Origin of the sequence: Carboxylicivirga fragile (assembly GCF_050589805.1) — a bacterium.
Taxonomy (GTDB): Bacteria; Bacteroidota; Bacteroidia; order Bacteroidales; family Marinilabiliaceae; genus Carboxylicivirga; species Carboxylicivirga fragile.
The window spans coordinates 1-57,671 of the sequence record NZ_JBNGOY010000030.1 but is presented as its reverse complement, the minus strand read 5'-3'; the positions used below and the strand labels follow the sequence as shown (position 1 = coordinate 57,671).

40 protein-coding genes (1 of these 40 running past the window's edge) are annotated in these 57,671 nt (G+C 37.2%); 28 read left to right on the top strand and 12 right to left on the bottom strand.

Annotation, left to right across the window (positions count from 1 at the left end; translation table 11 throughout):
• Positions 1 to 322 carry the 5' portion of an HAD family hydrolase gene (locus tag ACRD7B_RS14040; protein WP_430825205.1) on the bottom strand. The gene continues 287 nt to the left of window position 1, outside the view, so only the first 322 of its 609 coding nucleotides appear in the window; the start codon lies at positions 320 to 322; the stop codon falls past the left edge of the window.
• Between the two features lie 144 nt (positions 323 to 466).
• Between ACRD7B_RS14040 and ACRD7B_RS14035 the strand changes: the two genes are divergently transcribed.
• Entirely contained in the window at positions 467 to 1,291 is an 825-nt protein-coding gene (locus ACRD7B_RS14035) for a mechanosensitive ion channel family protein (RefSeq protein ID WP_430825204.1), read from the top strand.
• A gap of 200 nt (positions 1,292 to 1,491) precedes the next feature.
• The gene (locus tag ACRD7B_RS14030; protein WP_430825203.1) at positions 1,492 to 2,379 is read left to right on the top strand and encodes a DUF3078 domain-containing protein; all 888 of its coding nucleotides are present in this window, start codon (positions 1,492 to 1,494) and stop codon (positions 2,377 to 2,379) included.
• Between the two features lie 536 nt (positions 2,380 to 2,915).
• Here ACRD7B_RS14030 and ACRD7B_RS14025 read toward each other — a convergent pair.
• Positions 2,916 to 3,128, bottom strand: coding sequence for a DUF3820 family protein (locus tag ACRD7B_RS14025; RefSeq protein ID WP_430825202.1), 213 nt, complete (start codon positions 3,126 to 3,128; stop codon positions 2,916 to 2,918).
• Positions 3,129 to 3,368: 240 nt separating this feature from the next.
• Here ACRD7B_RS14025 and amaB point away from each other — a divergent pair, with 240 nt between their 5' ends.
• The 4 genes from amaB (at position 3,369) to ACRD7B_RS14005 (ending at position 9,217) form a co-directional block, all read left to right on the top strand.
• Positions 3,369 to 4,907: an L-piperidine-6-carboxylate dehydrogenase gene (gene amaB, locus ACRD7B_RS14020; protein WP_430825201.1), complete on the top strand. Its 1,539-nt coding sequence runs from the start codon at positions 3,369 to 3,371 to the stop codon at positions 4,905 to 4,907.
• Between the two features lie 266 nt (positions 4,908 to 5,173).
• Complete coding sequence (locus ACRD7B_RS14015) at positions 5,174 to 6,376, top strand: NAD(P)-dependent oxidoreductase (protein WP_430825200.1); 1,203 nt, start codon at positions 5,174 to 5,176, stop codon at positions 6,374 to 6,376.
• Positions 6,377 to 6,427: 51 nt separating this feature from the next.
• The gene (locus ACRD7B_RS14010) at positions 6,428 to 7,762 is read left to right on the top strand and encodes a saccharopine dehydrogenase family protein (protein ID WP_430825199.1); all 1,335 of its coding nucleotides are present in this window, start codon (positions 6,428 to 6,430) and stop codon (positions 7,760 to 7,762) included.
• 207 nt (positions 7,763 to 7,969) lie between these two features.
• Complete coding sequence (locus tag ACRD7B_RS14005) at positions 7,970 to 9,217, top strand: OmpP1/FadL family transporter (protein ID WP_430825198.1); 1,248 nt, start codon at positions 7,970 to 7,972, stop codon at positions 9,215 to 9,217.
• 65 nt (positions 9,218 to 9,282) lie between these two features.
• Here ACRD7B_RS14005 and ACRD7B_RS14000 read toward each other — a convergent pair whose 3' ends face one another.
• The 3 genes from ACRD7B_RS14000 to ACRD7B_RS13990 are packed head-to-tail and all read right to left on the bottom strand — an operon-like array spanning position 9,283 to position 13,356.
• Complete coding sequence (locus tag ACRD7B_RS14000; RefSeq protein WP_430825197.1) at positions 9,283 to 11,592, bottom strand: multiheme c-type cytochrome; 2,310 nt, start codon at positions 11,590 to 11,592, stop codon at positions 9,283 to 9,285.
• Complete coding sequence (locus ACRD7B_RS13995; protein WP_430825196.1) at positions 11,593 to 12,069, bottom strand: QcrA and Rieske domain-containing protein; 477 nt, start codon at positions 12,067 to 12,069, stop codon at positions 11,593 to 11,595.
• Positions 12,070 to 12,081: 12 nt separating this feature from the next.
• Entirely contained in the window at positions 12,082 to 13,356 is a 1,275-nt protein-coding gene (locus ACRD7B_RS13990; protein WP_430825195.1) for a cytochrome b N-terminal domain-containing protein, read from the bottom strand.
• A 215-nt stretch (positions 13,357 to 13,571) separates the two neighbouring features.
• Here ACRD7B_RS13990 and ACRD7B_RS13985 point away from each other — a divergent pair, with 215 nt between their 5' ends.
• The 5 genes from ACRD7B_RS13985 to ACRD7B_RS13965 all read left to right on the top strand — a co-directional run bounded on the left by ACRD7B_RS13985 (position 13,572) and on the right by ACRD7B_RS13965 (position 23,026).
• Positions 13,572 to 15,758, top strand: coding sequence for a S9 family peptidase (locus tag ACRD7B_RS13985; protein ID WP_430825194.1), 2,187 nt, complete (start codon positions 13,572 to 13,574; stop codon positions 15,756 to 15,758).
• 211 nt (positions 15,759 to 15,969) lie between these two features.
• Complete coding sequence (locus ACRD7B_RS13980; RefSeq protein WP_430825193.1) at positions 15,970 to 16,548, top strand: RNA polymerase sigma factor; 579 nt, start codon at positions 15,970 to 15,972, stop codon at positions 16,546 to 16,548.
• A gap of 179 nt (positions 16,549 to 16,727) precedes the next feature.
• Positions 16,728 to 17,747 (top strand): FecR family protein, encoded by a 1,020-nt coding sequence (locus ACRD7B_RS13975; RefSeq protein ID WP_430825192.1) that lies wholly within the window; start codon positions 16,728 to 16,730, stop codon positions 17,745 to 17,747.
• Positions 17,748 to 17,903: 156 nt separating this feature from the next.
• The gene (locus tag ACRD7B_RS13970) at positions 17,904 to 21,398 is read left to right on the top strand and encodes a SusC/RagA family TonB-linked outer membrane protein (protein ID WP_430825191.1); all 3,495 of its coding nucleotides are present in this window, start codon (positions 17,904 to 17,906) and stop codon (positions 21,396 to 21,398) included.
• A 95-nt stretch (positions 21,399 to 21,493) separates the two neighbouring features.
• Positions 21,494 to 23,026, top strand: coding sequence for a SusD/RagB family nutrient-binding outer membrane lipoprotein (locus ACRD7B_RS13965; protein ID WP_430825190.1), 1,533 nt, complete (start codon positions 21,494 to 21,496; stop codon positions 23,024 to 23,026).
• Between the two features lie 103 nt (positions 23,027 to 23,129).
• Here ACRD7B_RS13965 and ACRD7B_RS13960 read toward each other — a convergent pair whose 3' ends face one another.
• Positions 23,130 to 24,299: a DUF819 family protein gene (locus tag ACRD7B_RS13960; protein WP_430825189.1), complete on the bottom strand. Its 1,170-nt coding sequence runs from the start codon at positions 24,297 to 24,299 to the stop codon at positions 23,130 to 23,132.
• Between the two features lie 242 nt (positions 24,300 to 24,541).
• Here ACRD7B_RS13960 and ACRD7B_RS13955 point away from each other — a divergent pair, with 242 nt between their 5' ends.
• Positions 24,542 to 26,827: an NADP-dependent malic enzyme gene (locus ACRD7B_RS13955; protein WP_430825188.1), complete on the top strand. Its 2,286-nt coding sequence runs from the start codon at positions 24,542 to 24,544 to the stop codon at positions 26,825 to 26,827.
• Between the two features lie 273 nt (positions 26,828 to 27,100).
• Complete coding sequence (locus tag ACRD7B_RS13950) at positions 27,101 to 27,652, top strand: WcaF family extracellular polysaccharide biosynthesis acetyltransferase (protein ID WP_430825187.1); 552 nt, start codon at positions 27,101 to 27,103, stop codon at positions 27,650 to 27,652.
• Here the strand turns inward: ACRD7B_RS13950 and ACRD7B_RS13945 are convergent.
• Both ACRD7B_RS13945 and ACRD7B_RS13940 read right to left on the bottom strand, forming a co-directional pair.
• A complete protein-coding gene (locus ACRD7B_RS13945; RefSeq protein ID WP_430825186.1) occupies positions 27,649 to 29,007 on the bottom strand; it encodes a 4Fe-4S dicluster domain-containing protein in 1,359 nt (452 codons plus the stop codon). The genes ACRD7B_RS13950 and ACRD7B_RS13945 overlap by 4 nt on opposite strands.
• A 119-nt stretch (positions 29,008 to 29,126) precedes the next feature.
• A complete protein-coding gene (locus tag ACRD7B_RS13940; RefSeq protein WP_430825185.1) occupies positions 29,127 to 29,741 on the bottom strand; it encodes an IMPACT family protein in 615 nt (204 codons plus the stop codon).
• A gap of 154 nt (positions 29,742 to 29,895) precedes the next feature.
• Between ACRD7B_RS13940 and ACRD7B_RS13935 the strand changes: the two genes are divergently transcribed.
• The 7 genes from ACRD7B_RS13935 to ACRD7B_RS13905 all read left to right on the top strand — a co-directional run bounded on the left by ACRD7B_RS13935 (position 29,896) and on the right by ACRD7B_RS13905 (position 43,703).
• Complete coding sequence (locus ACRD7B_RS13935; RefSeq protein ID WP_430825184.1) at positions 29,896 to 30,360, top strand: YybH family protein; 465 nt, start codon at positions 29,896 to 29,898, stop codon at positions 30,358 to 30,360.
• A 169-nt stretch (positions 30,361 to 30,529) separates the two neighbouring features.
• Positions 30,530 to 31,045 carry a KdsC family phosphatase gene (locus ACRD7B_RS13930; RefSeq protein WP_430825183.1) on the top strand — a complete coding sequence of 172 codons (516 nt, stop codon included), beginning with the start codon at positions 30,530 to 30,532 and terminating at the stop codon, positions 31,043 to 31,045.
• A 56-nt stretch (positions 31,046 to 31,101) separates the two neighbouring features.
• Entirely contained in the window at positions 31,102 to 32,046 is a 945-nt protein-coding gene (locus ACRD7B_RS13925; RefSeq protein WP_430825182.1) for a geranylgeranylglycerol-phosphate geranylgeranyltransferase, read from the top strand.
• A gap of 109 nt (positions 32,047 to 32,155) precedes the next feature.
• Entirely contained in the window at positions 32,156 to 32,731 is a 576-nt protein-coding gene (locus tag ACRD7B_RS13920) for a Maf-like protein (RefSeq protein WP_430825181.1), read from the top strand.
• Positions 32,732 to 32,750: 19 nt separating this feature from the next.
• Positions 32,751 to 34,910 (top strand): S46 family peptidase, encoded by a 2,160-nt coding sequence (locus ACRD7B_RS13915; protein ID WP_430825180.1) that lies wholly within the window; start codon positions 32,751 to 32,753, stop codon positions 34,908 to 34,910.
• Positions 34,911 to 35,183: 273 nt separating this feature from the next.
• Positions 35,184 to 41,897, top strand: a complete 6,714-nt coding sequence (locus ACRD7B_RS13910; RefSeq protein ID WP_430825179.1) for an aminotransferase class I/II-fold pyridoxal phosphate-dependent enzyme — start codon at positions 35,184 to 35,186, stop codon at positions 41,895 to 41,897.
• 267 nt (positions 41,898 to 42,164) lie between these two features.
• Positions 42,165 to 43,703: a SulP family inorganic anion transporter gene (locus ACRD7B_RS13905; RefSeq protein ID WP_430825178.1), complete on the top strand. Its 1,539-nt coding sequence runs from the start codon at positions 42,165 to 42,167 to the stop codon at positions 43,701 to 43,703.
• Between the two features lie 92 nt (positions 43,704 to 43,795).
• Here ACRD7B_RS13905 and ACRD7B_RS13900 read toward each other — a convergent pair whose 3' ends face one another.
• The 3 genes from ACRD7B_RS13900 to purB all read right to left on the bottom strand — a co-directional run bounded on the left by ACRD7B_RS13900 (position 43,796) and on the right by purB (position 47,885).
• Positions 43,796 to 44,437, bottom strand: a complete 642-nt coding sequence (locus tag ACRD7B_RS13900; protein ID WP_430825177.1) for a hypothetical protein — start codon at positions 44,435 to 44,437, stop codon at positions 43,796 to 43,798.
• A 91-nt stretch (positions 44,438 to 44,528) separates the two neighbouring features.
• The gene (locus tag ACRD7B_RS13895) at positions 44,529 to 46,352 is read right to left on the bottom strand and encodes an ABC transporter ATP-binding protein (RefSeq protein ID WP_430825176.1); all 1,824 of its coding nucleotides are present in this window, start codon (positions 46,350 to 46,352) and stop codon (positions 44,529 to 44,531) included.
• Between the two features lie 177 nt (positions 46,353 to 46,529).
• Positions 46,530 to 47,885 (bottom strand): adenylosuccinate lyase, encoded by a 1,356-nt coding sequence (gene purB, locus ACRD7B_RS13890; protein ID WP_430825175.1) that lies wholly within the window; start codon positions 47,883 to 47,885, stop codon positions 46,530 to 46,532.
• A 98-nt stretch (positions 47,886 to 47,983) separates the two neighbouring features.
• Here purB and ACRD7B_RS13885 point away from each other — a divergent pair, with 98 nt between their 5' ends.
• The 3 genes from ACRD7B_RS13885 to ACRD7B_RS13875 all read left to right on the top strand — a co-directional run bounded on the left by ACRD7B_RS13885 (position 47,984) and on the right by ACRD7B_RS13875 (position 50,197).
• Positions 47,984 to 48,772, top strand: coding sequence for an EI24 domain-containing protein (locus tag ACRD7B_RS13885; RefSeq protein ID WP_430825174.1), 789 nt, complete (start codon positions 47,984 to 47,986; stop codon positions 48,770 to 48,772).
• A gap of 136 nt (positions 48,773 to 48,908) precedes the next feature.
• Positions 48,909 to 49,715: a pyrroline-5-carboxylate reductase gene (gene proC, locus ACRD7B_RS13880; RefSeq protein ID WP_430825173.1), complete on the top strand. Its 807-nt coding sequence runs from the start codon at positions 48,909 to 48,911 to the stop codon at positions 49,713 to 49,715.
• A 125-nt stretch (positions 49,716 to 49,840) separates the two neighbouring features.
• Positions 49,841 to 50,197, top strand: coding sequence for a diacylglycerol kinase (locus ACRD7B_RS13875; protein ID WP_430825172.1), 357 nt, complete (start codon positions 49,841 to 49,843; stop codon positions 50,195 to 50,197).
• Between the two features lie 73 nt (positions 50,198 to 50,270).
• Here the strand turns inward: ACRD7B_RS13875 and ACRD7B_RS13870 are convergent, their stop codons facing one another.
• On the bottom strand, positions 50,271 to 51,395 hold the full coding sequence (locus ACRD7B_RS13870; RefSeq protein ID WP_430825171.1) for a PLP-dependent cysteine synthase family protein: 1,125 nt from the start codon (positions 51,393 to 51,395) through the stop codon (positions 50,271 to 50,273).
• 570 nt (positions 51,396 to 51,965) lie between these two features.
• On the opposite strand from ACRD7B_RS13870, the gene ACRD7B_RS13865 reads away from it, so the two are divergent.
• From ACRD7B_RS13865 to ACRD7B_RS13845, 5 genes are all read left to right on the top strand, one after another.
• Positions 51,966 to 53,522 carry an acyl-CoA carboxylase subunit beta gene (locus ACRD7B_RS13865; RefSeq protein ID WP_430825170.1) on the top strand — a complete coding sequence of 519 codons (1,557 nt, stop codon included), beginning with the start codon at positions 51,966 to 51,968 and terminating at the stop codon, positions 53,520 to 53,522.
• Between the two features lie 13 nt (positions 53,523 to 53,535).
• A complete protein-coding gene (locus ACRD7B_RS13860) occupies positions 53,536 to 53,721 on the top strand; it encodes a hypothetical protein (RefSeq protein ID WP_430825169.1) in 186 nt (61 codons plus the stop codon).
• Positions 53,722 to 53,795: 74 nt separating this feature from the next.
• The gene (locus tag ACRD7B_RS13855; RefSeq protein WP_430825168.1) at positions 53,796 to 55,703 is read left to right on the top strand and encodes a pyruvate carboxylase subunit B; all 1,908 of its coding nucleotides are present in this window, start codon (positions 53,796 to 53,798) and stop codon (positions 55,701 to 55,703) included.
• Between the two features lie 320 nt (positions 55,704 to 56,023).
• On the top strand, positions 56,024 to 56,836 hold the full coding sequence (locus ACRD7B_RS13850; protein WP_430825167.1) for a metallophosphoesterase family protein: 813 nt from the start codon (positions 56,024 to 56,026) through the stop codon (positions 56,834 to 56,836).
• A gap of 35 nt (positions 56,837 to 56,871) precedes the next feature.
• Entirely contained in the window at positions 56,872 to 57,549 is a 678-nt protein-coding gene (locus ACRD7B_RS13845) for a hypothetical protein (protein WP_430825166.1), read from the top strand.
• Positions 57,550 to 57,671 lie beyond the last annotated feature (122 nt).

Below are 57,671 nucleotides of genomic sequence, written 5' to 3'. Positions count from 1 at the left end.
CCTCAAAAACTGATTGAATCACTTCTACTTTATCCAGTTTTTCACTGACATAAGCATTTTTAATGCGAACCAATTCCTCTGCCTCAATCGGAAGATTATATTTGCTTATAATATCCTTTGCTAATTCAACTGCCGGACGACCTGTTAATTTCTGAAAATAATCCATGCTAAAATTAACATTATAAGGAGCACATGCTTTTAGCCAGGCTTCGTAATGAGCAGGTAGCGTGTCAACTAATGTACCATCCATATCGCAGATGATGGCTTTTATATTTGGTGTTGAAACTATTATTTCGAGTAAACTAGATGTGTTTCGAATCATATTTTTGCCTTTAAAGCCGCGAAGGTAATTATTTCGAATTGATATTGAATTTCTTTTGTTTTAATTTGCAGCTTGTAAGCATGAACAATTCAAATTCAAATTGGTTTATGACATAGAAATTCATTTCAAACTTAACTTATAAATATGGAAATTTTTGGATTTACATTTGATGTGGAAAACATCCAATCTTTAGTATTAACCTATGGAACAAAGTTCCTGATCGGTTTAATAATTCTCGTTCTTGGACTTTGGGTAATAAGTGCCATGGTGAAAGGTTTCAAAAAGTTACTCCAGGCTCGTAATGTGGATATTACCTTGATTCCTTTTTTAGTAAGCCTTATTAGCGTTACATTAAAGGTATTATTGGTAATTAGTGTTATTACCTATATGGGTGTTAATATGACATCGTTTATTGCAGTTATGGGTGCTGCAGGTTTGGCTGTTGGTATGGCTTTATCTGGTACACTTCAGAATTTTGCAGGAGGCGTTATATTATTGATTCTGCGCCCGTTTAAAGTGGGCGATTTTGTTGAAGCGCAAGGTTACATGGGCGTTGTAAAGGAGATTCAAATTTTCAATACCATATTAACTACAGTTGATAACAAAACCGTTATCATTCCTAATGGCGGCTTGTCAACCGGTGCAATGACTAATTATTCAACCCAACCTACCCGTCGTGTTGATTTTACTTTTGGTATTGGTTATGGTGATGATATTGATAAAGCACGAGATGTAATAAAAGAAGTTATTTCGCGTCATGATAAAATTTTAAAGGATCCAGAAGCCTTTATTGGTGTAGTAGAGCATGGTGATAGTTCTGTAAATTTGGTGACTCGTGTATGGGCCAATGCCGAAGATTATTGGGATGTTTATTTCTTTATGATGGAATTTGTGAAGAAAGAATTTGACAAGCAAGGTATTTCGATTCCTTTCCCTCAGCGCGATGTGCACTTGATTAAAGAAGATTAAAAAGAGCTTAAATTAAGAATGATTTACTAAGTTTGCTCCGCTTTTAACGGAGCAAACTATTTTTTTAGTAGTTCGTTGGTGTATTGTGGAAAAGGGGTGTTGAGATTGTTGTTCTGATTTTTTTAGAGTTTTGTAAATAAATCTCATATCTATTGTCTATAATCTATCGATCTATTGTTTTATTTATACACACCTATCTTATGAAGAAATTAGCATTGACATTGCTGTGTTTTTCAGCGATCACAGCTTTTGCACAGGATGCCAAAACAGACACGATTAAAAACTGGAAAGTGGGCGGAACGACTTCCCTAACTTTTAACCAGGTTTCTTTAACTAATTGGGCTGCTGGGGGTAAAAATTCCATGGCAGGAACCTTCTTGATTAATAGCTATTTTAACTATAAAAAGGAAAAGGTTAATTGGGATAACATTATCGACCTTGGTTATGGTATGACCAAACAAGGTTCAGATAATCCTTTCAAGACGGAAGATAAAATATACATCGTATCTAAATACGGTTATTCTGCAGGTAAGCATTGGTTCTATTCAGGTCTTTTGGATTTTAAAACCCAATTCGATTACGGATACAGTGATCCACCAGAAAACACTAATAAGATATCAGAATTTATGTCGCCTGCCTACTTGAACTTATCCCTAGGTATGGATTATAAACCATCGGATAATTTCTCTTTGTATCTTTCTCCATTAACTAACAAAACCACTTTTGTATTAGATCAGAATCTGGCAGACGCAGGAGCATTCGGTGTAGACCCAGGTAAGAATTACCGTGCAGAATATGGTGCCTTAGTTAAAGTAACGGCTAAAAAAGCCAATTTGGTTAAGAATGTTGATTTAGCCACTCGTTTAGATTTATTCTCTAATCTGGGTGATAAGCCGCAGAACGTGGATGTTGACTGGGAGCTTGTTTTTAATATGAAAGTGAATGAGTGGTTAAGCGCTATTGCTTCATTCAACATGATTTACGACGACGACATCTCTTACATCGATCCGGATGGAAATGATAAAGGGCCACAGGTTCAGTTTAAACAATTATTTGGCTTTGGACTAAGTTATAAGTTCGGAAACTAGTAATTAAATAAGATAGAAAGGAAAGAGATAATGGCTGATACGTATTGGCTGTTATCTCTTTTTTATTGCCTAGTCCTTATAAGTTTTAGCATTGTGGGGCTCAAAATTGAAGATTTACCTACAAGCCATCGCAGGTGGAGCTCCAGAGTTCGCGAATTGTAATATGGAGATTACGAATTGAGCACCAGAGTTAAAGAATTGTAATGTCTGGATTGCAGATTGAGCTGCAGCCTCAGCGAAATGAGCTTTCGGGATAGCAGATTGTATTATAGAGATTGCAGGTTGGCCTTCACAGTTGACAAATTGAGAAGCAACGATTAAGGATCAATTCGCCGTAGGCGATTTAAGATTGTAGCACCACAATGGTTATTTGCATTATCATATTCCGCATAGCGGTTTAATATGTTCATATCAACTAAAGTATCTTGGAATAGGTAGATTATAAGCGCTATTCATAGCTTGGCTAAACGTATACGTTTATTACGTTCATTTTTCAGTGGGTTCTATTTTCGTGTTATCCTCATTATTAAAAACAATCATAACCTCCGCAAAGGCTTCAATAAATACTCCAGCCCATTAAGCTTTATTTCGTACAAAGTGTGAAGTAGCATACCCAATTGGTTTTCGGGAAAGCCTTTGTTATGGAACCATACCAAGTAGGGTTCAGGAAGATCGCAAAGTATTCGTCCTTTGTATTTTCCAAATGGCATGCGCATTTGAGTCAGTTGTTCAAGAATTTTTGGATTCATTAAAATTAGTTTGACAACAAATATAGTTAAGTACCCGCAGTGAGCAATATGCTTAATAGCAAAAGATGTAAAATATTAAGTTAAGATTCTAACAAAAAACTCCATATAAGTTATATTTAAAACAAATATAACTTTGGCTTGTTGTTATTATTAACGGTATATTGAAATGATAATTAAAGTTTTTGATTGATCGCATGGCATGCTAAATTGATATGGAATAAATATTAAAAAAAAATAACAATGTACGGTATAGAAGATGCACTGAAAGAAATTGGAATTGATAAAGTTAACCCTGGTATTTGTACAGGAACAGAATGGAAGAATACCACAGGTGATATACTAACAAGTTTTTCCCCTGCCGATGGTAAAGAAATTGGAGGGGTGCAACAGGCTCTCAATTCGGATTACAAAGAGGTAATTGAAAAGGCTAAAGGAGCTTTTAAAGAATGGCGAATGGTACCTGCTCCGGTTCGTGGAGAATTGGTTCGTCAATTGGGAGATGAATTGCGTAAATACAAAGAACCATTAGGTAAGATTGTTTCTTACGAAATGGGAAAAATCTACCAGGAAGGATTGGGCGAGGTTCAGGAGATGATTGATATATGTGATTTTGCGGTTGGGCAGTCGCGTCAACTATATGGTATTACCACACATTCTGAGCGAGTGCGGCATCGTATGTATGATCAGTACCATCCTTTAGGTATAGTTGGAGTTGTTTCCGCCTTTAACTTCCCCGTAGCTGTTTGGGCCTGGAACGCAATGTTGGCATTGGTTTGTGGCGATGTGGTTGTTTGGAAACCATCGTCGAAAGTAATGTTGTGTGCGGTGGCGGTTCATAAAATCGTTGAAAATGTATTGAAGCGTAATAATATTCAAGAAGGTGTTCTAAGTCTGGTAGCTACCAGTTCGAAGTATTTGGCTGACGATATGTTAACGGATAAAAATATTCCATTAATCTCGTTTACCGGGTCTACCTGGATTGGTAAGAAAGTCGGTAAATTAGTTGGTGAGCGCCTAGGTCGACATATTCTTGAATTAGGTGGGAATAATGCAATTATTGTTACGCCCGAAGCTGATCAGGAAATGGCATTACGCGCCATTGTATTTGGTGCTGTTGGTACTTGTGGTCAGCGTTGTACATCAACGCGACGCATTATCATGCACGAGTCTATTTACGAAACGATGAAGACCAAATTAATAGCAGCCTATAAGTCCGTTAGTATTGGGCATCCCTTGGATAGTAAAACCCTTGTAGGGCCACTTATTGATAAAGCAGCAGTGAAAGATTTTCGCAATTCCATTGAAAAAGTAAAAGAGCAAGGTGGTAAAATAATTTATGGAGGTGATGTACTTGAAGGTGAAGGTTATGAGTCGGGGTGTTATGTGCAACCTTGTATTGCCGAGGCCGAAAATCATTACGAGATTGTGCAAGAAGAAACATTTGCGCCTTTACTTTATTTAATCAAATACAAGGACATGGATGAGGCCATTGACTTACACAATGCAGTTCCTCAGGGATTATCTTCGGCAATTTTTTCGCGAAATATGTTAGAGACAGAACGTTTTTTATCACACGAAGGTTCGGACTGTGGCATTGCCAACGTTAATATTGGTACATCAGGTGCCGAGATAGGCGGTGCCTTTGGAGGTGAAAAAGATACAGGTGGTGGACGTGAGTCTGGCTCAGATGCCTGGAAGGCCTACATGCGTCGTCAGACTAACACCATTAACTTCAGTACAGAATTGCCCTTGGCTCAAGGGATTGAGTTTAACATATAAAGGTTGTAGTAAATGAGCATATCCATAAACAAAGTTCGATCATTGAGATGATCCCTGAGCCTGTCGAAGGGTGAATCGAGATGAAAAATTGACAATGCTGATTTTTACTAGATAATCACTTCGACATACTTCGGCAAGCTCAGTAATCGCTCAGTGAATAGCTACCAAAGTTGTTTTTGGATATGCTCATTACTAAGCTATTCAATATTTATTGGACTACACTGTTATATCTATAGCAGTTTATCATCAAACAACAACTCTTAATTATGAAGATAGGAATTCTCAGAGAAGGAAAGCAGCCAGCCGATAAGCGGGTACCGCTCAGTCCAAGGCAGTGTAAAACCTTGTTGAATATGTATCCTAAGTTGAGCATCGAAGTGCAAAGTAGTGTGGAACGTTGTTTTAGCGATGAGGAGTACATCGATAATGGTATAACTGTGAAAGCCGATATCAGTTCTTGTGATCTTTTTCTGGGAGTAAAAGAAGTATTAGTGGATGACCTATTACCAGAGAAATCATATATGTTTTTTTCGCACACCATAAAAAAACAACCTCAAAACAGTCTTTTATTAAAGACTGTTCTTGATCGAAATATTCGTTTAATAGATATTGAATTATTACAGGATTCGAATGGGGCGAGATTGATAGGATTTGGAAGGTATGCTGGTCTTGTGGGGGCATACAATGCTTTTGCTACCTATGGCTTACGGCATCAGCTCTACCAATTGAAACCAGTAGAGCAATGCGAAGATAAACTTGAAATGCTTCGGGAAGTTAAGAAGGTAAAACTTCCTAATGTGAAGCTCTTGCTAACGGGTACAGGACGTGTTGCCAATGGTGTACTTGAAGTATTGGAAGAGTTGGCTATCCGGCGCTTGTCAATTAACGACTATTTGAATAATACCTACGACGAGCCTTGTTATGTGCAGCTTTCTTCGGGAGATTACAATGTTAACAAGAAAGGGTTAAAGTTTGATATTCAACATTTCTTTAAAAACCCAACTGAGTATAAAGGCAGTTTCAAGCGTTTTTATCCCATGACTAATCTATTGATTTCAGCAGCTTACTGGGATCCAAACGCACCTGTATTGTTTAGTTTAAACGATATGCAACAAGCTGATTTTAATATTGAAGTTGTAGCCGATATCACATGCGATATAAATGGTTCCATTCCATCTACCATTCGAGCAACTAAGTTGGATGATATGAACTACGACTATAATCCTACTACGGGTATGGAAGAGCCTGCCTTTTCGAATAAGAAAAACATCACGGTAATGGCCGTGGATAATTTACCTAGTGGATTGCCCAAAGATGCTTCGCGCGAATTTGGTAATCATCTAAATAATCGTGTTCTGGATTTTATCATTAAAGGTGATAGAGAGAGGGTAATTGAGCGGGCTACAATTGCAGAAGGCGGTCAATTAAAAGAGCGTTTTAAGTATTTGCAGGATTACGCTAATTCCTAAGAGTGAGCATTACTATTATTAAACCAAACGTAAAATAGAGAAAAGGGTAGTATGAAGAATATTCTCATTATAGGAGCTGGGCGTTCAGCCATTGCCTTAATTAATTATCTGGAAACCCACGCAGGTGATAATGACTGGCGCATTTCAGTTGCCGATAAGGAAATAAAACAATTAGAAGGCCAAATTTTATCATCAACCCGAGTGCTTAAATTTGACCTATTTAATCAAGAACAACTCGATAATGAAGTGGTGCTTAGTGATATTGTTGTTTCTTTATTACCTGCTAGTTTACACCCCATTGTAGCAAAAGTTTGTTTAGCGAAGAGTGTATCCTTGTTTACAGCATCCTATGAGTCGGACGAGATTAAATCCATGGAAACAGAAATCAAAGCTAAAGGTTTATTATTTCTGAATGAGATGGGTTTAGATCCTGGTATCGATCATATGTCAGCCATGCAGGTTTTGGATCGGCTTAAAGAAGATGGGCATGAACTAAAAGCGTTTGAATCATTTACGGGAGGATTGGTAGCTCCAGAATCGGACAATAATCCATGGCATTACAAGTTCTCGTGGAATCCACGTAATGTGGTTGTGGCAGGACAAGGTGGCACCGCTAAGTTTATTCAGGAAGGTAAGTACAAGTATATTCCATACAACCGATTATTTAGGCGAACTGAATTAATCGAGATTGAAGATTATGGCAAGTTCGAAGGCTATGCTAATCGAGATTCACTAAAATACATCGACCGCTATCACCTCGAAAATGTTCCAACAGTTTATCGAGGTACACTTCGCCGCACTGGTTTTTGTCGGGCATGGAATGTTTTCGTTCAATTAGGTATGACTGATGATTCTTACGTGATGGATCATTTGGAAGGAATGACCTATCGTGATTTCGTGAACTCGTTTTTGTATTATCACCCTTCCGATTCGGTGGAAACTAAATTGTATCGAGCCATGCATATCGATCAGGATTCGGATATTATACATCGTTTAGAGTGGTTAGGTATTTTTGAAGATGAACCAATTGGCTTAAAAAGCGCCACTCCGGCACAAGTGCTTGAAAAATTATTGACTGAAAAGTGGTTGTTGCAAGAGGAGGATAAAGATATGGTTGTGATGTGGCACAAGTTCATTTATAGGCTTGATGGAGATTCTAATGATACTTGCTTAACTTCATCATTGGTTGTTGAAGGGCAAAATAGTGTAAATACAGCCATGGCCAAAACGGTCGGTTTGCCTTTAGCAATAGCTGTTAAACTCTATCTTCAGGGAAAAATAACACAAATAGGTGTGCATATTCCGACAAACAAAGAATTATATGAACCAATACTTAAGGAATTGCAGTCTTACGGAATAGTATTTAATGAAGTTATTACTTCTTAATAGCTATGCGTGAATAGTTGTATGTTTTATGGACATGCAACTTTACATTATTCCTTGGTAATTGGAATCTAATGAGCAGTATTGATAAATGTTTTTTTGTTATTGTACTAAATCTTTATAATTCGTCCGTATTAAATAGTATATTTATACTCATTACAAGCAATGTTGACAGTACTAATTGTATATTAATTATTCAAATCTATTCAAATGAAAAAGATTTCAATTATCCTATTAGTACTGGGATTATTAAGTTCGGTTGAAATGAATGCTACCGATGGTTATTTCATGCTGGGACATGGAACAATCAGTAAAGGGCTTGGCGGAACTGGAGTTGCGTATTATCGTACGTCAATTATCGGTGGTAATCCGGCAGGTAATGCATTTTTAGGAAAGCAATACAGTATTGCTGCCGGAATCTTCCTGCCAGATCGTGAATACACCATTGCTGGAGCACCTTCAGGACCACCGGCTTTTAGTCTGATACCAGGAACTGTAACGAGTGACTCAAAAGTGATATTTGTTCCATCACTTGGAGCCAACTGGCAAATAAATGAAAAAAGTGCCTTTGGTATATCTATTTATGGTGGGGGGCTTAGTACAAATTATCCTACAGCAACCTTTCATGATCCAACGAGTGAAACCACCGGAGTTAATTTAACTCAATTAATGGCAAACCCAACATACTCGATGAAGTTGGGAGAAAAACACGGTATTGGTTTATCGGCAATTATTTCATATCAGATGTTTAAAGCCGATGGATTGGCAACCTTTGGGGCAGGCGGTATGTCATCAAATGCCGAAAAGCTATCAGGTAATGGTACTGATACTAATTTAGGTTTTGGTTTTAAAATTGGTTATATGGGCGAAATAGCAACAGGATTTCATGTTGGTGCTACCTTTCAGTCACGTTTATATGCCAGTAAACTTAAAGAATATGCGGGTTTGTTTGCCGAAGAAGGAGGATTTGATACGCCTGCCAATTGGACCGTTGGTTTAAATTATGAATTGTCAAATAAATTGCGATTGCTATTCGACGTGCAACAAATATATTATAGTTCGGTTAAATCAATTGGTAGCCCACTATCTAAATTGATGGAAGGTAACTTGTTGGGTACTGATGATGGTCCGGGTTTTGGATGGGAAGATATGACCATTTTTAAACTGGGTGCAGAATACGAGGCGAATGAAGCATGGATTTTTAGGGTTGGTGGCGCATATGGTAAGCAACCTATTCCTGAATCGGAAGTGATGTTTAATATATTGGCTCCCGCCGTAAATGAAACACACCTTACCTTGGGTTTAACCAAAAACATCGGGACTGAAGGTAAAGCTGTAAATTTTGCCTTGACTCATGGCCTAAACAATACGGTAAAAGGCCAGAATCCTTTAGATCCAGCTCAGACTATTGAAATTGGTATGAATGTAACAGAGATAGAACTTAGTTTTACATTCTAAAAAAATAAAATCCCATCTTCTCAACTGTAAGAAAGATGGGATTTTTATCTCTTAAAGGATTTGTATTATTGCCCTTGTAACTGTCTGATTACTTGATTTAACTCATCAATATTTGGAAATTCTTTCTGCATTTCAAGTGCATGATTCAAGGCTTTTGATTGCATTTGGTTAGTGAGATAAAAGCGTAATAACTCTGCTTTTCCATTATAATCATTAACTAAATTCATTTCTTTTTTCAAATATGATTCAGCTTTTGTCTTATCACCTTTAAAATCATACATCATAGCTATGTTGTGAGCAACCCGTGGTCGATCAGGTTGCGCTCTGTTAGCTTTTAATAATGTTTCAAGCGATTCATCGTATTTTTGCATTTCAGATAGCAACAAGCCATATGAGTACAAAGCTTGACCATCATTTGGTTCATGTTTCAAATAATCATCAAACAGTAATGAAGCCTTGTCATTTTTACCAATTCGATTATACAGGTAGGCCAAGTTAAGTTTTACAAAATGTAGTTCTTCATCCTGTTTTAAGGCTTTGATGTAAAACTCTTCAGCCAATTCATTTTTGCCGCTATTGTAATATAGGTTGGCTAAATTAAATTTACCTATTGGGAAATCAGAACTATAGATCAGTATGTTTTCATACTCTTTGTACACTTTTTCATAAATACCTTTATAATTGTCTGGTATTTGATCTAAACCAACAGTAGATAACAAACGTGCCGCTTCGGTTCTTACAGCCTTGGTTTCATCGTTTAATAATGGTAATAAGCGTTGGATGTCAGAAGGCTCAACCACTTGATTAGCACGTATGGCTGCCAAACGAATTGTAGGATCGAGGTTAGAAGTATAGTCATCAACAATTGTTCTGAGTGAATCCTGAAAAAAGGTACCCATGTGTTGAAGTGCTAATCCACGGATGCTTGGAGGATACAATTCATTTTTGGCAATGTCCTGTAATTGATCTACGGCCACTACGTTTTCGTTTACTGCGCCAGAAAAAGCTTCTGCAAAATGAAAGCGACGACTCTTTCCAAACCAATTCGTAATATGTTTTTCCGACCATTCATTACTTTCGTTGGTATGACATTGATTACAGGCATTTGGTGTGCCGTATTTAATCGACATATCTGGTCGAGGAATACGGAAACTATGATCGCGACGATAATCTACCCCCATATATAACTGACCGTGCATATGACAATTGATGCAAAGCGTGCCTGAGCCTACCTCCATTTCTATGTTCGAATCTGAAATCACACTTTTGCCAGGCATACCTGCTTCCTTATGAAAATGATGTGTAGGACTATCGTAAATATCGGATACATGGCATTGGGCACACAGTTTATTATAATCAGTACCATACAATAGTTTACCACTGTGTACATTATGGCAATCGTTGCATTGTACCTCTTTCATGTACATTTTACTTTGGATAAATGAGGCGTACACGTAATCCTCGTCCTGAATTTGGCCATCAATGTGCCAGGTTGGATGTTCTGGCAGGTTAGGAATAACATGATCGTAAATACTTTCGCTGGAATGGTCAAAATCCTGTAAGGAAGAACGTCGTGAATGGCAACGTACGCAATTATTCACATACTGTACGTGATCAATTCCACTGGTTTTCACAACAAGTCCGTAATTCTCGATATCTTCTCGCGCATAGTCGGGTAAATCAGCCCAAGCCAAGTGCTCTGATCCTGGGCCATGGCAAGCTTCGCAACTTACATTTATTTCTGACCAAGTTGTATTATAGGTATCAGTTTTATGATCGTATCCTTTTATGAGGTTGGTTGAATGGCAATCGGCACACATACTGTTCCAGTTTTGAGCCTGATTGGTCCAATGCAACCAATTGCCATGCTCAATATTTTGTCCTTCATAAACATGGGCAGCCATATGATACCATTCATTTTTCAAACAGTTCCAAGTAAGAGCCAAGGTTTGCAGTCGCCCACCTTCAAATTCTACCAGGTACTGCTGAAGTGGTGTTACGCCAAATACAAATTTTATTTCAAAATCTTGCATTGTACCATCAGCTCCGTCGGTATTAACCATGAATTTACCGTCCTGCATAAAGAATTTGTGCGTCATTCCCAATGCTTCAAATTCCACGTTGTTAAAATCGCCAAGAACTGTTGTTTCTGTGGCATAATCCATGGCACGTTCGTGGTGCGAACCCATCCAATCATTGTATTCTGTGAGGTGACATTCCACACAACTCTCTTTTCCGGTAAACTGTGGCTCTACGCTTGCATTCTCCTCACCATGTACGCCATAAGTCTTTATCAACAAATAAGCTGGTAGAAGCAAAATAACCACAATGAGTAGAATGCTTGATGCCTTGGAATATTTTTGGGTATCCATCATTTATACATATGTTAATTGCGACGCATCGTATTTATTTCTTCTTATGGCTTTACTGGTATTTACCATTACCTTATTGTCAATAATAGTAATCGGGTAAATATCAAGGGCACGAGTAGCCGGTGGCGATAGTACTTCACCATTTTTTGTAAAGGCCGATGCGTGACATGGACAAACAAATTTATCTTTGTTATTATTGAATTGAATGGTGCAGCCTAAATGTGTACACTTGGTTGAGATAGCTAATAAACCACCATCTTTAAATCGTGATAAATAGAAATGACCTTTGCTGAAGGGGTATACCTTATCATTCTCAAAAAAGTTGATGTTGCCTGCGTCATACAGTCCATTTTCCTTATCCGATTGATTATTCTTATTTAATAATCTGGTAAATACATAGAGTACCTCGATTGAAAGAGCCGCGTAAATGGCTCTCTTTATAAATGTACGACGATTAAATTTTATTTTCTTAAAAACCATAATTCTCTCACATTAAGCAAAAAGATGCATTCCTTCACCTCTGAATAAACTTCCTATTATTGTCATCACGATGTATGCTGTTATTATAATTGTGAATAAGGCCATTACTAAATCAATCTTCTCAGCTTTTTGGTTCGATTTTAGGTAGAAAAGAAAAGCTGCTGCTGGAATAAAGTAGAGTAAAAGTAATAAGAGACCAGTACTAATCAGAACTGGAATGTTTGGCATCCAATTGCGTAAATCTAAAAAGAACTCACTTGTTAGAATAACCGCAATGGTTAATACTAAGGAAAAGATAAGTGAAAGGATAGTTAGCTTTTTTCCTTTCTCAGAATTAAACCATTGCCCCACATTTAAATTCGGATATTTGATGTTAGGAATGTAAATGAAGAAAGTAGTTACCAATACGGGTATTACAAATATTCCGAAACCCGGATGGATGTGTAAAAGTAATTCTTGAAAACCCATAAAATACCAGGGCGCTTTGCTTGGATTTGGACTAATTAATGGATTTGCTTTTTCCAGTAGTGGAGCATTCACAAGCATTGAAAACAAGAGAAGTGCCACAATCACAATGAGCGCGGTAAATATTTCTTTGTATATCAGATTAGGATTGGTATCTACCATTTGTTTTTCTTCCATTTTCTGAACAGTTACGCCTTTTGATTTACGTACCAACCAAAAATGAACGGAAAGAAGAAATGCCATCAATAAAGGTAATAAGCCTGTATGAAAATGATAGAAGCGCAGTAAGGTTGTTTCGCTAACTTCATTTCCACCTCTTACCATATCAGCCAAAGCGTCACCAATAAAAGGAATGTAGCTAAGCATATTGGTCATGATGGTGACAGCCCAAAAAGCCAATTGATCCCAAGGTAAGAGATAACCAGTGAAATTGGAGAAAACTACCAAAAACATAATGATTAAGCCATATAGCCAGTTTTTACGTCGCTCATGATAGATGGATTGCGAATAAAAAACCCTTAATACATGAAGGAATGAAACCACTACTAATAGCATGCCACTCCAATAATGAAGATTTCGCAGTATTGAGCCAAACAAGATGTTTTCCTGAAGGTCAACGATTGAGTCGTAAGCACCTTTTACGGAAGGTACATAGGCAAAACGCAGTAACATTCCGCTAATGAAAAGTAAAACGAATAAAAGTGCAGCTATGCCACCCAAGCCAAAAGTGCGGTTAAATTTAATGGCTTGAACATTCACTTTTTTAGGATGAAGGTGTAGCAATAATCGAGTAATAGCTTTGGGGTGTCCCTTAGCAGTCATAGTGTGATTTTATGTTGTTTTTAATAGATCTGCTAAATTAATCTCTTTTCTTGAAATACCTTAATGTATAAGTGTAAATAATACTTTTATGCCTTGTTTTTCAATGCGGGATACAAAAAAATGAAATACTGTCATTTGCCATTGTTTTGTCACCAGCATTTGTTTTAGCTTTGAACTCTGTTACTTTTATAGCTAGAAATTAAAACACTTATTATATGCAAAAGTTATTTTATATCATGGTGTTATTGGTGTTACCAATGACAATGCATGCACAAAAGAAAACCGTATCACTCGAAGATGTAACCTCTTTGGGAACCTTCTATGCAAAATCGGTTTATGGGCTTAGTTCAATGAACGATGGTGTTCATTTTACTACTTTGGAACAAGGAACTCGGATTGAAAAGTACAAGTATTCATCGGGTGATAAAGTGGCTACAATTCTTGATTTATCTACGGTAGAAGATTGTCCGGTTGAACGTATTCAAGGTTATGAACTTAACGCCGATGAATCAAAGGTTTTGTTTTATACCAATAGTGAAAGAGTATATCGTCATTCGTTTAAGGCAGATTATTATGTGTATGATTTGGAACATAAGGAATTAACACCCTTGTCAGAAAATGGTAAACAGCAAGTTGCGTCTTTTTCTCCGAACGGTGAAATGGTAGCATTTGTTCGTGATAATGATTTATTTCTGAAAAAACTTAAGTTTGGAACCGAAAGTGCAATTACCAAAGATGGTGAATACAATGCTATTATTAATGGTATGAGCGATTGGGTGTACGAAGAAGAATTTGGCAATAGCAAGGCTTACGATTGGTCGATTGATAGTAAAGAAATAGCTTTTGTGCGCTCGGATGAGTCGAAAGTGAAAGAGTTTTCATTTCCGGTTTATCAGGCTTCGTTCCCCAATAGAGAGGAAAATAAATTATACCCCGATCAGCAACGTTTTAAATACCCAAAGGCCGGAGAGGATAATTCGATTGTTAGCGTTCACGTTTTTAATATTAAAAATCGTACCACTAAAACCATGAATATCGGAACCGAAACAGATATCTATATTCCACGGGTTCGATTTACAAAAACTGAAGGAAAGTTAGGTGTCATCAAAATGAATCGCCACCAAAATCAATTGGATTTAATGATTGCTAATACTGCCTCGGGAGTTTGTAATACCATTTTTACCGATCGTAACGAGTTTTACATTGAGCAAGATGTACTGGATAATCTGCAGTTTTTAGACGATGCCAAACATTTTGTTTATGTGGGAGAAATGGATGGTTTCAACCACATTTACATGTATACTATGGCTGGCGCTGAAGTAGCTCAGATTACAAAGGGCGAGTGGGATGTTACAGATTATTTAGGTTATAATTCTAAAACCCGTTTGTTCTATTACCAGGCAGCGGCTAAATCTCCCATGCAACGTGAGGTGTATGCTGTAAGAGCCGATGGAAAAAAGAAGAAGTTGTTTTCAACACTTGAAGGTTCTAATAGAGCGACTTTTAGTAAAGGCTTTAAATATTATATCAATTACTTTTCAAATACCACTACACCTACTTTAGTGACACTTCACGACGGTACAGGTAAGCAAATTCGTGTATTGGAGGATAATAAAGATTTAAAAGCGACAGTAGATGGAATGGCCATTAGTCCTAAGGAATTCTTTTCGTTTACCACTTCTGAAGGAGTTGAGTTGAACGGTTGGATGGTGAAGCCGCTAAATTTTGATGCCAATAAGGAATATCCGGTTTTGATGACACAGTATAGCGGCCCCAATTCTCAGCAAGTAATGGATCGTTGGGGAATAGGTTGGGAGCAATATTTGGCAGCCAATGATTACATGGTAGCTTGTGTTGATGCACGTGGCACTGGTGCCCGAGGTGAAGCTTTCCGGAAAGCTACTTATATGAACCTTGGTAAATTAGAGTCTGATGATCAGATTGAGGCTGCTAAATACCTCGGCGGATTAAGTTATGTTGATGCTTCACGTATTGGTATATGGGGGTGGAGTTATGGTGGATTTATGTCGTCGCTTTGCTTGAGTAAATCAGATGTATTTAAGGTTGGAATTGCGGTTGCTCCGGTAACAAACTGGCGTTATTACGATTCAGTTTATACCGAACGTTACATGCGTCGTCCACAGGAAAATGCCAAAGGGTACGACGACAATAGTCCAATTAATCACGTGGATAATTTAACTGGGCGCTTGTTTTTAATTCATGGTACAGCCGATGATAATGTACATTTTCAGAATGTGATGGAATATGTTGATCGTTTGGTTCAGGCAGGCAAACAATTTGATATGTTTGCTTATCCAAACCGTAATCATAGTATTTATGGTGGCAACGTTCGCCCACATTTATATAAGATGAAAGCTGATTACCTTTTCCGTAATTTATAGGAAAAGAAAGTCGTTTAACGATATTTTATAACCCCAAGTGATATATTCGCTTGGGGTTATTTATTTTCAGTGTAAATAATGAACAATTTGAAAGAAGGAGGAAAAGTTGACACATATTATTTTTGTGTTTCTTAAAAATTGTTAATATTGCAAATCCAGTTGCTTGTCGGCAAACAATTAAAAAAGTCTCTGGAAGGATAATTTTAAAATCATGGTTGTTAATAACGAAATTCTTTGTGATGGTTTGCGCAGCGGTAATAAAAAATCTCTGGATACCGTTTATGGCATGTATCACGAGCGTATTTATGGTTTTGCCTTGTCTTATTTGAAAGATGAGGATGATGCCATGGATATTGTTCAGGAAGCGTTTATTAAACTGTGGGAATCACGCAAAACCTTAAAGGATGATACCCGCTTAGATGCATTAATTTTTACTGTTACTAAAAATGCCATTCTATCTTTATTTCGAAAACGTTCTACCGAAAAGAAATACTTGAGCTACCTTGGAAGCGTTACAATGTCAAACAATAGTGGTGCTGAAGAGTTATCTGATTTTGATTTTCTGCAAGAAAAGTACGAAGCACTCATACCTCAATTACCAGAGAAACGTCGTGAAATATTTATTCTAAGCCGTAAAAAAGGTTTAAGCAATAAAGAAATAGCTGAAATTAAGGGTATTTCAGAGAAAACAGTTGAGAACCATATGACATTGGCATTATCCTTTCTTAGGGAGCACCTTGGGCAATCAGGTGTTCTCAGTACCTTGTTTTATTATCTATTTATAGTATAGTTGTTATCTAATTTTTGAGATAAATCCATTTTATTGTTTTTGAGTGCGGTCTGTAGTTGGCAGATAGTGAGTGCTTTGTAGTTGTTTTGTGCCCGCAGGTGTGAATTTTTGTAAAAAAAAGCAAAAAAGCATTGGGGGGAATGCATCATTAAATCGTTATTACCTATAGATATCGAAATATGAAGGAAGTTTTAAATAAATATATACACGGTAATTGTTCGAAGGAAGAATTGAAAGAGGTGCTTCAAATCTTACGTGATAGCAATAACTCAAATCAGTTGAAAGAGCTTATGAGGCAACACTGGGTTGCCAGCTCAGAAAGTAAGATAGATTGTAAGCATAAAGATTTTGATGCTGTACTGCATAAGATACATCATGAAATAAATCTTAAGGAGCCAACTGTTTCACCTTTTTTCAAGTTTTACAAGAGTTTTTCAAAAGCTGCGGCAATTCTACTTCTCCCTTTATTGTTATTGTTAGGGTATAAGATGATTCAAACACAAGCATCATCAGGAACCATGTTATCGATGAAAGTACCATATGGAGTGCAAAGTGAATTAGTGTTACCTGATGGTTCAAAAGTGTGGTTAAATTCAGGTACCGAAATAAAATACCCTTCCACTTTTAAAGGAGGACAGAGGCATGTCGAGTTAAGCGGAGAAGCACTCTTTGAGGTGCATCAGAATAAATTGAAACCGTTTATTGTAAATACAAATGGCATTGACGTTAAAGTATTAGGAACCACATTTAACGTTTCAGCTTATAACAATGATCCGGAAGTTTCTGTTGCCTTATTAGAAGGTAGTGTAGTGCTTGGTCAATACAAGGATGGCAAAATGAAGGAACTGTCTTCAATTGTTCCGAATCAGTATGGGCGTTTTATCAAGAGTGCTAACAAATTATATTTAAATAAGGATGTACATATTGAGCGCTTTGCAGCCTGGAAGGATGGTAAGATGGTGTGCGTTGATGAACCTTTTGATTCTGTTTTAAGACGTATGGCAAGACGATATAATGTGAACTATTCTATCTCAAATAATAAAGTACTTCAGTATCGCATAACCGGTACTTTTATGTACGAAACCCTGGATCAGTTTTTAAAAATATTGGTAACCTCATCACCAATACAGTATGAAATTAAACAAGGAACTAAAAGAGCGGACGGATCTTTTAATAAACGTGAAGTAATAATAAAATAAAAAAACAGGAAAGTGTTGGAGCACTTTCCTGTTAATAAGCCTGTTTGGAGACAGGCAATATTTAAAGTTTCATTTAAACAATACAAATTTATGAAAAAAATTGGCAACTTGAGAAAAAGTCCTTCATGGTTTTTTCTCAGAAAACTAACTCTCACTATGCGATTAACTCTAGGTTTATTAATCTTAGCCGGTTTTAACGCACTTGCTTCCAGTTCGTATTCACAGAATGCCAGAGTAACGGTAGAGATGAAAGATGCATTGGTTAAAGAAGTGCTACTTGAAATCGAAGAAAATTCTGAATTCTTTTTTGTGTACAACAATCAGTTAGTTGATGTTGAAAGAAAAGTTGATGTTCAGGCAAAGGAACAAAAGATAGTTGATATTCTTGATCAAGTGTTTGATCAGGACGATGTGGATTATATTTTGATGGACAAACAAATAATCTTATCGCCAAGTAGCATGAATCCTCAGGTGGTAAATACACAGCAACAGCAAGAAGTTCGTTTGCAAGGGGTCGTTACTGATTCAAATGGAGAAGTAATTCCAGGGGTAAATGTATTTGAGAAATCAAATCCAACCAATGGTGTAATTACCGACTTAGATGGAAAATTTGATATCCAATTAAGTTCTTCCAATGCTACTGTAACATTCTCATTTATTGGATATAAAAAACAAGATGTTGCTGTTGATGGAAAAACAGTAATTGATGTAACATTAATTGCTGATACCGAAAGTATTGATGAGGTTATTGTAACTGCTCTTGGTATTAAACGTGAAGAAAAATCACTTGGTTATGCTGTTTCGAAAGTAGCTGGTGAAGAATTAACTAAAGTTCAATCAACCAACTTTACTTCAGCATTATCCGGTCGTGTTGCCGGTGTTAATATTACTGCTTCGGGTAACATGGGTGGTTCAACCAATGCTGTTATACGTGGTGGTTCAAGTATAACTGGTAGTAACCAGGCACTTTATGTAATTGATGGTATCCCAGTCTCTAATGCATCTGTTAATTCTGGTGAAACTAATAGAGGCGCAGGTGGTTATGATTTTGGTAACATGGCTTCGGATATCAACCCAAATGATATTGCTGATATTTCGGTATTAAAAGGTGCTTCTGCAACTGCTCTTTATGGTAGTCGCGGTGCTAATGGAGTAATTTTAATCACCACCAAAAAAGGTTCGTCAAAAGACCGTGTTGGAGTTTCAATTAACTCAAGTGTAACTTTTGAGAAGATTAATAAAGCAACTTTACCAACCTACCAACGAGAGTATGGTGGCGGTGGCTGGGACTGGGATAATGGAACGAGTGGTTCGTTTGATACTCAGGAGATAAATGGTACCGAATATCAATTGGTTGATTATGGAACAGATGAGTCATGGGGACCAAAGTTCGATCCTTCGGTAAAGGTATTACATTGGGATGCGTTTGATCCAAGTGATGAGGCAAATTATTTAACTCCTCGTTCATGGAAAGCTGCGGAAAATGGTCCTGAAGCCTTTTTCGAAACAGGTGTTATGTATAACAATAATGTTGCCTTGGACGGAGCCTATGACAAAGGTAATTTCCGTGCATCATATACCAATATGAACCAAGCAGGAACAGTACCTAATTCAGAATTGATTCGTAATACATTTCAGTTTAATGGTACATTAGAACTAACTGATCGTTTGTCTACAACTGTTAATGGTTCATGGACTAACACTAAGGCAAAGAACCGTCCAGGTACAGGTTATGACTGGAAAACGGCTCGTTCGTTTATGGCATCAGCTGGTATGTGGATGCAAACCAATGTTGACTATGAAAGATTGGCTAATTATGCTCGATCAGATAATGGAGAACAGAAAACCTGGAATAGACAAGGTTGGGATAACGCAACCCCAAATTATTGGGATAATCCTTATTGGATGGTTAATAAAAACTACCCAGAAGATGAGCGTAATCGTACAATTGGTAGCTGGCAAGTCGATTATAAGATAACCGATTGGTTAAGTGTTTTAGGGCGAGCTACTTTAGATCATTACGATTTTCAGATTGAGACACGTATAGCAAATGGTTCATTTGCTCAGAGTTACTACAGTAAGTATATGAAAATAGCAACAGAGCGTAACTATGACGCTATGTTGAATTTCAACAAAACCTTCGGCGATCTAAATGTAACAGCAATGTTAGGGACAAGTCGTCGCGATAACACCAATGAAACTTTAGGCGTTAATACTGCCAATGGAATCGAAATAGATGACCTGTACACAATTCACAATAGTCGAAGTCCTGAAATTGGAGCTACTGATGGAAAGTGGGGACGCCGTGTTAATAGTGTTTTTGGGACAGCTTCAATCGGTTATAAAAACCAGTATTATTTAGATCTAAGTATGCGTAACGATTGGTCAAGTACCTTGCCTGATGCCAATAATTCATACTTCTACCCAAGTGTTTCGGGAAGTTGGATTGTTAGTGAGGCGGTTGATGCCTCATGGTTAAGTTTTGCCAAGTTACGTGCAAACTGGGCTCGTGTAGGTAACGATGCTCCTTTCGCAAGTACTTACGATACTTATTATAACTATGGTAATTTTAATGGTGAAGATACCTTTAGATATGGTCGTCGATCAACAAAGAACAACCCAGAGTTGAGGCCTGAAATGTCAGACTCATGGGAGTTAGGATTTGACTTAAAAGTTTTAAATAATCGTTTAGGTTTGGATTTTAGCTATTTTAATAAAGTAACAAAGGACCAGATAATTCCAGGGTCAGTAAGTGTAGGAACTGGATATTATTCGCAGTATATGAATGCTGGACAACGCGATGTGTGGGGATACGAAATGGATATGTTCGCTGTGCCTGTACGTACTAATAATTTTAATTGGACTATGAATATTACATTCTCGCAATATGAGGATGAAATTAAATCATTGGCTCCAGGAATTGATTCTCATGTATTAAATAGTAATCACGTAGCTGTTGCAGCCCGCGTAGGACAGCCATATCCTGTGTTGGTCGGAACTGATTTTGTATACGATGAGAATGGTAACAAAATGGTTGATGAAGATGGTTTTTATATGCAATCAGACGACAACCAGATATTAGGCAAAGTAGCTCCGGACTGGAGAGCAGGTATTAATAATAGCTTCCAATATAAAGCTTGGTCGTTAAGCGCTTTAATTGATATTAAACAAGGTGGTAGCTTATTCTCGCTAACAGATTATTGGGGAACACAAACTGGTATTCTTGAGAATACTGTTGGATTAAATGATTTGGGTAATCCCAAACGTGATCCATTGACAGATGATAATACTTCTGGTGGTGTAATAGTAGCTGGTGTTAAAGCTGATGGTACACCTAATGATATGCGTGTAACAATTAAGGATGCAGCGGACTCTGGAAATAATCCTGAAGCGGCTTCTGTATTTGATGCTTCGTACGTTAAGCTTCGTGAGGTGAGTTTATCATATTCAGTACCACAGGCTTTTTGTTCAAAATTACGTTTGAGTAATTTATCACTTGGAGTTAGTGGTCGTAACCTGGCAATCTTACATCGTAATATTGATCATATTGATCCTGAGTTAACGTATGGTTCGGGTAATGTGCAAGGGCTGGATATAGGAACTATGCCTACTTCACGCACATTTGCTTTTAATTTGAAAATAGGATTTTAATCTCTGATTCAGAAAGTTTAAAACATAGAGATATAAAGGAAATCCCTGTTAGTATAATTTTAAATAACAGTGAATTCAAAAAAAATAAAATTAACATGATGAAACAATATATAAACATTAAAAACTTGGTAGTTGCTTTCATGCTCTTAGGCTTGTTTAGCTGTACTCAAGATTTTGAGACGATAAATGATAATACCAAAAGTACAAAGGTCGTTCATCCAAAATACTTATTACCTACAGCTCAATCCATCGCAATGAATCATTATTTTAATAATGATGTTAACGATATTGTAACGGGTGTATTATGTCAGCATTTTTCACAGCCTTCATACGCAGAGGAAAGTAATTATAAGTTTCGTGACGGAATGTTGGATCGTAATATTGGTGAGTTTTATATGGCAATTGCCAATATTCGTGAAATGAATAGTATGATTGATGAAGCCGATGAAGAGGTTTTTTCAAAAGAACAAAAAGAGGGGTGGAATTTGATTCTTATGACACTTGAGGCTTTTTGTATGCAAAATATCACAGATGTTAATGGGCCTGCAACCTATTCAAATGGCTTTGATCTTCAGAACGATCCAACGCCAGCTTACGACAGTCAACGAGATATTTATGTGTCATTATTAACACAATTATCTAGCGCAGTAACTGGCGTTTCAAATCCTGAAATTAATATGGCTTTAGGATCACAGGACCTAATATATGGTGGTGATATAACTGCTTGGAGAAAGTTTGCTAATTCAATGCTTTTACGTTTAGCTATGCGTGTTTCTGATGTTGATGAAACGTTATCACGTCAATATGTTGCGATGGCAATTGATCCAGCTAATGGTGGAGTTATAGATTCTAATGATGAAAACGCCATGTTAAAATATAAAGATTCTCCATCTGCTAATATGTTTTTCGAAAATGTATTAGATGGATGGACTCCAGGAGTTGTTGCCAGTAACACGATTTATGATATTATGGCTGGTAATGATGATCCTCGCATATATATGTACTTTGGTGGCCCATGGTATTATTCAGGTTTACCATACGGTGAGACAGGTACGTGGTGGAGATATGCGAATATTAATTATGATTTGATTGCTTTTAAGAATTATAAGAATAATGGTTATTGGTATGGTGGTGGACCTGAAGATCTTCCTGGAATTTTTATTGATCATGCTGAGGTAGAATTCTTTTTGTCAGAAGCTGCCTTGCGTAACTATCCTAATACTGGTGATGCCACAACACATTATAATAATGCGATTCAATCAAGTGTACAATATTATGCTGATTTCTTAGAGATTGAGGATGTACAAACTGATATCGATACATATTTAGCACTTCCGAGTGTTGACTTAGATCAAGTTACTGGACTTGATGCTAAGTTAGAACGAATTGGTCGTGAAAAGTGGATTGCTTTATTTCTTCAAGGTGGAGAAGCTTGGGCTGAAGCACGTCGCTTAGATTCGCCAACTTTTAATGTTCCTACGGGAAAAACCGAAGCAGACATTCCAATGCGCTTGAAATTTTCATCAAGAGAGTGGATTATCAATGAAGCTAATGTTAAAGCTGCTGCTGATATGTTAAATGGAGGTTCTGATGAATATGAAACTCGCCTATGGTGGGATATTAAATAAAATTAGGTGTTACTATTTAATAAATTAGGACTAAAGGTTTAAACAAATAGTAAGATTATTTGCAAAGAGGGATTTCTAACGAGAGATCCCTCTTTCTTTTATTTTACGTTAAAGCAATGGCTATACTAACACCTATAAAGGTTCCAATTACATAGCCAAGTATACCTACCAATATAGCTGGTGTTACCATTTTCTTTTGCCCCAATGAGGCTGCCATGGGTGCAGCAACCGATGGCCCCATAATATTGGCTGCCGAAGATATGATAACTTCAAACATATTCAGTTTAAATAGTTTTGCGGTTCCCAACAGGAATGTGAAATGAAACACCATAATGATCATGTAAAAAAGGAATAAGTTTGGACCTACCTTAAGTACTTCCTGAAGATTGGTTGAGGCACCTATCACCGCTAAAAAGGCATACATCAACCACAAGCCAATCGAAAAAGAAGTGTTCTCGAGCAATTGTAATTTTTTTGGAAATAAATTAGCTAGTAGTAATGATAAAACGGTAATTATGAGGATGCTTAGGTTTAGAGGCGTGTTGAGAGCCTCCTGTAGATAAGGGGCAATGAATTTTCCTAAAGCAGCTATGCCTACCGCAATTAAAAGCACAATGGCAAACCGTTCCATCGTTATTTTGGTTTCTTTTTCTCCTTCAATTACGGTATTTTCAGTTTTAGTATTTGATTCTTGAGGTTTGAAAAAACGCTTTAGGAAACCAAGTGCAGGAACCAAAAATAGAAATAGGATATACAGATTAGCAACAAAATTGTCAACAGCGATGGTTGCCGAGAAATAAGGGTTGGTGCTAAAATTAAGGACTTCTCCGGTAGCTACAAAGTTGATACTTCCGCCTACCAAAGTCGCCGCTATTACACCAGCTGTATTTCCTGAGTCCTCTCCGAGATCAATAATATAATAGGCTATAAAGCAGCCAATAACTACCCCTATGGCACCAATGACGAATGCGATTAATAATTTACCACTTTCCTTTATTATTTTAGTGATGTTAGAACTGATTAGTAATAAGGGAATTGAAATGGGCACAAAGTAGGTGAAAACCATATCGTACACCGGAACAGATACCTCGGTGCCCGAACCAACTGGCACTACACCAGCCATAGCAAGTAGCGACATAGATATCATGGTAACCAATATGCCAGATATTTTACCAAACCATTTTTTATGTTCCGACCATATGCCAAAAGCGGCAGCGGCGAATACCACTGTTAGTACTACGAAATGCTGATTGGGACCTATTAATGATTGCATTGTTTATCTTTTGTTTTTGAGTTCTTGATTTTTCGAATGAACAATTATAAGCATTTTTTTTTCTTATTAGGTGTGATTTCTTTCTGTGTAAAAGATGGAAAATGGTATTTCTTATGCTTAAATTGCTTATTGAAAATACTTGCAAATTTGATTATTTGCGATAAAAGTCACTTTATATAAAAAAAACTATCTAGACCTTTGTTGGTACATTAACCAATAAATTAACCAAAATTAAAAGTGTTATGGCCTCATTCACAAAACAAGATGCCCTTGATTATCATGAAAATGGTAAGCCGGGAAAAATTGAAGTAGTCCCAACCAAACCCTACAGTACTCAGCTAGATTTATCATTGGCGTATTCGCCTGGAGTGGCAGAGCCCTGCCTCGAAATAGAGAAGAACCCTGAAGACGCTTATCGTTATACGGCAAAAGGTAATTTAGTTGGTGTCATTTCTAATGGTACAGCCGTACTTGGTCTTGGAAATATTGGAGCACTTGCTGGAAAACCAGTGATGGAAGGTAAAGGATTATTATTTAAAGTTTTCGCCGATGTTGATGTGTTCGACATTGAAGTTGATGAGACGAATGTTGACGAATTAGTAAAGATTATCAAAGCCATTGCTCCAACCTTTGGAGGTATTAACCTGGAAGATATTAAGGCTCCTGAGTGCTTTGAAGTTGAAAGGCGTTTGCAAGAAGAATTAGATATTCCAGTATTTCATGATGACCAACATGGTACGGCTATTATTTCAGCAGCAGGTTTAATTAATGCGCTTGACGTAGTTGGTAAAGATATTACTAAAGTTAAAATTGTTGTAAATGGGGCTGGTGCATCTGCCATTATGTGTACTAAATTGTACATGAGTTTAGGAGCTGATCCTAAAAATGTATACATGTTGGACAGTAAGGGTTTGATGACTACCAAACGTACGGATCTTAATAAATATAAAGTTGAGTTTGCACAAGAAAGTGACCTAAGTACCTTGGAAGAAGTAATCAATGGAGCTGATGTGTTTTTAGGATTATCGAAGGGTAACATTCTTACCAAAGAAATGGTACGTTCAATGAATAACGATCCTATTGTTTTTGCTTTGGCTAATCCTGTTCCTGAAATAAGCTATGAAGATGCTATAGCTGCTCGCGAGGATGTAATTATGGCTACTGGTCGTTCTGATTATCCGAACCAGATTAATAATGTATTAGGTTTTCCATTTATTTTCAGAGGCGCATTAGATGTTAGGGCCAAGGCAATTACCGAGGATATGAAAAAGGCGGCTGTTTATGCTTTAGCTGAATTAGCAAAAGAAGATGTGCCTGATAAAGTAAATGCCGCCTATAAGAGTCAGAACTTAATGTTTGGTAAAGACTACTTAATACCTAAACCGGTTGATCCACGTTTAATTACGGTAGTCGCTCCTGCTGTTGCTAAATCAGCCATCGAAACGGGTGTGGCGCGTCAGGAAATAAAAGATTGGGATGCCTATAAGATTGAGTTAGAAAAACGCATGGGTACCTATAATAAATTGGTGCGTGATGTGCGTGTAAAAGCCAAGTCGGATCCAAAGCGCATTATATTCTGTGATGCTGATCATTTTAAAGTGCTGAAGGCTGTTGACGTAGTTCGTAACGAAGGTATTGCTATTCCTATCTTATTAGGGGATAGAACCAATATTGTTAAAATTGCTGAGGAGAATCAGATTGATATTTCTGATCTTCAAATTATTGATGTAAAAGAAAAGGAGCAAGCCGAGCGTCGTGAGCGCTATGCTAAGTTGTTATTTGAGAAGCGCATGCGTAAGGGTTTGAATATGGAAGATGCCTGTCGTAAGATGAATGATCGAAACCATTTTGGTATTATGATGGTAGAGTCGGGAGAAGCTGATGGCTTTTTAGGTGGATTTGCTAATAAGTATGTTGATACAATTAAACCTGCCATTCAGATAGTTGGCTCCAATAATACGCTGAATCACATTGCAGGTATGTATATTGTGATGACGAAGAATGGTCCTTACTTTTTTGCAGATACTACCGTAAATGGTCAGCCATCATCACGTACTTTAGCTGATACAACTCTGTTAACTGCCAACGAAGTACGGAAGTTTAACATTGATCCAGTTGTTGCATTAGTTTCATACTCTAACTTTGGTTCAACACGTATTGGAAGTCCTTTAAGAGTGCGGAAGGCAGTAGAATATCTACATCAGAATTATCCAGATTTGGCTGTGGATGGAGAAATGCAAGCTAATTATGCCTTTAATGCTGAATTAAGAAATAAGAAATTTCCATTTTCAAAATTGGGTAAGCGCGATGTGAATACAATTGTGTTCCCAAGTTTGAGTGCTGGTAATATTGCCTACAAAATGATGCAACAATTGGGACAGGTTGAGATCATTGGACCTATTCTTCTTGGTATTAAAAAGCCTATTCATGTACTTCAAATGCAGAGTAGTGTGCGTGAAATAGTCGATATGGCAGCCATAACGGTGGTTGATGCGCAAACCAAAGACGATACGATGGTTCAGCTATAATTAGTGATTTAAATTATATTTAGATGTATGAAATGGGCTGCAATTTGTAGCCCATTCTTTATTGATAGTTAAAAGAGGATGTAATTGTGAAGGGTATAGCCTTTAAGGATTTAATATTTACAATATTATTTTTTAATCACAGATTACAATGATTATACAGATTTTGTGTTCCGCCGAGCGGAACAATTTGTGTTAATTTGTGGAATTCGTGGTCTTTTTGTTTTTTAAAAGCAATTTATATTTACATTAGAGTTTAAATACCAATAAGAGTTCATGTCGCAAGTAGATTTATCAAGATATAATAATAGTTGGTTCAACGAAGGAGCAGGTGCTTTGAAACGGACTGCATGGTTTGTAACTAATGCACTTTTTTTCATCAATCCACTTAACCCTTTTTCAGGTTTAAAGGTAAGGTTGTTAAGATTGTTTGGAGCAAGAATTGGAAAGGGTGTGGTAATAAAGCCTTCGGTGAATATTAAATACCCATGGAATCTAACCATTGGTAATTATACCTGGATTGGTGAGAAAGTATGGATCGACAACCTTGATAAGGTAACGATTGGGTCTAATTGCTGCCTATCGCAAGAAGCAATGCTCTTGATTGGGAATCATGATTATAAAAGTGAAACTTTCGATTTAATGGTTGCTCCAATAATACTTGAGGATGGTGTTTGGTTGGGCGCCAAAAGTATGGTGACAGGCGGAGTGACCTGTCACAATCAGTCAATTTTATCAGTGCATAGCATCGCTTCTAATGATTTAGATGCTAATTTTATATATCGAGGAAATCCAGCTAGCAAGGTGAAACAACGACGAATTTCTTAATTATTCTTATACGATAGCCAGGCAGGTAATTTACCAACTGTTGTTTTTTTACCATAAAAATAATCATCCATTTTTACAGCCCAATACCTAAAGTTAGGAAAAGATTTAATCGACCATCTAACCATTTTATGCAGTAAGTTATTGGGGTGGGAGTAGGGACATGTAGCCATGCAGCGACCACAATCTGTACCAGCTGTGCACCAGTATTTAAAACAAGCCTCCGAGTTAATTTGCCAGCGCTCCACATTGTTGATTTCTTTTTTAGCATCTTCTGAGATGGCATTGGCCGGGCAGTTGGTTGCACACTTTTTACACTTGTCGCAAAAGTCTTCCATGCTATCGTCAAAATTTCTTTTGCTAATAGGTAAAGGCATGTTGGTGGTAACTACACCCACGCGTACACGTGGACCATGGCTCGGTGTCATTAACAATCCCATTCGGCCAATTTCTCCTAAACCGGCATCACGAGCAACCAATGGAGCCACAACCTGATAATTACCATCGATGTGCGCCCGTGCTTCATAACCATTCTGACGAATAAAATCGGCCAATTGTGTGGCAATAATTCCAGCATGTAAATAACGCGTGGCCGATTCCATTATAATGGAGCTTTGTGGTGCTGCTTCAACCATCTTCTGATCCATTTCTACTGTAAATGCAATGGCAATAGTATGTTGTGGATCAATCTTAATTCCATATCTGTCACCACGTCCACCAGTTGTGTACCAATGATAATCTTTTGTAGTTGTAAAACCAGATGATAGTGCACCAGAATGTTTTAGCCATGATTGGATAAACTCAGCATGTTTTTCTTCTGAAATATCCGTTTTTTTCTCTGCAATTTCTCCATCAACCAAGGGATGAAGAACATCAACCGTTTTAAAAATAGAATCAGTTGCCGAATAAGCAAGTTGATTTGAGAAACGAGATGTTGGGCCCAGCAGACCGGGTAATTTTCTGAACTCATCATCACTTGCTTTATGCTCTGGAAATTCTTTATAATAGTCGTCGAACCTTTCTGTTTCCGGCTTTAATTCTTTTCGCGCAAACATGATATTGCGCTCGTCCATTTGCCCCATAGCTATTGTTTCTTTTTTCTTTTTAAATAAAAAAGATGGTAGAAAAAGGTAGCAGGAAAAAATGATTAATGGGATATTAATGAAGTATAAAAGATAGGATGTGTATGGCTGATTTAGAAAAGGTAAGCCGATGTATATTAGTGCTATTGGTAAGCTTAGTATTGCCTTTTTGGCAGCTTTAGGTCGTTCTTCGTAAAAAGAGGTAACAATCATTAAAAGTAAGGTAGCCAATAACAGGCTTCCTACAAGTGTGGAAATTAGGTAAATGTTAATCATGGTTTATCTACAGTTAATGAGAGCAATATACAAGGATATTGCAAAATATTACCTGTTTTATATCAATTGAGCTATTTTTCTAAAGTCCTTATTGAATATCGGTTTGATAAGATATTAAATTAAGTGGTGCGAAGAAATTCAATATTGACCGACTCAAGCTTAGTAAGTCGAGCATTTATTCTTTCGACATTTTGCTGACGGCAACTCCATTCAATACTACATCGTAAGTCAAAATCCTGCCGAATGATGTTTGGAGCTTCCTCTTTCATTATCTTCATGATATCATTCATAACACCATAATCAAATTCGAGACGGTAAACATCATCAACCGTTCGTTCAATTATATTACCATTGTTTATGGCATCTATTGATGCTTCTCTATAGGCCCTGATGAGGCCGCTTGTACCAAGTTTGGTTCCGCCAAAGTACCGTATAATAACAATAAGAATATTACTTAACTCATGCGAACGTATTTGCCCATGTATTGGTTTACCAGCTGTACCAGATGGTTCGCCATCGTCGTTGGCCCTAAATAATTTGCCATCGGCACCCAATTGCCAGGCATAACAATGGTGGCGGGCATCGTAGTATTGTTTCTTTAAATCTGCAATGTGGGCTTTTATTTCGTCTTCGGTAAAAACAGGATAGGCATAGGCGATAAATTTACTACCCTTTTCCTTGTATATACCCTCCGATGGTTTGTCCAGCGTTTTATATAAATCAATTTGAGTCATTCACTTTATTTCTAATCAAGAAGTCGAATGTAACAAAAAGCTGAGTGCATCCCAAGGCCAAACACTTGCTTTTTCGAATATATGATCTTTCTCAGCTTAATTGTGAATTAAGTGAGTGGGTTGTATTTTTATCCTGAATCATTAAAAAACACATATGCGTTATCTTCAGAAATTATTCCTATTAAGCTTTGTAATTGTATTTTCATCCTGTCAATGCAATGAGCAGGATCATAACAAAGTAATTAGTGAGCCTCCAAAAGAAGTAAAAGAAAATATACTGGTGCAAATGGAAGCGTCTCGCCACTGTTGGAACAAAGGTGATTTTGAAGGTTATATGCAGGTTTACTGGAAATCGGATTCGATGCTGTTTATGGGCATTAATAAGGTAACCAATGGCTGGGAGCAAACACTAAAGAATTACAAGAAAGGGTATCCTGATGCAGCCGCAATTGGTGAACTTAAATATACCTTTGAGCATTTTAATATGTTGGCCGATGATTGTGTGTTGCTTATTGGGAAGTATCACTTAACACGTGAAATAGGAGATGCAGATGGTTACTTTTCCTTGGTCTGGAAGAATATTGATGGTGAATGGAAAATAATTCTTGATCATACTTAATTTAGTAGTTTGTTGGTAATTAGCCAGAAGTCAGTAGTTTTTTTTATAATTTTGCTTATAGGTGATTGAACTTCAATTAACACTAATAAACTACTGCCTTCTGACAAATCCCGATGATTACGGGGACTAACAATCTAATTAACTATATTCGCAGCAAATAAAATATACAATGAGCAATTTTAAAGAAGACTTGATGAAAGTAAAGGCATTTGCCTTTGATGTGGATGGTGTGTTATCATCACAAATGATACCCATGCATGTAAGTGGAGAGCCAATGCGTACAGCTAATATCAAGGATGGATTTGCTCTGCAATTGGCTGTAAAATTAGGGTATCCTGTTGCTATTATTTCCGGTGGAACAACTGATGCTGTTCGTAAACGTTACGAAGGACTTGGTGTGCAGAATGTATATTTGGGCATTTCGGATAAGTGGCCTGTTTTTGAGAAATGGGCAGAGGATCAAGGCTTAAAAGCCTACGAGGTACTATACATGGGTGATGATTTACCAGATTACCCGGTAATGAAACGAGTGGGTATTCCAACATGTCCTGCTGACGCTGTTGAAGAAATCAAATCGCTTTGTAAATATATTTCTGACCGTAAAGGTGGTGAGGGCGCTGTTCGCGATGTAATGGAACAAGTGTTACGCGCACATGGCAAGTGGGCACTTGATTATATTTGGTAGCATTGGTCAATTCAATTTTAATAGGTATTTTCAAGGTCTAATATACTGAGTGAAATATGGCCTATTTACGACTGATACGATATAAGAATTTGTTGATCATTGCATTGTTGCAATTTATGCTGCGCTATGCTCTGTTGATTCCAATCCTTGAGCATTATGGGCTTCAGCCTGTATTAAGTGATTTTCGATTTATTCTATTGGTTGTATCTACTGTTTTATTGGCTGCTTCGGGTTACATTATTAATGATTATTTCGATATACGAATTGATCGAATTAATCGACCAGAAAAGGTGTTGGTAGGGAAGGTCATTAAACGACGAGTAGCCCTATTTTTACACGTTGTGCTTTCAATTACTGGAATTCTCATCGGTTTCTTTTTGGCCTATGTGGCTCGCAAAGAAGTGTACGCACTCATATATCTGGCAGTACCGATTACACTTTGGTATTATAGTACAACTTTTAAACGTCACGTGTTAATTGGAAATTTAATTATTTCAATGTTAACTGCGCTTGTTGCATTACTGGTTGTGTCCATTGAGTTTGCTATGTTATCGCGTGTCCATGGCGTTCAGGTATTGCAAACGCAAGCGTGTTCAACGGCGTGGTTTTGGGCAATGGGCTTTGCCTTATTTGCTTTCATAACTAACCTAACGCGTGAAATAATAAAAGATGCTGAAGATTTGAAAGGAGATAAAGCTGTAGGTTGTAGGACTCTGCCAATCGCTTTGGGTATGCCTTTAACAAAGGCTTTTGTTTTTCTTATGGAGTTGGCATCATTATTCATTTTATGGATAATTTATTTCTTAATTCCTGAAATTCGGGAAATTCCTTATGTGAAAGTCTACTTTATAGTTGGTTTTACTTTGCCACATCTTATATTGCTATTTCTTTGGTATCGCGCTAAAACTAGTAAAGATTACCACTGGGTGAGTCGTATTAGCAAATTAGTAATGTTATTGGGTATCATGTTCTTATTGTTGGCAGGTCAATATTTTGCCTAAACTATCAATTTGTTTATTTTAATTTTATGTCGCAAAGCATATTGATGTCAGTGTCTTAAAATTTCTTTTCTTATATATTTGTTGGCTTAACTCGTGAGAATAATAATAAATGGTATTAAATCGTAAGTTAATCTTGGCATCTCAATCGCCAAGAAGACAAGAGTTGTTGAAGCAGTTAGATATACCTTTTGAAGTGCTGGTTAAGCCGGATGTGGACGAAGTGTATCCCCAAGAAATGCCGAGTGATGAGGTGCCTGAGTTTTTAGCGCAACATAAAGCTAAAGCATATGCAGAGGAGTTGAAGAATGATGAAACCATTGTTATTACTGCCGATACCATTGTAGTATGTAATGGAAAAATTCTTGGTAAACCAATTGATACGGCCGATGCTTTCAGGATGCTTCAGACATTATCAAATAACGAGCATGAGGTAATTACTGGAGTTGCCTTAAGCTCATCACAAAAACAATATTGTTTTTCAGTTTCTACAAAAGTCTTTTTTAAGGCCTTAACAGATGATGAAATCAATCATTATATATGCAATTACAAACCGTTTGATAAGGCCGGTGCTTACGGAATTCAAGAATGGATTGGAATGGTTGGTATTGAGCGTATTGAAGGTTCTTACTTTAATGTGGTTGGTTTACCAGTTCAGAAATTATATCAGGAATTACAAAATTTTTAATACATAAATAGTCAACAAAATGATTAGAAAATTAGTATTGAGCATTATTGCTCTAACGATTATTCAAATACAATCGCGTGCCGACGAAGGTATGTGGATTCCTATGTTATTGCAGAAATATAACATAGAGCAGATGCAGGAAATGGGTTTTAAATTGACTGCGGAAGATGTGTATAGTGTAAACCAAGCATGTTTGAAAGATGCGGTGGTAATTTTTGGTCGAGGATGTACAGGTGAGTTGATTTCTGACAAAGGATTAATTGTTACCAACCACCACTGTGGCTATGGACAAATACAATATCATAGTTCGGTTGAGAATGATTATTTGACCAATGGTTTTTGGGCAATGTCGCAAGAAGAAGAATTGGTTAACCCTGGTTTATCTGTAACTTTCTTAAAGCGCATGGATGATGTTACTGATGCGGTACTGGAAGGTACAACTGAAGGTATGGAAGACAAGGAGCGCAATAAAGTTATAGCGGCTAATATCAAAGCAATTAAAGAAGAGGCTGTAAAAGACACACACTATAAAGCCGTTTTAAAGCCATTTTTCCATGGCAATCAGTACTTTTTGTTTGTTAATGAAATCTACAAAGATGTGCGCTTGGTTGGAGCTCCTCCTTCAGCCATAGGTAAGTTTGGTGGTGATACTGATAACTGGATGTGGCCTCGTCATACTGGTGATTTCTCAATGTTTCGCATCTATGCCGATAAGGACAATAAACCCGCTGAATATTCTGCAGACAATGTGCCTTATAAGCCAGGTAAACATTTTTCTGTTTCGATGAAAGGCGTGCAAGAGGGTGACTTTACAATGGTATTTGGATATCCAGGTAGCACTTATCAATATGTACCATCGTACCACCTTGAAATGTTAACAGAAACAGTTAATCCTAAGTTGATTGATGTACGAACTGAGAAGTTAAATATAATGAATCGCTACCAGGAAGCAGACCCTGCAGTACGTATTAAGTATGCTGCTAAGAATGCACGGATCTCCAATAGCTGGAAACGCTGGATTGGCGAAAATCGCGGATTAGAAATTCTTGATGCCATTAATAAAAAGCAAAAGCAAGAAGAAGCCTTTGTGAAATGGGCTAAGGTTAAGGCACCTGAATATGTTGACTTGTTAAGTAAATATAAAAGCATTTATAAGGATTATGCCAATTACAATCTGACATACGGTTATTATCGTGAGATGATTCGTTCAAATGGTATGGAGCTAGTTTACCTGGCAAGTCAGATGGAAGCTTTAAAAGCTATCTATGAAGGAGAAGAAGTTAACGAAGATGCAGCTAATGCTGTAAAAGCTAAACTAGTCGAAAGAGCGGAACGATTCTTTAAGGACTATTATAAACCACTAGATAAGGAGATTTCTGCTCAACTACTAGGTATGTATGCAAGTAATATTGATAAGGCTTTCCAACCAGAAATCTATACATTGATTAATAGTAAATACAAAGGTAATGTAGAGAAGTATGTTGATTATCTGTATAAAAAATCCATATTTGATGATAAGGATCTTGTGCTGGATTTCATTAACAATTTCTCAAGCAAATCAATTAAGGCTTTAGAGAAAGACCCTGCTTATGTTCTGAATAATAGTTTTGAAACAGTGTATACAGATAAGGTGTATCCTCAACTTAATAAATACCGAAGTGAATTAGCTGTGTTGAATAAAGATTATATGGCTGCTCAGATGAAATTTGAGTCAGATAAAGTATTTTATCCTGATGCGAATTTTACTTTACGCGTATCTTACGGACAGGTAAAAGGATATACAGCTCGAGATGCAGTTTATTATAAGCATTCAACTAGCCTTGAAGGTATCATGGAAAAAGATAATCCTGATATCTACGATTACAGGGTTCCGGCGAAATTGAAAGAATTGTATAAGAACAAGGATTATGGTCGTTACGAAGTGGATGGTTCTGTACCTGTTTGTTTTGCTGCAACTAATCATACCACAGGTGGAAATTCGGGTAGTCCTGTTTTGAATGCAGAAGGGCATTTAATAGGAATTAACTTTGATCGTGCCTGGGAAGGCGTAATGAGCGATCTCATGTTCAACCCTGATCAGTGTCGTAATATCTCTTTGGATATTCGCTACGTATTATTTATTGTCGACAAGTTTGCGGGAGCAGGTTATTTATTAGACGAAATGACAATTGTTGAATAATAAATGAATGTAAATTTCTTTGTTAAGAATAATTGATAAATGATATTTCAAAGGCAGCTCTTTAACAGAGCTGCTTTTTTTGTGTGTTTTTAAAATAGAATAATTTTCTAATTATTACATTTATAATGGATATCATGTGGATATGTAAGTAATGTTTTTATATTTGAACGATTTTATAAGCAACGCTTCGGTTTTGTTTTGAATCGCATCCAACAACAGCTTTTTGATGATTATTAATTAAGGAAATTAATATTTTAACATTAATCTAAAATCATGCAATTAGAAGGTGTTCCCAAAGCCTTTCTTAGAAAGGAAGCACGCGAATTTATCGACCTTTATGCCGCATTGGGCGAAAGGGCAGAAGTTTTACTCCCCAATTTCATTTTTGACAATCTTAAATCATTTGTGAAATTGTGCCATGAGGAACCGAATGATCCGGCTCGTCAACAGGCTGAGATTCAAAAGTACTTATTGAAGTTTCGTGAAGAGATTCCATCTTATGTAGATGTGTCACTGATGCTGTTTCCACACGAGGATTCAAAGGCTTTTGTTTATAACTCGCTTAAGCGTAAGTTTAACCAAAAAGTTGCTGGTTTTATCGATGCCGATATGCTTGATAAACAACAGAAAAAATGGTTATCTAGCCTTTTGAAAGTACACGATTTTTCGGTTGGTACGCCACCTGTTACTGATCAAACCATCAATTTTGTATCAAAGGTTGTGGTGGGTGATTTACTTCAGGATCTAAGGCGTTTTCGTGATGTGATTGGCGTAATTGGAGATATTGATGAGGCGCATTGGAACTACCTCATGGATACCCTGGAACAAATGATTAACCAAAGTACGCATTATACAACTAAAGCCGAAAAGGATAACTTTCTTCACCGAACGGAGTGGGCAGTTAACTTTAAAGGCCTAAATGGTCTGATTCGCACGGTGGTTTCTGGTAATTCAGATGTTGCTATTGATTTATTAAAGGGTGATGTTTTTGGTCGTGATTGTGTAAAGGTTGTTGAGAATGTAAAAGGCGAAGATTTATTTCAATTAATGCTTGAAGACTCTTCAAGTGTATTTGCTGTGAAGGTGAAACACATGCGTAAAAACATGTTTGCGGGATCCAAATGGTTTCCTATGCTTTCGCGTTTGGTAATTGTGGATGATTCGCCAGAATCAATAGCTTCCAACACTTGCCTGGTTTTTAGTTTTCACAATGGTATTATAAATACGCTTAATAAAGTTCATACCAAGAAATTGGGTTCTCCAGCTAATACTCAGCTTAACTTGCGCTTGATTCTTGAAAATGTAAACACCAAGTATCTTGCCGAATTCAAAGATTTACTTGAGAAAAAGGTAGAGGAATACAATTCGGAACTTAAAGAATTAAAACAAGAGCAATTAGGAGAAACTGATGATGTTGTTAAAAATACCAACCTATTTAAATTTGATGGGTTTACTCGTCAGATATTAAAGGATCGATATTCGCTTCAGAAATTGCGCGATTTTATTGTATTCATTCAGAATACGGTTGATGAGAAGGCGCGTAATCAACAGAATAAAGTGTTGATTGAAGGTTTTGAGCAGAAGTTATGTCAATATTTTTATTCAAGTAATCCTAACTTAAAAATAGCGACGATTCTTGAAGGCGGTGGTAGAAATCAATTGCGCACTTATGGAGAGTATTTGCAACAACGTGAATTAAAGCCTCTCAAGCAAGAGATTCAAACGCGCTGCAAAACCATTATTAATTTTATTCCTGATAATTATAAGCGTACGCTTCACAACCATTTTCATAAGAATTTTGGTGTGAATTTGTTTATGGAAACTTATCAGAAGTACATTACCAAGGTTGATAACGAGTCGGACAACAAAGGTCGATTCCGAAATGTATTGATTGATCTGGGGGTGTTTAAGGATTATCAAAACAAGAGCAAGGAAGAGCAAGAGATACTGAAAGGGTTTATTAGTGATTTGGGTAATCTTGAAAAAACGTCGATAGCAGATGATGTTCAGATGATTATTCGTGACCTTCTGTTCTTTAAAGACAGAAGTCCAAAGCCTTACATTATTTACAATAAAGTATTGGCATGGGAATATACTGATTTGTTTTCTGACGAAGATTTTTCAATTAACCCATTCGATATTGAAATTGAAAATCTTGATGATCAGCGAATCGACTATGAACGTATTCATGCAAAATTAGGACGCATAAAAAATACGCTTCAATTATTTGATGCAAGTGGTAATTTATGGGATCGTTTCTGTGAAAATACGACGATAATCATCAACGATCCTTCGAACCCAACTGGCTTTTCAGATTTCAACAAAGAGAGTCTGATCAACTTTTTGAAATTCGTAAACAACAGTAAAATTACCCTGTTGTTAGATGAGGCCTATACCGATAGTGTTAAGACGAGTGGAAGTGAAATGCCTAAGTGGCGGAGTATATCTCGCTATGTGTTAAATAACGAAAATGTATATTCTAAAATTCGTGTTGTTTCATCGCTATCAACAACTAAGAATTTAGCAGCCTCGGGCGATCGTTTGGGAGCTATAGTGGCTACGCCGGAAATGGCTGATGTTATCAAGTTTGCAAAACAACGCAATACCTCCGCTAAAGGAAATTCTAGTTCCTTATATTTCTTGAATAGTGTATTAGATATTGGAATTCGTGCAAAGAAGCTGAAGGATGCCATGGAGTCTGAATTGCCCAAAAGTGCATCTCGCAGTAAGATCAAAGAGTTGATTGAACAGTTTATTGTGGTGCGTGCAACAGAGAAAGCAAGTCACTCAAAATCGGTGTTGCAGCCATTAAGTCAATTTGAAGGCAGTCCTTTGCACTTGTATTTATTAGATGAATTGGTGGCTCTGGCTAAGTTAGATATTCTTGGTTTGCCTGATGATTTTAAATACAAGGAGGTGCCATTCTTTGTTTATTATCACAAAGAGTTGGTAAAAGGACTTAATCGGTTTAGGATTAATAAAAATTTCCGCACTGAGTCAAATGTACGTTTGAAGATTGCTAAAAAAGTGGCTTCTGAAGTACTGAATGAGTTGGCCATAGCTGATGTTTCCGTGCTCGATTCTGACGGCAGTTATTTGTTTAATTTACACTTCCATAATTTCGGAACATTTAATGATTTAGAAGAGTTCTCGAAGATTATCGCTGTCAAGAAAGGGATATCTGTATTGCCGTATCGAACAGGAGTGGTGCGTTTTTCTTTGGGAGGTTATTTAGATGGTTCTCCATTGAGTTACGAGATATTTGAAAAGGAAATTCGTACAGCCTTAATTATCTATTTGACTAATTGGTTAGCTTTTAAAGAAGTGCGAAAGACCACTTCAAAGGAAATTGAGAGTGAGACTGTATTGCATCAAATGTTTGCTACTAAGGCTGACAAGCAATATTTGTCTAGCTTATTTGAAGATTACAAGGATATCAGGGATGTTAATAAAAAGGTAAACGTTTCCTTAAAGATAAATGAGAACCGATCCTTGTATCATGCTTCGCCTCAGGTTAGCGGAGTTACGGTTACTACAATTGGGGATTCCGAAAATTCGGTAATTGAGTTTTCTGGCGATGTGGGTGATTGCAGAAATGTGGAAGAGTTTATACGTAGTTCGGCCTTTACGAAAATATACGAAAACCTCTTGCCGCAAATTCACAAGCGCATTCCTCAGATAAAGCACTTGAATTTTAATATTGTGGCCTCACGATATAGTAAGGCTACCATCCTAAAATACATTCATAATAAGAAGAGTTTCCATCCGAACCACTTTGTATTGGATGATCCGGAGGAGAAAAACACAATGCGTGAAATTCTCATCGAAATGGAGCGCTTGTTATTCTCTGATGCAAAGATGAAAATATTGACTTTGAAAGCCAGCGGCGATTACCACATGGATGTGGCGCGTTTGGAAGGTGTGAATGTGGTGCTTAAGAAACATATTCAAGAGATTCTTTTGCATTTTAACTTGCCGTTTGAGCAGCCAAGCATTGAGCCAAGTAGAAAGGAGATTGTAGAGACTACTTGTGCTATGTTTACCGAGGTTACTGGCCTTAATGTTAATGAGCTGGATCTTGAGAAGTTCTTGTTAGAGTTTTTTGAAGGTTTACGTCAGGATGAAGAATATGTAAATATTGAAATACTTCCTCGTTCCATTGGAATATTGATTGATACGGTTAAGAAGCGTGTTCTGTCAGAAGATTTATCGATGCCTGAGAGGGTCTTGTACGTCTACCTGTTGCAGCATGAAAATTCATTCTATCGTCATGCTCTTGAAAAGCTTAAATATTTACAAGCTAAGATTGATGCCACAAGCGATGATGAATTGAAGATGATAACTGAGAATCTTTTGACGGAGATATTGCCTCAGGAGATTGACGATATCATGAACTACATTATTCGTAAAAAGGATATTAAAGTATCGCAAGAGAAGTTAAATGAGGTAACCCGGAAGGTTGTTAATTTTATTGTTGGGGTTCAAAATCTTTCGAAGGGAACCGATTATTATCAACGATATGCACACACCTTAATAAAGGTGGTGGAGATTCATTTTAGCCGTCAGAATTCAAGTGTTAACGAAATGATTCAGCATGGAGTGTCTCTTTATCGTCACTTCGAGATGCAGGATCAAACGCTTGAGACTTTTGAAAATGGATCGTTGAAATGGATCAATGAACTGATGACCAAGTGTGGAGTTGTTTCAGTTGAACAGCCAATACAATTACATACACGTATTGTTACCGATGCTAAAAAGCGCGAATATCCTTTCCATAAGATTGATCGTTCTGAGGAAGTTTCGGAGTATTTGATGGAAATGAATGATGGTAATTCGAAGAATAATTACATCAAAGCTTTAAGTACCAAGCCTAGTTCGAAATTCTTTGAACGTCGTTTGGCGCAATTTGTGGCCAATATGGATCCGGATGATTATCGATGTAAAATATTGCAACACGGTGCGGTTAAGGAAATGTTTGTTTTCCAGAAAGGTTATATCAAATACATGACGGATAATTTCCGTTTGATGCAATACAAGGATATTTCGTTACAGGAGGCGCAGAACTTTCAACCAGATGTACTATTGTTCTTGGGAGCGCCTGAAAAAGTAATTTCTTTCCCTCAGGTTGGCTTCTTTGATATTAAGGGGCCAAACGGCAGCATCAAAACTTTAGTGACACCTTTGAAAAAGGAGGCTGATTACTTTGGCGATGTGAAGAAACCACGCTTGACCATGATTAATGAAAAGGTGAAGGAGATGGGTGGTATTCCTAAGCATGGCTCACTATTCGCTGTTGAGTTGGAGGATGGAAGTATATTTGTGGTTGAAATAGATGGTGATAGCGGAGTAGGTAAGTCAGAGATGATTGCGGCCTTAATTCTAAAATGGTTGAAGCAAAATTTACCAGGGGTTCGTTCCATCAAAATGATTGCGGGTGATATGTTCCATGTATTCCGCGATAAGCAAGGAAATATCTACGGTTTTGGTACCGAAGTTGGTGATTTCTCGCGTGTAACCGATTTTGACCCAGATTTCATTAAATACTATAAATACTTATTTGAGAGTAGTGCCGATAGTAACGTTACCGATTTAAATTCGCGTAGCACGGTAAGTGGTTTGTGCGAAATTCAGATGCCATATAAAATAGATATCATTCTTACAGCTCATAACTACAGCAAGGAAGAAGCAGGAATTACAAGAGTAGATAATCCTGAGAATTTCATGATGTACATCGATTCGCATGGTGAACGTAAGGAGAAGGCGACCAGTCAGGATGGTCCAAATTTCCAGCGTACATTCCATCGCTACACAGCAGATAAAAACATTGTGGATGTTCTGGCAAAGCATGGCAATTATCTCGATGATGTGTTGGATTGGGAATATGTGCCAAGCGAGAGAGTGTACTATTTAGCCTCATCGTATAAGATGATGGATAAAATAGACATTGAGCAGGTGGTAAATCAGATATTTGTTGGTAAGTCATTTGAGTACAATAATGAAGCTGTGAATATCATAAAGGTTAATTTCGACATTGTTAAAAATCGCTTTGTTGCCGAAGTGAAAGCTTCTGATGAAAGTGAGACATTACATGTTGTTATCAATCGAAATGTGTTTGGGCAGATGTTTGATGCCTTGGCAAGTACACCTGCTGGTCAGCCATTTATAGCACAGGAAGGTCAGGTTGAGTCGCGTTACTATTTAACCGATGTATTGAGTGGCGGTGAAGATAGGTTAGGTGCCGGACGAAAAGTGCAGTGTGGCATTGTCTCTACCGAAATAGGGAAGAAGGGTAAGGAAATTACCGGTCCTCAAAAAGCGGCTGAAGCACTTACTGATTTAATTCAGGATTTAAGAGCTGGATCTTCTGAGATGAACGAAAGCAAAAACAAAGTGCGACAATCGGTTCGTGAGCATTATGCGCATATTTTCACCAATGGTAGAAGTAGTAATGAAATATGGCGATACAACTTTTATCTGTATCAACTGGATAAGATGATGAAAGCTGAATTTGTACGTATGGATGATCCAAGTGTGGCTGTCGATTTGGCAGGGGTTAATATGTATGAGCCAAAGAATAAGAAAGAGGCATTTAGTCCACTTCTGGTTACGCCAAACTTAAATATCGAATTAAGTAGTTTTGGAGAAACCTGCAACGAGCTGATGAGTTTACCTAATTATCCTGAATTTGCAGAAGAATTTATGGATGGGGCCGATCAACTGTATCAAGCTGTTGGTTATGCACAAGAAACGATGGTTAATAACATGATTACTCAACTGTTACTCATGGGCGAGTACATCGAATTCGATGACTTGCTTAAGGGAAGAATAACTGAAAAGGTTAATCGTGAAACCATTGCTGCTGCAAAGTATGCTGTGTTGAAGGAACTAGAGCGAAGAAAAGAAAAGGCTGTTTCTAATAAATCTAAGGCTTCTGTAAAGAAAACTACTATTCCGGATAAAAAGTCATCCGGTGGAAATAAAAAATAGTTTAATTAAATGCCCTGCTAATGTGGGGCATTTAATTTTATTAAATGACTGTCAATTAATTGGCTTTGTTTAATGTGCCTTATTATTTGAACCGATCTATTTCTATGAATGTTAGGCATTAGTGATTTATTTTTATACTTTTGCACTCGCTAAAAAATCCCTATGTATTGTCATTAGTGACAATGAAATCCCCACATTTTATAAATTGTTGATGATGCTCTTTTGAGCATTAGGGTTGTATTGTGTAAATTTTAAATAATAATATAGATGGCTTTTATTAAAGAACTTACCTACGGTTCAAGTATTAAAACTGAGTTATTATCAGGAATTACTGTTGCAATTGCGCTTGTTCCTGAGGCAATAGCATTTTCTTTTATAGCAGGTGTTGATCCGCTTATTGGATTATATGCAGCCTGTATAATGGGCTTTTTCACTTCTTTGTTAGGTGGACGACCAGGCATGATTTCAGGAGCCACAGGTGCAATTGCTGTTGTTGTAGCCGCAACAGTACATCAATATGGTGAAGCCTACTTGTATCCAACTATTATTTTGGGTGGACTGATACAGCTAGCTGTTGGTGCCCTTCGCTTAGGTAAATTTATTCGTTTAGTTCCGCATTCGGTTATGCTTGGTTTTGTGAATGGACTAGCCATTGTAATTTTTGCTTCGCAATTTGCAATGTTTGGAACTGATGTTACTGGCGTATTTGAGTATTATACGGGATCTAAATTATATATGTTATTTGCTTTAGTAGCATTAACCATTGCTATAATGGTAATTTTACCTCGTTTTACAAAAGCCATTCCGTCGGCATTAGTTGCTATTGTGGCAATCGCTGCAATATCATTTATTCCAGGAATTGAAACGCCAACTGTTATCAACCTGCTTAAGGGAAAATCTATGCAAGGCGGTTTGCCTTCTATCTTCACAGATTATCCCCCTGAACTGTTCAGTATGGGAACATTAAAAATTATCTTATTACCAGCTATTAGTGTTGCTGGTGTAGGTTTAATCGAAAGTTTATTAACACTTACCATTATTGATGAGCGGACAGATTCGCGAGGAAGTGGTAATAGAGAGAGTATGGCTCAAGGTATGGCAAACTGTATCTCTGGTTTCTTTGGAAGCATGGGAGGCTGTGCAATGATTGGACAAAGTATGATTAATATTAATTCTGGAGCTCGTGGCCGTTTATCAGGATTAGTTGCTGCAATTACCTTATTAGTATTTATCATGTTTTTGTCGCCGGTTATTGAACTAATACCTGTAGCAGCACTTATTGGGGTAATGTTTATGGTGGCTTATGGTACTTTTGAATGGTCTAGTTTAAAACAGTTTAAAAAGACGCCATTGGCCGATTTCCTTATCATGATTATTGTTGCTGTAGTTACAGTTGTATTCCATAATTTAGCTTTAGCTGTTGCTATTGGAGTGGTTCTTTCAGCTTTGTCTTTTGCTTGGGATCATGCCATTGGTATTCATGCTCGTCGACGTACCGATGAAAACGGTATATTGCACTACGATATTCACGGTCCGTTGTTCTTTGGTTCTACGGCATCATTTGCTGAAATTTTTGATGCGAAAAAAGATCCGGATAGAATAATTGTGGATTTTGAAAGTAGCAGAGTTGTTGATCAAAGTGGAATTGAGGCGATTCGTAAGCTTAATGAGAGATACCAAGTGCAGAATAAAGAAATTTCGTTTGTCAATCTTTCGAAAGGATGTAAGGATATACTTGCAACCGCAAAAATTGATATTTCTATTGACCAGGATAAACGTAAGTTTATGGTTGTTTATGATGCTTAGCTCAAGAGTGAAAAACTAATTGATATATCGGGAATTATTCTTAAGGGATAATTCCCTTTTTTGAATTTACACGTATACAGCGTGTGTTTTTTCTACTGTTTTTGCTCCATTTGGCCTAGGATTCTTACTGGCGACATGTAAACTTCTTCTTTGAACGATTTATACTCTTCGCAAGCATTTGAATCATGCAATACGTAATGTGCCCATTCGTATAACTGTTGCCCAAATCCAGCGGCGATGGTTAAGCTATCAGTTCGATGTTCAACTTTAGTTTTGCCCTTTATGGATAAGTATTGAAATCCTAGTTGCATCACACCTGCTGCTCCTTTGCTATTATAATCGCGAATGTGCATCAATTCATGAGCGAATAAACCAACCCTTGCATCTGAAGGAACATCTTTTAAAAGAACCCCGTTAAATTCTTCGTTCTTGTTTATTAATATGGTGTATCGTCGATTTTTTTTGCCAAGAAATAAGGAAAAAAAGTGTGGCCTGGCAGCCATGGTTGTTTTTAGGTTTTTGGTTTTAACTTTTATTCTACAATCTTTTAAGTCTTCACATTGATTAAAAGGCACCATGAAATCTTGCAAGTAAGAAGCTTGAAAACTGGTGTCGATTTTCAGCTTACCTACTTTATTGTATTTTTTTGATTTATCAGAAGACCTTGTTTGTGAAAATAAAGGCGTAGCAAGCAATAGGCTTAATACTAAAATAAAAATATCTCTCAGCACCATATCGTTCTCTTTGTTGTTCTTTTATGCGAAAGTTGCTAAAAGGTTACAACATAAGTGTTAAAAGAAATAAAGTCAATGATTGGCGTTAAAATTAATTCATCTGCATAGAATGTAATTTCTTATAAATGCCATCTTTGCTAATCAATTCATCATGAGTACCCGTTTCTACTATTTCACCTTCGTTGAATACACAAATTAAATCAGCGTTACGAACAGTAGACAGACGGTGAGCAATAACCAAAGATGTACGATTCTTCATTAGGTTCTCCAAGGCATCTTGTACCAGACGCTCCGATTCTGTATCTAAAGCTGAGGTTGCTTCATCAAGAATCAGAATTGGAGGATTCTTTAAAATGGCGCGTGCAATACTCAATCTTTGGCGTTGACCACCCGATAATTTGCCCCCTCTATCACCAATTTTTGTATAGTATCCTTCTTCACTTGCCTCAATAAAGTCATGCGCATTGGCAACCTTGGCCGCATTAATAACCTCTTCTTCTGTAGCATTTTCAACTCCAAATGTAATGTTGTTGTAAATGGTGTCGTTAAATAAAATGGCGTCCTGATTAACATTACCCATTAATTCTCGAAGGTCGAAAAGCTTTAAGTCTTTAATGTTAATATCATCAATGTAAATACCCCCTCCTTGCACATCGTAAAAACGTGGGAGTAAATCAACAAAGGTAGTTTTTCCACTTCCGGATTGACCAACCAGTGCTACCGTTTTTCCTTGGGGAATAGTTAGACTCACATCTTTGAGCACATCTACTTCGTTGTTGTATGAGAACCTTACTTTGCGGTATTCAATAAGTTTATTTATTGTGGATAAAGTTTTAGCCCCTTCATGTTCATTTATATTGTTATTCGCAAGAAGAATCTTGTCGATACGTTCCATGGCTGCTAAGCCTTTTTGTATATTAAAAAAAGCAGTTGAGAATTGTTTTGCTGGATTGATAATTTGATAAAAAATTCCAATGTAGGCCATGAACGACGCACCTGTAAGAGTGGTGTTTTCATTGCTTATGATGTAAGCTCCAAACCAGACTAATCCTACCATTACGATGGTTCCAAGGAATTCACTTAAGGGATGTGCTAGTACATATCTTCTCTGTAATTTGTTCATTATCCTTCTATAGTTCTCGGCCTCATTCCCAAACCTGTTTTTCATTTTTTTCTCAGCGTTGAAGGCTTTAATTATTCGTAAACCACCAAGCGATTCTTCGATAATTCCGAGCATATCGCCTATTTTTGCCTGGCCTTGGCGTGAGCTGTGTTTAAGAGCTTTTCCTGTGCGACCAATGATTAAACCCGCAATTGGAAGCATAATAAATACAAAAATTGTAAGTTGGTAACTAATTGCAAGGAGAAAAGCAACAGAGGTAATAATAATAATGGGATTTTTAAAAAACATATCAATCGAAGACATGATTGAAGCTTCTACTTCGCTAACATCTCCTGTTGTTCTCGCCATCACATCTCCTTTTCGTTCTTCGGAATAAAAACCAAGAGGTAAGGACATGAGTTTATTGTATATTTTAGTTCTAATGTCCCGAACCACTCCGTTTCTAATAATAACCATTTGAGTGGATGATAAGTAGGCAAAACTAACCTTAAAAATGGTGGCAGTTAAAAGTAAAGCTCCAATAAAAGGCATAACAACAGTTAAGCCATATTTTAACTTAAAGAGCGTAACATAATAATATAGGTTGTTCTGTATGATATCCTTAGATAGTGTCCAGGGCATTAAATTATCAACTTGTTTACTTGTTTCAAACAATACCTCTAATACGGGTATCATTAGTAACATGGCAACACCAGCAAAAATGGAATGCAATATGTTGTAGAATATACTTGATGCTAAATTTATTTTGTATGGAGGAATAAATCGCTTTAATATTTTAATAAAATCTTTCATTTTGATAATTTACAATTCACGCAAATATACTGAAATATTTGTGCTAGAAAGTGGACTCAGGTAATGAATAAGGACAATACCGGTTTGAGTTGTCTGAAATACTGTCTGGAATGAAAACGGTAAAAATAAAAAGAGCTACCATTAGGCAGCTCTTTAGTATATGATAAAAATGTGATTTTACATTTTGTAAACACCAGTATAACTCTGTGGTGAAATGGCACGCATTTCTTCTTTAACTGCATCTGATACATCTAAACCGTCGATGAACTTACCCATAGTCTTGGCATTAATTTGCTCGTTGGTACGAGTCAATTCTTTCAAGGCTTCGTATGGATTAGGATAAGCTTCTCTTCGAAGAATGGTTTGAATAGCCTCAGCTACAACTGCCCAGTTATCTTCCAAGTCTTTGGCAATGGCATCTTCATTTAAAAGCATTTTGCCTAAACCTTTTGCCAATGATCTGATAGAAATGATTGAGTGAGCAATAGGTACACCAATATTACGTAATACTGTTGAATCAGTTAAATCACGCTGTAAGCGAGATACAGGTAACTTTTCAGCCAGATGTGAGAAAATTGAATTGGCAATACCTAGGTTTCCTTCGGCATTTTCAAAATCTATTGGGTTTACTTTATGTGGCATAGCACTTGATCCAACTTCACCTTTTTTGATGCGTTGCTTGAAGTATTCCATCATAATATAAGTCCAGAAATCACGGGATAAATCCAGAAGAATAACATTGATACGTTTGAAGTTATCAAAAGTAGCAGCCATGTTATCGTAGTTCGAAATCTGCGTGGTAATCTGTTCACGATCCAATTTCAATGTATTGTTCACGAAATTGTTTCCAAATTCAACCCAGTCAATTTGTGGGTAAGCCACATGGTGTGCGTTAAAGTTACCTGTAGCGCCACCAAATTTAGCCGAGCAAGGTACGCCCTTAAGTAAAGCTAATTGTTTGTTAAGGCGCTCAACAAATACCTTCATCTCTTTTCCTAAACGCGTAGGAGAGGCTGGCTGTCCGTGTGTTTTTGCTAACATAGGAATGTCTTTCCACTCGGTAGCAAGATCATCCAGTTGCTGAATTAATTCTTCTAACAGTGGATAGTATACATCGTGTACAGCATCTCTTAATGAGTAAGGAACGGCTGTGTTATTGATATCTTGTGATGTTAAGCCAAAGTGGATAAACTCTTTGTACTTATCCAATTTAAGTACATCAAATTTTTCCTTGATGAAATATTCAACAGCTTTCACATCGTGGTTAGTTACTGCTTCAATTTCTTTAACTCTATCCGCATCTTCCAACTGAAAATCTGTGTAGATCTTTCTTAAGTCTTCATAAAGGTTTTTGTCAAAATCGGCTAATTGTGGCAATGGTTGCTCACATAAAGCAATAAAGTACTCAACTTCAACCAATACCCTATAACGTATTAAAGCGTACTCTGAAAAATAAAGCGCTAAGCCATCTACCTTGTTTCGGTATCTTCCATCTATTGGAGAAATTGCAGTCAGTAATTGAATATCCATCATTTTATTTATTTGATTTTTTGGCACTGCAAAAGTAGTAATTTTTCATCGAAAAGATTAGTTTTGGTCTACTTCGTTTTATGCAATAAGGTTAAAAAATAATGAATTATAGTAGAGGATTTCAGTTGGGTTTAAAATCGTATAGTGAAGCGTTCTCCTTTATATTTAAGAATGGTTTAGGGTGGTTTTTTATCTTTCCATTTTTGTTAAATGTTTTATTTTTCTTCGTAGGTTTTTACTCCATTGCATCATGGGGAGATGTGTTGGTAAGCGATTTAAGTGATTGGATGGGAGTGGAAGAATGGGATTTTTGGGGGGCTTCTGTTTTGGCAGGCTCGATAAAATGGATTGTATGGATTGTGTTGCGATTATTGTTTTTTATTGTTTATGCCTACGTTGGGGGATATATAATATTAATAGTGATGTCGCCGGTATTTGCTTTTTTATCGGAAAAAACGGAGCGTATCATAACGCAGAGTGACATTCCTTTTAATATGGCACAATTTGTAAAAGATATTTGGAGGGGAATGATTTTGGCCATGCGAAATTTAGTAGTTGAAATGTTCTTCACCGTTATTCTGTTTGTCCTTAGTTTTATACCTATTATAGGCTATTTTACGGCCATAGTGTTGGTTTTACTATCGGCTTATTTTTATGGCTTTTCTTTTTTAGATTACACCTTTGAGCGACGTCGTTTTGATGTTAAAACCAGTGTTAAGTATATGCGTAGAAACAGAGGCTTAGCCATTGGCAATGGTTTGGTGTTTGCACTTATTTTAATGATTCCATTAATAGGCGTTTCCATTGCCGGATTTATGTCCATAGTATCGGTTGTGGCGGCCACAATTGCTGCTCGTAAAGCCTTAGAAGAAGAAAAAGTATTGGGATAAAGGTGATTTGAACAACTGTGATTTCTGATAAATAAAGTCAACTTATCTGATAAATATCATCCATTAGGTTTCATTTTTATTCTGAAAAGCTCTCTAGCTTTGTGGCATATTTAAGCTATACAAATACATTATAAAAATGAAACCAAACAACATCGCCATTTTAGGTGGCGGAAACTTAGGTTCGTCCATTGCAAAAGGATTGGTTAAGAGCGGTATGATGCAAGCTTCACAAATCACAATTACCAATATTGATTTGGATTTGATCAAACATCTTAATGAAGAGGATGGATTTAACATTACCACAAACAACCATGCAGCTGTTAAGAATGCCGAAATTGTTATTATCGCTGTTAAACCAACGGCAGCAGAGATTCTTTTAAATGACATTAAGGATTCTATCATTAAAGATTCGCATGTTTTAATTTCTGTTATTTCCGGTGTTAAGCTTGAGCAATTAGAATCTATTATGGGCGACATGCCGATTATACGTGCCATGCCTAATACAGCTATTGCTATCCAGGAATCGATGACGGCTCTGTCATTTAATCCTAAAGGTTTGGCTTATAAAGAGAGAGTGGTTAAACTATTTGATCAGCTTGGATCTACAATGGTTATTCCAGAAGCTCAAATGCCTGCTGCAACTGTACTGGCATCGTGTGGCATTGCTTTTGCTTTGCGTTTTTTACGTGCGGCATCACAAGGGGGGATTGAGATTGGTTTCTCCTCTAAAGTATCAATGGATGTGGCTGCCCAAATAATGAAGGGGGCTTCAAAACTGATAATCGAGAATGAATCGCACCCCGAACCTGAGATTGATAAGGTTACAACGCCTCTTGGTGTAACAATTAAATCTCTAAACAAAATGGAACATGAAGGCTTCAGTTCATCGTTGATTCAAGGGGTAGTAGCTGGTTATAATAAGATACAGGAAACAGAATCGTAAAAAACTATAACTTTCCAAATAGTTGGGCTGGCAAATGCATTTATTGTGTTTGCCAGCTTTTTTATTATATGTGTATTTCTATTACCTTGATGTTTTCTTTGAGAAGTAACTTAATTTGATTCATTATGACCTTTTTTGTAAATCGATTAAAAAGTTTTGGATATGCATTTAAAGGGTTTGTCTGCTTATTTAAGGAAACAAACGCCATAATACATTTAATTGCTGCGGTGATTGTGGTGGTGATATCAAGTATCCTACATATTAGTTCAAGTGAATGGTTGTGGATTACTTTAAGTATTTGCCTGGTGTTTATGGCCGAGTCATTTAATACGGCTATCGAATATTTAGCTGATGAAATTACATCTGATCGGAATAAGAATATTGGAAGAGCTAAGGATCTTGGTGCTGCTGCTACTTTAATGACAGCCATATTTGCGGTAGTGGTTGCAAGTATTATACTTTTTCCAAAGCTATTTAGTTAAAAAAAAAAGGCCTTCCAGCAGATTTGGAAGGCCTCTTCAAACTATTTATTCAAACTAATACAAAACTTTCTTTTTAAACGGATGCAGGTTCTCTTCTCGCGCAATGCGGTAGTTTAAACGTGTTTGAGTCATCCTTATAGCAGCTTTCCATACAGTCGCTAGGATCACAGCAAGTGTGGCATACGCGCTTGTAGGCTGCATATTTGTCTAGCTCAACATTTACCGACATAAATTCATCTTTAAGAGCTTCTTCTTTCATTAAATCAGTACTTAGGTATTTCTTGTTGTCATCCGCAAAAACGGTTACAACTACTGCATCTGGTCCGAGCTCTTCCTGAATTTTAAGGGCACCAAGAAAATTAGCTCCACTTGAAATGCCTACACCCAAGCCTAGTTCAGCGCTTAGTTTTTGTGCCATTATTATTGAGTCACCATCATCAACAGCCACAATCTCATCCAGTTCATCTAGTTTTACTATTGACGGAATAAATTCATCGGAAATACCTTGTACGCGATGTTTACCTACCTTGTAGCCTGTAGACATGGTTGGTGAATTAGATGGTTCAAGGGGATGAATTTTTACCCCTGGAATCTGTTCTTTTAAGTATTTACCAACGCCCATTACTGTTCCTCCTGTCCCCACACCAGCTACAAATGCGTCAGGTGTTAATGAACGAAACTTAAGTTGCCAAAACAACTCAGGACCTGTTGTGTGGTAATGTGCATCACAATTATCCGTATTGGTAAATTGACAAGGTAAAAAGGTGTGTTCATCATCTTTCGCCAGGTTGGTAGCCATTTCAATACTGCCTAAGAATCCACCTTCCTCTGGTGTTACCAGTCGAATATCGGCTCCGTAACTCTTAATAAGATTTTTCCTTTCTTCGCTCATCCAATTAGGCATGAATATCGTAACAGGATGCCCCATTGCTCTGCCTACACCGGAAAATGCTATGCCAGTATTACCACTTGTCGCTTCAATTATTCTATCACCTTCTTTAAGGTCACCATTCTGATAAGCCTTATCCAAAATGTGATAAGCCATGCGATCTTTTATGCTACCAGTTAGGTTTAGGTATTCTGCTTTAGCATAAATCGTTCTATTTGTGCCCTTGTATTTAAAATCAATTGCCAAAAGGGGAGTATTACCAATTAAGGTGGAGAGACCTTTCATTCTTTTGTTTTGATTTTTTGTCATAATAGTATCGTTAATAACAGTTTGCTTTTAATTTGGTATCTACATCTAAGACACTCTTTTTTGCCAAATGGGGTGACCTTCTTATGCGTTTTTATAAAAAGTACTTTCAATTCGTAATTGTTTGTGCTTGATTAATAGTTAAATATATAATTTGGTATATATGTAAATAAATAAAAATAAAATCGATTTTATCATGTATGACCACTGTATTGCATTGTAAAATACACAAATTCAGTTGGTAATCATTTGTATTTCTCCTAAAGTTTTGGAAATTAATTTTTGAAGAATGCTGACTCCGTTCACTACTAACATGTATTGCAAGAGGGTATATGTTCTACCTTGTTTCAATTAGAAAGTATGGTCTTTTTGTATTCAAGTGATAGGGAGAGCGAGTACGGATATCTTCATTTAAAGAAATTTTTCTATAATTTTCGATTTTTTAAGGATAATAGTCTGTTTCTTATCTATTTTTAACATTTAGGGTATTTGAAAGTCAAATCAACTATCTATTTTTGACACCTGAAAATACAATTAAAGAAATTTTGGTGTAATTAATAATCGTCTGAATTTATGAAAGTATCTGAGAAAATAGAGTTACTTAAAAAACGCAGAGAAGAGGTTCAAAAAATGGGTGGCGAAGCCAGAGTTGCTAAGCAACATGAAAAAGGCAAACTATCCGCTCGTGAACGTATTGATCTTCTTTTTGATGAAGGAACTTTTAGGGAAGTGGATATGTTTGTGGAGCATCGCTCAACAAATTTCGGATTGGAAAAAGTGAATGTTCCGTCTGATGGGGTTATTGTTGGTCACGGTTTAGTGCATGGACGTCCTGTTTTTGCCTATTCCCAGGATTTTACCGCACGTGGTGGTTCGCTTGGTGAGATGCATGCAGCTAAGATCTGTAAAATAATGGATTTAGCTGTTAAAGCTGGTGCACCCGTTGTTGGACTAAATGATTCAGGCGGTGCCAGAGTTGAAGAAGGAGTGGATGCTTTGAAGGGATATGGAGAGATCTTTATGCGTAATTCACGTGCATCGGGTGTTATACCTCAAATTTCGGCAATCATGGGACCTTGTGCCGGAGGAGCTGTATATTCACCAGCTATGACTGACTTTATCTTTATGGTAAAGAAGCAAAGTCACATGTTTATCACGGGACCAAATGTAATTAAGACGGTTACTGGTGAAGAAACAACTTTAGAAGAACTTGGTGGAGCAATGGTTCACAACAGTAAAAGTGGAAATGCACACTTCGCATGTGATAGTGACGAAGATACAATAGAGGCAATCAAAGAATTATTAGAATTCTTACCTAATAATAACCTTGAAGAAGCCCCTCAGATACCAATGGGTGATGATCCTGCACGTATGTGCCCTGAATTGGATACCATCATTCCAGATGATTCAAAAGTACCGTATGATATGGTTAAGGTTATTGAGTCGGTACTTGATAATGGTGAATTTATGCAGGCGCACGAGCATTATGCTGAAAATGCAATAGTTGGATTTGGACATTTAAATAACCGATCGGTAGGTATAATTGCTAACCAGCCAATGATTCAGGCAGGATGTTTAGATATTGATGCCTCTGATAAAATCAGCCGATTTGTGCGTACTTGTGATGCCTTTAATATCCCGATGATCACTTTTGTAGATGTACCAGGTTATTTGCCAGGAGTTGAGCAAGAGTGGGATGGTATCATTCGTCACGGGGCTAAATTACTTTGGTCATATGCCGAAGCTACTGTGCCTAAATTTACAGTTGTGACGCGTAAAGATTATGGTGGTGCATATTTAGCGATGTGTTCAAAACCTTTAGGTGCGGATATGGTATTTGCTTGGCCTTCGGCAGAGATTGCTGTTATGGGCGCTAAGGGTGCTGTGGAAGTAATTTCGACTTACCGCAAGCAAATTGCAGAAGCCGATGATCGTCAGGCAATGGCTGATGAGAAAATCAAAGAATACGAAGATGCATTTAATGTGCCTTATTTAGCTGCTAAGCGCGGTTATATTGATGATGTTATTCTGCCAAGCGAAACCAGGCAGCGCCTTATCGACGCTATGGAAGTAATGTCGACTAAAACAGAGGTATTGCCTCCTAAGAAGCACGGAAATATTCCATTGTAAAAATTATTGTACGATGACAGCAAGAGAAAAGAAGAGAAAAGCAGCTATGATAGCTGTGGCTTATTACCTGGAGCAGGAAGCGGCTAAAAACAACGAAGTTAAAGATGTTAAAGCTTGGTCGAGTGCAGGTAAAGAAGTAATGATGAGTAATCGTGCTTTGGTGCAGCGTCGTGGACGCTTATTACGTTCTCGCGCTTAAAGTTTTAGATGATAGATTAATAGATTAGAGATCAAAAAGAGGTTTCTAATCTTTAACCACAAAATATTAAAGAGATGAATTTCGATAAACACGGGGTATTAGAGATGGCTAAGCTTGAGTTTGGCGCCGAGCGTCCAAAAGCAGCCAACCCAATTAAAATAAATGATGTTAGTTTACGTGATGGTCACCAATCTTTATTTGCGACTCGCGGTCGTACCGAAGATATGTTGCCAGTTGCCGAAATGATTGATAACGCAGGTTACAACGCGGTTGAAACATGGGGTGGTGCTACATTTGATACCATGCACCGTTTCTTGGCTGAGGATCCATGGGAGCGTTTACGCACCTTGAAGAAACACATGCCAAAAACACCATTCTCGATGTTGCTTCGTGGGCAGAATGTAGTAGGTTACCGTAACTATGCCGATGATGTGGTACAGGCATTTGTTCAGCGCTCAATCGATAACGGAATGGATATTTTCCGTTGTTTCGATGCCTTGAATGACTACCGTAACTTTGAAACGGCAGCTAAGGTTATTAAAGATAACGATAAGCATTTTCAAGGCGTGGTTTGTTATACGCTTAACCAACCTCGTTTGGGTGGTGATGTGTACAACATGGAATACTATATCAATAAAGTAAAAGAATTAGTAGCCTTTGGTGTTGATTCGATCTGTATTAAAGATATGGCCGGATTAATTGCCCCTTACGATATCTATAACTTGATTCGCGAAATCAAGACCTTTACTGATATTCCATTGAACCTACATACTCACTTTACATCGGGTATGGCTGATTTGGCAATTTTCAAAGCAATCGAGGCAGGTGTTGATATTGTTGATACATGTATCGGGCCATATGCTTACCGTACTTCTCATGCTGCTGTTGAGCCATTAATCATGTCGTTATTAGGTACTAATCGCGATTCAGGTATGGACATCAACAAAATTACAGCTATCTCTGACGAGATGGAGAAATACATACCTAAGTACAAGCACTTGGATAATAATCCTAAGTATGCAACTACCGATATTAATGTATTGCTTCACCAAACACCGGGTGGTATGCTTTCTAACTTGGTGAACCAACTGAAAGCAATGGATGCCTTGGATAAATTACCTGAAGTATTCCGTTTATTACCTAAGGTACGTAAGGATCTTGGTAACATTCCATTGGTAACACCTACTTCACAAATTGTTGGTGTTCAAACTGTGAACAATGTATTGTTTGACTCACACGAGGGAGAGTATGCACAAATCACCAAAGAGGTAAAAGACCTTTGTTACGGATTGTATGGAAAAACAACTGATCCAATCAATCCTGAGGTTCAGAAAAAAGCCTTGAAAGATTATCCGCGTGGTGAAGAGCCTATTACTGTTCGTCCGGGTTCAATCCTAGAGCCAGAGATGGATGCAGTTAAAGATGAGTTCAAAGACTTTACTCAAGATATTGACGACGAAGTATTGTGTGCTTTATATCCTGTAACCGGTAAACGTTTCTTGAAATGGAAGTATGGTAAGGAAGAAATTCCTGCTGAATTCCAGGCTAAGACGATGGAGCAGGTTGAGAAAGAGGAACTATTGGTTAGTAAAGCTTTATCTGGTGAATTGACATCAAAAGGTGGAAATGGTGCAACCCGTGAGTTGGAAGTTAAAGTAGATGGTGAAGTATTCACTGTTGAAATCAACGACCCTAATGCGGCTGCAGGCGCACCTCGTGCTCGCAGAGCTAAAGGTGGTGTCAAAGAAGTTGAGGCAACTGGTAGCTTGATTGCTCCAATCCCGGGAATGATTGTTGAATTCAAGAAAAAAGTTGGTGAAGAGGTGAAAGCTGGGGATACTGTTGTTGTGCTTGAAGCTATGAAAATGATGAATAACCTTGATGCTGCGGTTGATGGTGTTGTAACTGAAATTAAGTACGATTCAGGAGACTCTGTGTCTAAAGGTGATGTTATAATGGTAATTGAGCCAAAAGAAGCTTAATAAGCTTTAATTTATTATACTCCAAGAATGAGGGCAGATCGAAAGATCTGCCTTTTTTATTGAGATATTATAGGCCTGCATTGCGTTGATATCTGGACACATTGAGCGGGTATTTTAATGCATTGAGCTCTTCATACATCTTGAGAATTCTAAGCCTATTTGATCCGTGCGGCAATAAGCTATTTCACTTCAAGGTCTTGTTTTGATGCTTCATTCTTTGTTTTTATTCGTTCATCATTTTTAACCCTAAGTTAGTTCTAGTTCATTCTACATTTGTAAGGAAGCTGGTCAATTTAGTTGGCAGTTTAACACCTAATGAAATGAAGAATAGAAGAACTTTTATTGGCGGTATTGTAGCATTTATTCTACTGATGACAATTGCGTCATGCGATTATTTATTCGAATACAGTCCCTATCAAAACATTGTTAAGGCGAAGTGGAAACAACAAAACGTCAAGAGTATTGAGAAGCTTGCGCTTGTAGATAATAGGGCGTTTGAATCTTTTAAGGTTGGATTAATAAGCGATTCGCATACCTATTATGATGAACTTGAAAAGCAGATTGACTATTTAAACACTCGTAAGGATTTAGATTTCATTATTCATTTAGGCGACATTACGCTGAGTTCAAACATACGCGAGTTTGAATGGTACAGCGAATTGGTGAATCGAATTAATGTGCCTGTATTTACTCTTATTGGCAATCACGATTGCTTGGGCAATGGTTATAGTATATACACTGAAATGTTTGGTGAAGCCAACTTCCTATTCACTTACAAGGGGGTTAAGTTTGTGTTTTTTGATGATGTGGTATGGGAGAAAAGCATACAGGATCCAGATTTTGAATGGTTCGAAAAGGCCATAGCAAATGACGAAGATAACAAGTATGTGATTCCATTTTCACACATCCCGCCCTGGGATCAGCAGTTCACCTATGGCAATGAGTTGTTTTATAATTATTTGTTAGAAGAAAGTGGCATTGATTTATCAGTTCATGGCCACGGTCATAGTTATGATTATGCCCAAGTTTATGGTGATGTTAATTATTTATCGGTGCCTAGTTGTATTCGCGACGAGTTAATAACGTTGGATTTCCAAGCCGATACCATTCTGATTGATCGAATACACTACTGATTCTACATTTGAATTACCGCCTTAACACAAAAGATATGAAGCAGGTCTTAAAGCTTAGTGTGCTAATGCTATTTCTATATCCAATAAATAGTTTATTTGCTCAGCTCGAAATGAACAATGGGGCAGTGTATGCCGATATGCCTAGGGCATTGCAGAGCGCTTATAAAGAACGGACAACGGTTTTAAATAAGGATACAATAAGCTATCGACGGCGTTGGTTTATTCCAAGTCAGTATAAACTGCAATATGCGGGAGGCATTGGTTTTATGTCTATTGGTTTTGGGTATGAAATTACACCAACGTATCAGCCTGCTTTATTTTTTGGTTATTTGAATGAAAATTTTGGCGGAAGTAAAAACTCTGTATTAACTATTTCGTTAAAAAATAGCTTTTATCTCACCAAGAAACCGATTCTAAATTGTTTTAACGCTTACCTTGGCTTGTCAATAAATTGGGGAAATACAAATAATACATTTAAGGCTTTACCTGATTATTATCCTGAAAAGTACTATTTCCAAAATAAAGTTCATTTTGCACCATTTGTGGGAGGGGAGCTCAAGTTGGATATAAATAGACGCTATTTTAATGGTTTTGGACTGTATGTAGAATTATCTGCCTTTGATGCTTATTTATTAGAAGCCATCAGAACCGATTACGTAAAACCTCATATGGCGCTTTCCATGGCCATTGGTGTGACATTTTATTTGAAATAACAAAGAGGATGTCCAAAAAGTAAGCTAGCTCATCGAGCATTCTAAGATAAAAACAAGTTTTTAGCAAGATAATTTCACAAATGGCTCTTCTCTATATGCTACGGCAAATATTCGAAGAACTA

Coding starts and splice junctions, on each gene's coding strand:
- purB (WP_430825175.1), bottom strand. CDS start 47,885: ATGATGGATATTCAATTACTGACTGCAATTTCTCCAATAGATGGAAGA.
- ACRD7B_RS13860 (WP_430825169.1), top strand. CDS start 53,536: ATGACAGCAAGAGAAAAGAAGAGAAAAGCAGCTATGATAGCTGTGGCT.
- ACRD7B_RS13905 (WP_430825178.1), top strand. CDS start 42,165: ATGGCTTTTATTAAAGAACTTACCTACGGTTCAAGTATTAAAACTGAG.
- ACRD7B_RS13885 (WP_430825174.1), top strand. CDS start 47,984: ATGAATTATAGTAGAGGATTTCAGTTGGGTTTAAAATCGTATAGTGAA.
- ACRD7B_RS13950 (WP_430825187.1), top strand. CDS start 27,101: ATGTCGCAAGTAGATTTATCAAGATATAATAATAGTTGGTTCAACGAA.
- ACRD7B_RS13970 (WP_430825191.1), top strand. CDS start 17,904: ATGCGATTAACTCTAGGTTTATTAATCTTAGCCGGTTTTAACGCACTT.
- ACRD7B_RS13935 (WP_430825184.1), top strand. CDS start 29,896: ATGCGTTATCTTCAGAAATTATTCCTATTAAGCTTTGTAATTGTATTT.
- ACRD7B_RS13990 (WP_430825195.1), bottom strand. CDS start 13,356: ATGACTGCTAAGGGACACCCCAAAGCTATTACTCGATTATTGCTACAC.
- ACRD7B_RS13965 (WP_430825190.1), top strand. CDS start 21,494: ATGATGAAACAATATATAAACATTAAAAACTTGGTAGTTGCTTTCATG.
- ACRD7B_RS13995 (WP_430825196.1), bottom strand. CDS start 12,069: ATGGTTTTTAAGAAAATAAAATTTAATCGTCGTACATTTATAAAGAGA.
- ACRD7B_RS14015 (WP_430825200.1), top strand. CDS start 5,174: ATGAAGATAGGAATTCTCAGAGAAGGAAAGCAGCCAGCCGATAAGCGG.
- ACRD7B_RS13975 (WP_430825192.1), top strand. CDS start 16,728: ATGAAGGAAGTTTTAAATAAATATATACACGGTAATTGTTCGAAGGAA.
- ACRD7B_RS13925 (WP_430825182.1), top strand. CDS start 31,102: ATGGCCTATTTACGACTGATACGATATAAGAATTTGTTGATCATTGCA.
- ACRD7B_RS13910 (WP_430825179.1), top strand. CDS start 35,184: ATGCAATTAGAAGGTGTTCCCAAAGCCTTTCTTAGAAAGGAAGCACGC.
- ACRD7B_RS14000 (WP_430825197.1), bottom strand. CDS start 11,592: ATGATGGATACCCAAAAATATTCCAAGGCATCAAGCATTCTACTCATT.
- ACRD7B_RS14010 (WP_430825199.1), top strand. CDS start 6,428: ATGAAGAATATTCTCATTATAGGAGCTGGGCGTTCAGCCATTGCCTTA.
- ACRD7B_RS14035 (WP_430825204.1), top strand. CDS start 467: ATGGAAATTTTTGGATTTACATTTGATGTGGAAAACATCCAATCTTTA.
- ACRD7B_RS13985 (WP_430825194.1), top strand. CDS start 13,572: ATGCAAAAGTTATTTTATATCATGGTGTTATTGGTGTTACCAATGACA.
- ACRD7B_RS13945 (WP_430825186.1), bottom strand. CDS start 29,007: ATGATTAACATTTACCTAATTTCCACACTTGTAGGAAGCCTGTTATTG.
- ACRD7B_RS13915 (WP_430825180.1), top strand. CDS start 32,751: ATGATTAGAAAATTAGTATTGAGCATTATTGCTCTAACGATTATTCAA.
- ACRD7B_RS13960 (WP_430825189.1), bottom strand. CDS start 24,299: ATGCAATCATTAATAGGTCCCAATCAGCATTTCGTAGTACTAACAGTG.
- proC (WP_430825173.1), top strand. CDS start 48,909: ATGAAACCAAACAACATCGCCATTTTAGGTGGCGGAAACTTAGGTTCG.
- ACRD7B_RS13865 (WP_430825170.1), top strand. CDS start 51,966: ATGAAAGTATCTGAGAAAATAGAGTTACTTAAAAAACGCAGAGAAGAG.
- amaB (WP_430825201.1), top strand. CDS start 3,369: ATGTACGGTATAGAAGATGCACTGAAAGAAATTGGAATTGATAAAGTT.
- ACRD7B_RS13850 (WP_430825167.1), top strand. CDS start 56,024: ATGAAGAATAGAAGAACTTTTATTGGCGGTATTGTAGCATTTATTCTA.
- ACRD7B_RS13955 (WP_430825188.1), top strand. CDS start 24,542: ATGGCCTCATTCACAAAACAAGATGCCCTTGATTATCATGAAAATGGT.
- ACRD7B_RS13870 (WP_430825171.1), bottom strand. CDS start 51,395: ATGACAAAAAATCAAAACAAAAGAATGAAAGGTCTCTCCACCTTAATT.
- ACRD7B_RS14030 (WP_430825203.1), top strand. CDS start 1,492: ATGAAGAAATTAGCATTGACATTGCTGTGTTTTTCAGCGATCACAGCT.
- ACRD7B_RS14005 (WP_430825198.1), top strand. CDS start 7,970: ATGAAAAAGATTTCAATTATCCTATTAGTACTGGGATTATTAAGTTCG.
- ACRD7B_RS13940 (WP_430825185.1), bottom strand. CDS start 29,741: ATGACTCAAATTGATTTATATAAAACGCTGGACAAACCATCGGAGGGT.
- ACRD7B_RS13875 (WP_430825172.1), top strand. CDS start 49,841: ATGACCTTTTTTGTAAATCGATTAAAAAGTTTTGGATATGCATTTAAA.
- ACRD7B_RS13895 (WP_430825176.1), bottom strand. CDS start 46,352: ATGAAAGATTTTATTAAAATATTAAAGCGATTTATTCCTCCATACAAA.
- ACRD7B_RS13845 (WP_430825166.1), top strand. CDS start 56,872: ATGAAGCAGGTCTTAAAGCTTAGTGTGCTAATGCTATTTCTATATCCA.
- ACRD7B_RS13930 (WP_430825183.1), top strand. CDS start 30,530: ATGAGCAATTTTAAAGAAGACTTGATGAAAGTAAAGGCATTTGCCTTT.
- ACRD7B_RS13855 (WP_430825168.1), top strand. CDS start 53,796: ATGAATTTCGATAAACACGGGGTATTAGAGATGGCTAAGCTTGAGTTT.
- ACRD7B_RS14025 (WP_430825202.1), bottom strand. CDS start 3,128: ATGAATCCAAAAATTCTTGAACAACTGACTCAAATGCGCATGCCATTT.
- ACRD7B_RS13980 (WP_430825193.1), top strand. CDS start 15,970: ATGGTTGTTAATAACGAAATTCTTTGTGATGGTTTGCGCAGCGGTAAT.
- ACRD7B_RS13920 (WP_430825181.1), top strand. CDS start 32,156: ATGGTATTAAATCGTAAGTTAATCTTGGCATCTCAATCGCCAAGAAGA.
- ACRD7B_RS13900 (WP_430825177.1), bottom strand. CDS start 44,437: ATGGTGCTGAGAGATATTTTTATTTTAGTATTAAGCCTATTGCTTGCT.